Raw genomic sequence first — 57,671 nt, forward strand, 5'->3', positions numbered from 1 at the left:
AAGCACTAACAAGTTTATTGTCTTTCACATACATGATCTGTGTAAACGAACTGCGATCATCCAGATCCGCATCAAGTACAATCCCCATTTTTCCGTCAGCGATCTCACCGCCAAGAGCGTTATACACTTCTTTAACCGTATAGTCAGTAACAACACGATCCATTTCCTTAAAGCTGTCATCCTGATACTGATACAAGGCTATGCTGGCAAAACCACTGGCGTTTAGCGAAACAACAACAAAATCACTCTTGCCATCTCCACTTAAATCCAGCGCGTTACCCTGCATATCATCGATAATGACCTGATTGTAAGGCACGCCGCCCAGCACTTGTTCCAAGACTCCGCCTTTATATGAATATGCCGTTAAGGCTTTCTGATCCTGCAAGCTGACACCTACGATAATGTCCGGGTTCCCATCATTCGTAATATCCATTACTTTGAACGATTCCAACTCATTGCCTGGTACATCAAACGTCAGTTTCTTGACCCAGGTTCCCCCCTGCTCTTCCAAAATCATACCGTGGATACGTACATTCTCATTAGGCGTCTCGTAAAAAACAATGGCCTCGCGAATACCGTCACCGTTCAGATCTTCCACACGAATCATGCTGGTATTGCTCATATCTTTGGGCCGAATCAACTTACTTTCAGGCGGTGTTTCCTTCTGCACAATATTATACAGTTTCTCTTTGTCCGTCGACATCATCGGCGGCTTCATTAGAAGCTTGGGGTCACTGATCACTGTACAGCCACTTAGCACGGTTCCGAGCAAAACAGCCATTGTACCTGCTGCCATGCAGCGTCCCCATCGCGAATTAAGCAATTTCATCACTCTTTTCATTAAGCACTCATTTTAAATCTGATTTTTCTCCTGCTGTGTTAATCTCCGTCCTCGTATATCAAAAGCGATCCGGCCTTCTGCGATTCCCCAGATTCGCGAAGCATGTTTCTCTGCTAGTTCAATCGGTAACACGGCAATGACCGTAGCTCGTTCCTCTTCACACAATTTGCGTAACGTTTCCAGCACCGCATCAGCCGTATGAGGATCAAGTCCAATGACAGGTTCATCCGCCAGCACAACCTTGGCACCATGCGCAAGCGCCCTTGCAATAGCAACACGCTGCTTCTCGCCGCCGCTCATTTTTTCAGCAAGCTGATGCGCTTTATCCAGTAAACCTAAACCTTCGAGGTGGTCCATCGCTCCCATGTAGTCATCCGAACGCACCATGCCCGTTGCCATCCTCCATAATGGAGTTTGACCAAAACGCCCGATAAGTACATTCTTCAGCGCCGTTTTTCTGGGATATAACTGTGGGTTCTGTTCCAAGTATGCCCATTCCCGCCGAATTTTCTGTTTACCGCTCCATCCTTCTTTCAGAATATCCATGCCGTCAACAGTAAAACGTCCTGAATCCCACGTCTCCTTCATCGCCAAACATTTCAGCAACATGCTTTTGCCGCTCCCGCTGGAGCCGACTACCGCAATCATTTCCCCTTGTTGCATATCAAAACGAATATCACGTAGAATCGGAATACGATCCGCTCCAACGGATTTACTCAAGTTCTCCACTCTGATCATCGCGATGTCTCCTCTTGTCCATGTTTTTCCCTACTACTAGTGTACTCGGAAATGGACATCAATTTCCATGCGAACACCAGCTTCTATTTTAACACAAATTCCGCTTCGCGTTTACGCCGAAATAATAGTCCTGTAACACCAAAAATGAAATACAAGCAACCAAGCATCGTAAACATACTGCCAGGTGAAACCCAGTTGATCAACTGACCTCCCAGATTCGGTGCCACGATACTTCCGATCGTAAAGTGAAAGGACGCTACCACATTGGCTGCAGGTAACAAAACTTTAGGTAAAATATCTGCGGCATAAGCGAGTCCCAGCGAGAAAAATGAACCTACGAGTCCTCCGGCGATAAGCAACAGTACAAGTGTCAGCCAGAAATTCGTACCCGCTAAAGGAACTAGCATAAATGCTAAACCGCCACCCATTCCGGCTATCATAAGAATTACTTTTCGACCATATCGGTCACTTAATATTCCGAGCGGAAGCTGCAGGAATAGTCCACCAATCCCTATAAAAGGAAGCAAAGAGGCTATCTGATCGGTATCATATCCCACACGAAGTCCGTAAACGGGAAAGTTGCTGTTCATGCCTGCTTCCATATAACCGTATAAAAGAGCTGGCAACAGCGCATACCATGCCCAAGCGAAACTACGGCGAAAGCGTCTTTCTGGAAAATGAGCATGTTCTGCTTTTTCCGGCTTGGTATCCGGTAGCTTCATCAGCACCAGAATGAGTACAGCGGCCATGCCAACAAACAGCACCAAAAATGGCACAGCATCACCATACCCGAGCAACTTGATTCCTAATGGCCCGATACTGAAACCCAGTCCGTAAGACATACCGTAAAGGGATATATAACGTCCTCGCTTCTCTGGCGCAGTGACTAACAGCACCCATAGCTGGGCTGCATAATGTAAAGCACTGTCTCCGATGCCGACAATCAGGCGTAGCACAAACCAAATTTTAATATCAGGAAAATACGGGAACAGGATCAAGGGAAGCATAACCAGAATCAAGCCGCCAACAATCAGTCTTTTGAATCCCAGTACCCCCAGTAAACGTTCGGCTGCCAGTGTCATTGCGAATGAGCCAATGTAGAGCGCAGCGGCATTTAACCCGTTTAACCCGGGAGAAACCCCTTGCTGTTCCAGAAAAATGGATAAGACAGGTAGCAACAATCCCTGACTGATCCCTGCTGCAACGATCACGGTAATTAAAATCAAATAATTAAAAGTTGAGGGTGATATTTTAGATTTGAACATCAATGCCACGACATTTCATTCCTCCTGCAAGCGCAAACAAAGAAAAATCGCCATTGCTGACGATCTCTAGGCTGTTATTTATATGGGTATATACTATCTTTATAAATCAGGTCTAAGCCCCGAACTTGAACATTATAGTGGACAACGCCCGGTAAAACAAGCCATAATAGTACATAAGTCGCTGTGAATACCTAGATGTGACGGGAGGATTCTGCATCATTATGGCTTATCACGTTAAAATTGATGTTTCACCGATATATGAGATGCTCAACAGCTTTTTAGTTTATGTCACGAAAAAGTGGATTCAGCATCTGGACATTGGTCCTGAATGGATTCTGGACGTTGAGCGCAAGCTAAGTTCCAACGTACGTGCAGCGCTTGCACCCGCTGCTACGTGGCCTTTTGACGATTTTGATGTCCTGTTCGCCTGGGCAGCATATAAGAATACCACTTTAGAAAATCAAGACTTTCTGGACATGCTCACAGAGCTTTCGGCTGACGAATTATTTGCGCGCGTGTCTTCATTAATGCCTTCGCTTACGATAGAAGAATCGACGCGTATTCGAAACAGCTACGTCCCATTACTGCGACTATGGGATCAGCACTATTGCCGGAACATTAGCGAAGATCATCGTGTATGGCTTGAAGAGGATGCTGAAGAAAAACGCATTTTGCTCGAAAAAATGGGCCCTGAACTGTTAATAGAATATGCTACCGCAGGTGTTATTGTGGAACCCATCGCTGGATTAAACGAAGTGATTCTGTTCCCAACGGTGCATAACCGTCCTATTAACATGTACTGCTTCTATGAAGGCATGATGATTATTCAGTATCCCGTAGATATACCTGAGGAGAGTGAAGATGAGCCGCCAACGTGTTTGCTCAGGTTCACACATGCATTGGCAGACCCGGAAAGACTTCGCCTGTTAAGATATGTCTCGGACGAACCGAAGTCACTCTCGGAGATGTGTGAGGAGCTTGGCAAAGAACAAGATCCTGTCAAAGATCAGGTTACAGCTCTTCGCATTGCAGGTCTACTGCGTACACATTTACTAGGAAGCAATCGTAAAGAAAAATATAGCATCAGACCTGACGGAGTATCTGAATTGAATATGTTTTTAGAATCCTACATTCGCATCTAACTCGTTATTTTATTTTATAGGATAATGAATGATCCGCAGGCAAGCGCAGGCAAGGAGTGAACTAGCATTGACCTTATTAAAACAACATATCTTGTTTGACCTTGATGATACACTCGTATATTGCAACAAATATTTCAATCTTGTTCTGGGAGAATTCTTTGAGAACATGCAACAATGGTTCGACGGACATGCCCTGACCACACAGCAGATTCGGGAGAAGCAACTCGAAATAGATGTGACGGGAGTGAACAAAGTCGGGTTTGCAAGTCACCATTTTCCACAGTCTTTGATTGATACGTATCGATATTTTTCCAAAAAATATGCACGTGTAACATCAACTAAAGAAGAAACGTATTTGAGCAAACTGGGCATGAGTGTCTACACCCAGGAAGTTGAGCCTTATCCGCATATGGTAGAAACGTTGGAAGAACTGAAGTCTGCAGGGCACTCTCTTTATTTGTACACAGGCGGTGAGACCGTCATTCAACAAAGAAAGATTGACCAGATGAAACTCTCCATCTATTTCGATGATCGAATCTATATTCGTCAGCACAAAAATATTGAAGCATTGGAAGGCATTCTGTCCAAAGGTCCTTTTGACCGGCGAGCAACATGGATGATTGGCAATTCACTTCGCACAGATATTATGCCTGCCGTAAATGCCGGAATTCATAGCATCTATATCAAACAGCCCAATGAATGGCAATATAACATTGTTGAACTGCAACCGAATCCGGAAACTTCCATGTATACCATCACAGCACTGGAAGAGGTCCCAAAAGTCATTCATGAAGATATAGAGCAGAAACAACAAAAAAGAACCCTTGGCTAAAGGGTTCTTTTTTTACTTTCAACTATAAAATCTACAGCGGCCTATGATCATGCTTCCTGTTTTTCACCGGATAATTGACCCGTGACCACATCTTTTAAAATAATACGTGCCTTCACCGTGCTTCCATCCTTGCGTTTGAATGAGAGAACTTGCGTACTGCCCTTCTCTACCAATGACTTCAGCATTGTGCTTGTTATTTTTTTGCCAGCGTATTCTTTCCAGACGACAAATGTACATCCTTCTTTGAAACGGGAACAGCCATACCCCTTCTTGCCCTCAATAATATGCCCGGAACAACCAGGTGAAGGACATGAAGCAAGCACTTCACGTACACCAGAACTTGCGGTACCCGATTGCACAGTTGTGCCTGTACTTGAAGCTGCGTTTGCTGTTGAAGTCCTGGTCGCTTTGCTACTACTCGTTACCTTGTTACCTGTTTTGTTGCCAGATCCTCTCGCTTTCCCCTTACCTTTGCCTCTCGCATCTTCACCAAAGGCATTAGCAGCAGCGGGAGCCTGTACACGCACTTTTTCAATGATTGATAATGTGAATTTCTTGACATTTTCCATGAACTTGTCCTGTCCAGCTTCACCTTTAGAGATCTGATGTAACCGACGCTCCCATTGCCCCGTCATCTCAGGCGAAGTCAGCAAATCTACACCGGCACGACGAATTAATTCAATCGCTGTTCGTCCCTTCAGCGTCAGTTGCATCTTTTTCCCTTGCATCGTAATGTAACCTACGTTTTTGAGACGCTCGATCGTAGCCGCCCGTGTAGCCGGGGTTCCCAGACCGCTATCCTTCATCGCATCACGAAGTTCTTCGTTCTCGATCTGTTTACCTGCACTCTCCATTGCTTTGAGCAGTGTGCCCTCAGTATAACTTTTGGGCGGTTGAGTAGCTTTCTCCTTGAACTCGCTCTTCGTACATTGAATAGGCAAGTCAGGCTGTACAGCGAAAGCTTTGTCCGTCCATTCCTCTGCTTCCTCTTCTTCATTGCTATTTTTCTTCGCTTTTTTCCTACCAGAAGCACCTTGTTCCTGATCGCCAGAACCAAGCACTACTTTCCAACCGATGGATAATAGTTCTTTCACAGACGTTTTGAACTGATGTTTCTCAACCTCCGTAAGTACCGTATGCTGTTTATACTCGGCGGGGGGATAGAAATGAGACAGGAAACGTCTCACAATTAAGTCATATATATTTTGTTCTTCCTTGGACAATGTCCCTGGTCGTTTCAGTGTTGGCAAAATCGCATGGTGGTCTTCCACCCGGCTCGGATTGCAGACCCCTTTATTATTTTTATGCACCAATTCCGGCTTTGCGCCCAAAGCGAGCTCACTGTACGTTCCGTTTTTGAGCAAATTCAATGTTTTGTGCATGCCTTCAATGTTCTGCTCCGTAACATAGTTGGAATTGGTACGCGGGTACGAGATCACTTTATGTTTTTCGTACAGGGCCTGTGCAATATCCAGTGTTTTTTTCGCGCCGTAGCCAAATTTCGCATTCGCTTCACGCTGTAAAAGAGTCAAGTCATACAACCGGTATGGATACTCCTTGGTTTGTTTGGCTTCATATTTAATAATCTGACCTGTCTTGCCCTTTACACTGTTTGCAATAGCCTCTGCTGTTGCTGCATCCGTAAGTTTATCTCCTTGACGTACACCCCGGTATTCAACACCTTCCTGCCGAAACCAGGCCGCCACTTCATAGAACGTCTGTGACTGAAACGCTTCAATCTCCATCTCACGATCATAGATGAGAGCCAATACAGGTGTTTGCACTCGTCCAACAGACAGTAGTGCATTATGCCTTGTTGTAAACGCCCGTGAGGCATTCATGCCAATCAGCCAGTCCGCTTCACTGCGTGCACGGGCAGCATAAGTCAGATTTTCGAATTCTGCGGCATCTTTCAATCCATCAAATCCACGCCGAATACTTTCAGCTGTCAAATCCGATATCCACAGACGTTTTACAGGCTGGCGCAACTTTAATTGCTGCTGAATCAGCGCAAAAATATATTGTCCTTCCCGCCCTGCATCACAAGCGTTAACGATCGCTGAAGCACGCTTTGCGAGTTCTCCGATGATTTTGAGCTGATCCTTTGTCCGCGGATTCGGTACAATTTTGAATTGATCCGGAATGATCGGCAAGTCCGCAATATTCCAGCGTTTGTATTTCGAATCATAGGCATCCGGTTCAGCCAGTCCAAGCAAATGCCCAATCGCCCAGGTGATAATGTACTGTTCACCTTCCAGATACGTGCGATTATTTTTGGCTTTTGGTTCTATGACGGCGGCAATGGTTCTCCCCATATCGGGTTTCTCCGCAATAACCAGTGTCTTCATCCGTCCATCTCTCCTCCTAAACCGTCACTATGACGGCAAAAAGGGGCCTTCCGCCGACGGAAGCCCCTGCTTCTGAAACTTATTATATCAGATTTTGGATTCAAGAGCACCTATTCGGGATGAATTAACCAGCCGCTGGCTCATCAAGCTCATGTTTTTGTCTGCATTCTTTACACACACCTTGAAAATCAAGTCGATGATCGGTCACAGCAAAACCATACTGACGCAAAACCTGTTGCTCCAATCGAAGCAATCCATCTTCCATAATTTCTTCCACACTTCCACATTCCGTACAGATCAAGTGATGATGATGGTGAGAGCCGTCTGTGCTACGCAAATCAAAACGTGCAGCTCCATCACCGAAGTTAATTTTCTCTACAACCTGCAAGTCACTGAGTAGCTCTAGCGTACGATAAACGGTTGCGAGTCCAATCTCCGGAAACTTTTCTTTTACCAGGAGAAATACTTCTTCTGCGCTAAAATGATCTTTCTCATGTTCCAACAACACACGTACCGTCACTTCACGTTGCTGAGTTAACTTATATCCTTTATCAACCAATTGGCTTTTGATTTGATCAATTTGCTCTGAAATGGACTTGTCCCGATTACTTGCCATACGGGTGCACCTCCGTTATATGTTATGTTACCTATCTTTACTTAAACGTATCTGCAATCATGTACTCAATTCAATGTCATCTTTATAAGACAGCATCGTCAAAGTTAAAATTCTATTTCCCATTATGATTGAATTCGACTTCAACCTTATTTATAATAATTATAATCTAATAATAAGTCTTTATCTTAGAAAATGCAATGCTCTTATTCACATTGTCATCAGAAATGGAAAAATTTAAAGAAAGTTTATTGATCAGAATATATAGCAAATACCCCTCGCATATACGAGGGGTATTCATCGCTTTGTTGATAATGTAAATACTTTATGATGTAAATTAAGAAGACAGAAAGATCGAACAATGGTACTGGTTTATACCAGTACTGTTGCGCCCATCAAATATTTATCCACTTCACGAGCGGCTTCACGGCCTTCATTGATAGCCCATACTACTAGACTTTGACCACGGCGCATGTCACCTGCTGCAAATACTTTATCTACGTTCGTGTTGTATTTGCCATAACGCGCCTTCACGTTCGTGCGGCGATCCGTTTCAAGTCCCAACTGCTCAACAAGCGTTTGCTCCGGTCCGTCAAAACCGATCGCAATCATTGCCATCTGCGCAGGGAATACACGCTCTGTACCTGGAACTGGCTGATAAATCTTGCGGCCTGTCTCATCGACAATACGTTCGATTTGAATCGTGTGCAGTTCTTTGAGATTGCCCTCTTCATCACCCACAAATTTGGTAGTCATGATGGAGAATTCACGTGGATCTTGACCAAACAACGCTTTGGCTTCTTCTTGTGCATAATCCAGTGTGTATACGTTCGGAAATTGTGGCCAAGGATTGTTAATTGGATCACGCTCCATCGGCGCCTGAGTATGCGTACCGAATTGTGTGATCGTGCGACATCCGTGACGCAGCGATGTAGCTACACAGTCAGAGCCTGTATCTCCGCCCCCGATTACAATAACATCTTTATCCTTTGCAGAGATGTAGTTGCCATCCTCCAGGTTAGAGTCCAGGAAGCTTTTGATGCTACCATTCAGGAAATCCATTGCATAATGAACTCCTTTAAGATCAGCACCTTCAATGTTGAACTCACGAGGTTTGGTTGCACCGCCGCACAGAACAACAGCATCATAATCATTAACAAGTTGCTCAGCCGGAATATCTTTTCCGATCTCTGTATTCGTAATAAACTCAATTCCTTCAGCTGCCAGCAAATCTACACGGCGTTGTACCACTTTTTTATCCAGCTTCATCGTAGGGATTCCGTACATCAACAATCCGCCGACACGGTCTGAACGTTCATATACCGTTACCGTATGTCCAGCCTTGTTTAATTGAGCCGCTGTTGCAAGTCCCGCCGGACCTGAACCGACTACAGCTACACGCTTACCTGTGCGTTTCTCCGGTGGCTGTGGTACAACCCAACCTTCTTCGAAGCCTTTTTCAATAATGGCTTCTTCAATCGTTTTGATCGTTACAGGCTGACCAATCAGGCCCACTGTACATGATCCTTCACAAGGGGCTGGGCAGATACGGCCTGTAAACTCCGGAAAATTGTTCGTTTTGTGAAGACGCTCCAGCGCTTCCTTCCACAAACCGCGATAAACGAGATTATTCCATTCTGGAATCAGGTTATGAACCGGGCAGCCTGACGTACCGCCAGTCATATCTATACCTGTATGACAATAAGGGGTACCACAATCCATGCACCTTGCACCTTGTGTTCTGAGCTCTTCTTCAGCCATATGTTTATGAAACTCTTCCCAATCCTTGATGCGCTCCGCTGGCTCTCGATCGGCAGGGAGCTGCCGTTTGTATTCCATAAATCCAGTAGGTGTAGACATCTTACGTTTCCCCCATCCGTTCTTGTCTTAATCCCTTCATGCGTATGGCTCTATATGAAATGGATTACTCTTTTACTTGAGTTTTTGTCTATTGTATCACAAAATCTACTCAAAGATATTTCAATTATAGTAGCACTTACGACATTGAATATTAAATGGATTATCCGCATAATTATTTGTATTTTATACATCATAGCGTTCAACTGAACGTATGGTCAATAGCTTAAATTTGGTCTTAAACCAGAGTATAATGTTTTTTTACAAGCGAAAGTTGAGAATAAAAAAAGCGATAACGTCATATAAATGTAAGATAAATTGTCATTAAAATTAAGCTTTTTAGTGAAGTTTATACTCATTTACGAAAATAAAGCTCAATTTAAAGCTTTACAACGTTGAATCCCTACAGTTTTTAGACTATTCGACCATAAACGAATGTTGATCCAATGTATATTATGCAAAATTCACCAGTCAATGTGTCATATTGATGTAATGGAATAAGATTTGACATGATTGTTCACAATCAATACAAAACATTATATTAAAAAAGACACTGTTCACGGAAAATTCCTGTGTTCAGTGTCTTTACATGTTTTTCTAACGTTTACGCTCGTAAAACTCGAATGTAAAAGGATATACGTTTTTCTCATCCTGCTCGCCTTCGATCTGCTTCTTTAACTCCCACTCGCTCCAGTCCACTTCCGGGAAAAACGTATCTCCCTCAAATTGCTCATGAATCTTGGTGACGACAAGCCGATCCGCAAACGGTAGAAACTCCCGATATACCTGAGAACCTCCAATTACGCAAAGTTCTTCACCTTGAGCAGCCTTCAGACCTTCTTCAATCGTATGTACGATCTCTGCTTGATCCGCTCTATAATTCAAGTCTCGAGTCACAACAATATTACGACGGTGAGGGAGTGGCTTGCCGCCGAATGACTCCCACGTATTACGTCCCATAATAATCGTTTTGTTTATCGTTTGTTGCTTGAAAAAAGCCATATCTTTTGGCAATCGCCAAGGAAGAGAATTATGATGTCCAATCACACCATTCTCTCCCATTGCCCATACCAATTCAATACTCAAAGGCTGCACATCCCTTTCATCGAATACGTTATTGTGTTTATACTGCAATCGGTGCTTTGATACCTGGATGATGTTCATAATTTTCAAATTCAAAATCTTCAAATTTGTAATCAAAAATCGAATCAGGCTTACGTTTGATCACCAGCTTAGGCAAAGCAAAAGGCTCGCGCTCTAGTTGCGTTTTCACCTGCTCCACATGATTGGAATAGATGTGCACATCACCACCAGACCAGATGAAGTCGCCCACTTCCAGATCACATTGCTGTGCAATCATATGTGTCAGAAGTGCATAACTGGCTATATTAAACGGTAAACCAAGGAAGGTATCCACGGAGCGCATCGTCAGCATACAAGATAGTTTACCCTCCGCCACATAAAACTGAAACGCAAAATGACAAGGCGGTAATTTCATGTTGTTAATTTCGGCTACATTCCACGCACTCACCAGATGACGGCGGGAATCGGGATTATTTTTGATTGAATCCACTACAGCAGCGATCTGATCTATTTTCTCCCCGTTCGGCGCTTCCCATGTCCGCCATTGTGAGCCGTAAACCGGTCCAAGATCGCCATTTTCGTCTGCCCAGTCATCCCAGATCTTCACACCATTTTCTTTCAGATAAGAAATATTCGTATCCCCACTCAAAAACCATAGCAACTCATGAATAACGGATTTGAGGTGAATTCGTTTGGTTGTTACAAGCGGAAAACCTTTCGATAAATCATAACGAAGCTGTCGGCCAAACACGGATTGTGTGCCCGTTCCGGTACGATCTCCTTTGTGGACCCCATTATCCAATATATCTTGTAATAAATCGAGATAGTTTTTCATGTTGGTATCTCCTCGCATCTCTATATATGTTTCGCACTCATACCCATCTGGGCCACAGACTTCGAGAGGTCTGTTCATTACTAAAGTGTACCACAATTGAGTACTAGGAAGAAATGAATTCGCTAAACAAGTTGAGGCGTGTATGCTTCTATCATTCTATGGACACCGATATCTTGATCTTCTCAATTACAACTCAAAAAAAAGAGACAAGCAACGCAATTAGCGCCACTCGTCTCTTTCGAATCTACATATAATGCCGGACGAATCCGATACTTCGATGATCTTAGCGGGAGATGATGTGGATCGGGTGACCCATTACCAATTCCGCTGCTTCCATCACGATTTCGCCCAAAGTTGGGTGAGCGTGAATAGTAAGCGCCAGATCTTCCAACGTTGCGCCCATCTCGATTGCAAGACCAAGCTCAGCAATCAAGTTGGAAGCTTCCAGACCAACGATTTGGCAACCCAATACAAGGCCACTTTCTTCGTCAGCAACGATTTTCACGAAGCCTTCAGCATGGTTCAAAGATACTGCACGGCCATTACCCGCGTAAGGGAATTTACCTGCTTTTACTTTGTAACCTTTTTCTTTTGCTTCTTTCTCCGTGTAACCTACGCTGGAGCACTCAGGATCTGTGAATACAACAGCTGGCATACATTTGTAGTCAACTACAGATGGTTGTCCAGCGATTGCTTCTGCAGCCACTTTACCTTCATAAGAAGCTTTGTGTGCCAAAGCAAGACCAGATACGATATCACCAATTGCGAAGATGTGCGGGATGCTAGTGCGACCTTGGTGGTCAACTTTAACGAATCCGCGCTCATCAACGTCAACACCGATCATATCAAGACCGAGTTCTCCGTCTGTATTAGGACGACGTCCTACAGTAACGAGCAGGTAATCTGCAGTTACTTCTTTGGATTCACCATTTACAGAATATTTAACAGTTACATCTTTATCCGTTTGCTCAGCGCTTTCCGCTTTTGCACCCGTTACGATTTCGATGCCTGTTTTCTTCATGTTTTTAGCTACAAGGCTAGTCATGTCTTTATCGAAACCTGGCAGTACCGTATCCAAACCTTCGATGATTGTTACTTTAGCACCGAATTTGGAGTACATTTGACCAAGCTCAGCGCCGATATAACCGCCACCGATTACGATCATGCTTTTTGGTACTTCAGGCAAGTTCAATGCTTCTGTCGAAGACAAGATGCGTCCGCCAAACGGGAAAGGTTTAAGTTCGATTGGACGGGAACCTGTTGCAATGATTGCATTTTTGAATTTGTAACGTGGTGACTCGTGATCGTTGAATACACGAGCTTCGTTTTCGTTGATGAACATGCACTCACCGTTGAAAACTTCAACTTTGTTGCCTTTGAGCAAACCAGCTACGCCGCCAGTCATTTTCTTAACAACGCCGTTTTTGAATTCTTGAGTTTTAGCAAAATCTACTTTTACGTTCTCGGCGGAGATACCGAAAGCTTCGCCGTGAAGAGCAGACTCATATTGATGTGCAGCAGAGATCAGAGCTTTGGATGGGATACATCCACGGTTCAAACATACGCCGCCCAGCTCGGATTTGTCTACGATCAATACGCTTTGGCCCAGTTGTGCAGCGCGGATGGCAGCTACATAGCCGCCAGGTCCTGCACCAATTACTAATGTGTCGATATTGAGAGAAGCGTCGCCTACTACCATATCTTACACCTCCATAACAAGCAACTCAGGGTTAGCGAGCAGCTGTTTAATGTAATTCATAAAGTTTTGTGCTGTTGCGCCATCGATGATACGGTGGTCGAAACTCAAGGACAATGCCATTACAGGTGCTGCAACAACTTCGCCGTTTTTGATAACAGCTTTTTCGCTGATGCGTCCTGTACCCAAGATAGCAACTTCTGGGAAGTTGATGATTGGAGTGAAGAACATACCGCCAGCAGAACCGATGTTACTGATGGAGATTGTGCTTCCTCTCATTTCATTCGCGCTCAGTTTGCCATCGCGTCCGCGAGCTGCCAGATCACGAATGGAATCAGCGATCATCCAGATGGATTTACGATCAGCATCTTTGATTACAGGAACGATCAGGCCGTTGTCTGTATCTGTAGCGATACCGATATTGTAATATTTTTTGTACACAATTTCATTTGCTTCTTCATCAATCATTGCGTTCAACGCTGGGAATTGACGGGAAGCTGCAACCAATGCTTTAACGATGAATGGTAAGTAAGTCACTTTAGTGCCTTTTTTCTCTGCGATTGGTTTCATGCGAGTACGGAATGCAACCAGTTCAGTTACGTCCACTTCGTCCATGATTGTAACGTGAGGTGCAGTGTAAGCCGATTTAACCATTGCATTGGAGATCGCTTTACGGATACCTTTGAAAGGTACGCGCTCTTCTTCAAGGCGTTGATCAGCCGCTGCAGCTGCAGGTGCTGCAGATTTTTTCTCTTCTTGAGCTGGAGCTTCGGAAGAAGTTGCCGCTGCGGAAGATCCGCCACCGTTTTTGAAGGATTCCACATCTTCTTTGGTTACTTTACCGTTGTTGCCAGTGCCGTTAACCTGAGCGATGTCTACACCTTGCTCACGAGCAAATTTGCGAACGCTTGGCGTAGCCAAAACGTCTTTTGCAGGAACTGCAGGAACGCTGTTGTTGCCGCCTTCTTGAGCTGCATTGGAGCTTGAAGCTGCCGCAGAAGAACCGCTAGTATCAGCTCCACCTTGTGCTGCTTCTTTCTCTTGTGCACCTTGGTCTTCAGCAGGAGCGTCGTCTTGTTCAGGCAGTTCGCCTTCTGCATCGATAACCGCTACAACTTCACCAACGTGGCAGACTTGACCGTCTTTAGCGAAAACTTCAGTTACTGTTCCGTTAACCGGACAAGGAACTTCAACAACCGCTTTGTCGTTCTGTACTTCCATGATGATATCGTCGTCAGTTACTTTGTCCCCGACTTTGATGTGCATCTTGATGATTTCGCCTTCGTGAAGGCCTTCGCCCAGTTCAGGGAATTTATATTCAAATTTAGCCAACTGAAAAACCTCCTTGATTATTTGCTCCATCCTGAAAACAACCCTTAGCTCCAAAAACCAACTGTTACTGCGAGCGCAAATAACTGTCAATCAAGGGACTAATGGCTGTTTACAGTGCAGCTTGCGCTACGATGTGAATCACCATACTGCGCCTTGCGGCATGTCAGATGATTGAATTAGAAGTTCATGACTTTGTTAACCGCAGCAACGATACGCGCCGGGTTAGGCAACCATGTATCTTCGATTTGTGCAAAAGGATATACCGTATCCGGGCCAGCTACACGCAGAACCGGTGCTTCCAAGTGCAGGATTGCTTTTTCATTGATTTGTGCAATGACTTCAGCTGCAACACCTGCGCTCTTTTGAGCTTCTTGTACAACGATTGCACGGTTTGTTTTCTTAACGGAAGCAACAACGGTATCGATATCGATCGGGCTGATCGTACGAAGGTCGATCACTTCAACTTTGATCCCTTGTTTTTCAAGCTCTTCTGCAGCTTTTACAGAAGTATGAACCATCATACCGTAAGTAACGATAGTAACATCGGAACCTTCACGAACAACGTTCGCTTTACCCAGTTCAACAACATAGTCTTCTTCAGGAACTTCTGCACGGAAAGCATGGTACAGGTTCAAGTGCTCCATGAAGAATACTGGATCGTTGTCACGGATGGAAGCGATCATCAGACCTTTTGCATCGTAAGGGTTAGAAGGAACTACCACTTTAATACCCGGAGTTTGCGTGAGCAAACCTTCCAGAGAGTCTGTGTGCAATTCTGCCGCTTTTACGCCGCCACCGAATGGTGTACGGAATACGATCGGAGAATTGTATTTGCCGCCAGAGCGGAAACGCATACGAGCAGCTTGAACTACCATTTGGTCAAGGGCTTCGAAGATAAAACCTACGAATTGAATCTCAGCTACCGGACGGAAGCCTTGAATACCCAAACCTACAGCCAGACCGCCGATTGCGGATTCAGCCAGTGGTGTATCAAATACACGCTCTTCGCCAAACTCTTTTTGCAAGCCTTCCGTTACACGGAAAACGCCGCCTACATTACCTACGTCTTCACCGAAAAGCAGAACGTTAGGATCACGTTTCAACTCTACGCGAAGCGCATCACGAATTGCTTCTTTCATGTTCAATTGTGCCATTTGCTTCATTTCCTCCTTAAACATTGACAGTTCACATTTGAATTCATACATGTATACCGAGACACCAGTACCGGCGCCGGATGTTTATGCTTTATCGGAAAAAACTTATTGGAAATCAGCTTTTTGCTCTTCCAAGTGCTTAGGCGTTTGTTCGAACATGCTGTCGATCAAGCCTGAAATCGTCATTTTCTCGGTTTTTTCCGCTTTTTTGATCTCTTCGTTCACTTTTGCTTTTGCTTCTTCTTTCACACGTGCTGTATCTTCTTCAGTCCACAGACCTTTTTTCTCCAGATATTTAGCGAAACGTGCGATTGGATCTTTTTCGCTCCACTCAGCCTCTTCTTCTTTCGTACGATACTTGGAAGCATCATCAGAAAGGGAGTGTGGACGGAAACGATAAGTTACCGCTTCGATCAAAGTAGCGCCTTCTCCGTTACGTCCGCGTTCAGCAGCTTCCTGAACCGCTTTGATAACAGCGAAGATGTCCATACCGTCAACTTTAACACCTTTGATCCCTGCTGCTACCGCTTTATGAGCGATGGACAGAGCTGCTGTTTGTTTAGCAAAAGGAGTTGTGATGGCATAACCATTGTTTTGTACAAAGAAGATAACTGGCAGTTTGTAAACACCAGCGTAGTTCAGACCTTCATAGAAGTCACCTTCGGAAGATCCGCCATCACCTGTGTAAGTGATAACCACTTGTTTTTGTTTCTTCAATTTGTAACCCATAGCAATACCCATTGCGTGCAGAATTTGAGCACCAATGATGATTTGCGGCATCAAAACGTTAACGCCGTCCGGAATTTGTCCACCATGTTGGTGTCCACGGGAGTACAAGAATGCTTGATAAAGAGGAAGTCCATGCCATACGAGTTGCGGAATGTCACGATAGCCAGGACATACAAAGTCTTCTTTTTCAATTGCAAATTCACTACCAACCATTGTAGCTTCTTGACCAGATACTGGAGCATAGAAACCAAGACGACCTTGACGGCCAAGGTTTACTGCACGATCATCCCAAGTACGGGTAAATACCATGCGATACATAATTTCTTTTAATTGATCGTCGGAAAGCTTAGGCATCATGTCTTTGTTAACAATTTCGCCGTCAGGAGACAGCACGGACAGAGCTTCTACATCCTCCGTGTATACTTCATAAGGAACCTTGCTCATTTTTTTCTTCACCTCAACAAAAAATTTGAATATCAAGTTCCGCTGTTATATTATTATTATACACCTGTTTCACTGCATACGTCAAAGAAATCCGTAATATTTTTATGTTTCCTTTTGGATTGTATGTATAACAGGGGTTTAATATTGGTATAACAGCATAATACATGATTGCGTGTTTGACCCATCCCCGCACCAGGTTAATCTTACCGTATTGCGCGGGTGAATGCAAAAATAACCCGGAAAGGTGACGTTTTATGACGGATTCCCGCTATTTGAAACGTACAATTGTTAAGGAAGAGATTGAAAGCCGTTATCTCGGCGAGAAACGAACCTTACGTATTTATCTCCCCCCAGGCTATAACGAACTGCTTAGCTACCCTGTCGTTTACTGTCAGGATGGCGAAGAGTTTTTCAACTTTGGCCGAATCGCTACCACAGCTAACCGCATCATTTTGGATGAAGGCGCCGAACCTTTCATTATTGTAGGGGTTCAAGTGGACGTCTCTGTAAGGACGCAGGAGTACGCTCCCTTTGGCAGTCGGTTTGAAGCTTATACGAAGTGCTTTGCAGAAGAGATTATTCCCTATGTCGAAGAGAAATATCCTGTAAGGCGCTCTCCGCAGGAACGTGTTCTTGCTGGTGATTCATTGGGAGGCAGTGTTTCATTGCATCTTGCACTGAAATATCCTGAGTTGTTCACCCGCGTTATCAGCATGTCTGGTGCCTTCTACTCCGCATCTCAGGAAATCTATGCTGCAGCCGAAGACTTGTCCTGGTTGTCGATCTGGATGATTGTTGGCTTGCAGGAGACGGCCTTTGAAGCCGATACCGGAACGTATGATTTTGTACAGCTGAGCCGGGATACTCGTGATCTGCTGGAAAAACGTGGTGCTCTCGTCTCCTATCAGGAAAAAGACGGGAATCACCAATGGGGCTTCTGGCAAAAGGAACTGCCTGATGCCTTGCTTTACTTTTTACAAGAAGGTTAATAGAAGATTGTCTCAAAAAGTTAATGCAGGAATGGCTAAAAGGTTCTAGCTACAATTAAATATTTCGTTGAACAGGCGGCTGCATAGCCGCTTTTCTTTTTACGATTTTTTGGACAATACGTTGTTACCGCTTACATTCATGCCCTGAAAAAGAAGCAGGAGTTCTAATTCGTTCCGTTCCTGCTTCTTTGCCATTTCACCAATAATAATGAGCTACTCAAGCTTGGCTTGTATTTTATCTAATTAAAATCAGGTTAAAGGATGCTCTTCTTGGATTCTGTTCAGCAAGACATCGCAACCTGCGTTCACCAGCTCGTACACTTCTTCAAAGTTCCCTGTATAATACGGATCAGGCACTTCTCTCAGCTTTTCGTTCGGTAGCAAATCCATGAACTTGATAATCTCTGCCTCTTCTCCACCTGGCAGGCTACGTACATTCTCTGCATTGGAATTATCCATACATATAATGTAATCAAATTCAGTGAAGTCTGCACTCACAAATTGTCTTGCTGTCATGTTGGCATAAGAGATTTGATAACCATCAAGCAACTTACGGGTACCCTCATGCGGAGGTTTGCCCACATGCCAGTTGCCTGTACCAGCCGAATCAATCCGAATCTGTTCGCCAAGCCCCTTCTCCATCACTTTATGACGCATTACTGCTTCCGCCATAGGGGATCTGCAAATGTTACCGAGACATACAAATACAACGTTAATCATGATAAGTTACTCCCCCTTGCTCAAAGTACCTTGAATTACGGATGGAGCATGTTGCGGAATAAGTTTCTCCGGCTTCAAAACGACGGTTTCGTTAGGCGTCAACGAGCGGCGCGGCAGCTTCCATTTGTAGTGTACAGAACACATCCGGAAAAAGACAACTGTTGCAAAACAGATCAGCAAACCAATGTTTGTTGTAAACCAGCCCATTCCGATGGCAAACCCCGCTGCCATTGCCCATACCGCATAGATCTCATCACGAAGAACAAGCGGTTTACGTCCGGCAAGAAGATCCCGAATGATTCCTCCGCCAATTCCCGTCAGTACAGCTGCAACGATTACAGCACTGATGGGATGACCCATATTAGCCGCATACAATCCGCCCTGAATTGCAAAAGCAGCCAGTCCAATTGCATCAAACAAAGCTTCAGTCCGTTTCCAGTGACTAATCCACTTCAAGGGCAATACAAAAGCAACAGCTACAGAAACCAGCGCAAGCATGATTAACGAGCCCTGACTCCATAATGTTGTTACAGGCACGCCAATAAGCACATTCCGGATCACTCCGCCTCCGAATGCTGTCACAAGCCCAAGTACCAATACACCCAAAATATCATATTCCTCTTCCATAGCTACAAATGCACCGGACATTGCAAATGCGATCGTACCTATAATGCTGAATACTTCAAAAATGTGTAAGTCCAACCTGTTCAAACCTCACTTTTCAAGTCATCTCCATGTCGCTCTCCCCATTGTATCCGCGAGTACGGAAATTGTGCAACCACATTTTGTCGATTATACTGGTTTGGTGTATAGTTTTATAGCTTAGCGCAGGATTTAGCTTCAATTAGAAAATCAAATGGTGTCCCTCTATAAATAAGGAAGGATGAAATAGAATGGATTATAAACGTATTGTCATCTTCACAGGTGGTCAACTCACGCAGGAATTCCTTCAGGAGATTCAGCCCGATGACGTTATTATTGCGGCAGACCGCGGAGCCTTGTATTTAATCGAACATGGTATCCAACCGCACATCGCAGTGGGCGACTTCGATTCTATAACGGAAGAAGAACGAGAGATCGTAAACAGTAACAGTGTAGAATTCATTGCTTGTGATCCGATCCATAAAGATTTGACAGATACCGAAATGGCATTTGAAACCGCTCTGGATCATGAACCTACTCATATTCTCATCTTTGGCGCAACGGGCACACGAATGGATCACACCCTCGCCAATGTTCATATCATGGTTCGTGCTATGCAACATCATATCTCTTGTGCGCTTCAGGATGAGCACAATTATATGACGTTAACCACTTCAAGTGCTGTTGTCGAACAACGCGGTTTTACCTATGTCTCTTTGCTTCCATTAACACATGAGGTCACAGGGATATGCCTGGAAGGATTCATGTACCCTTTGGATCACGCTACTATACGTATGGGACAATCCTTAGGGATCAGTAACAAGCTATTGGACAAGTCAGGCACAGTTACGATTGATAGCGGCCTGTTACTTATTATTCAAAGCAAAGACTGAACACTAAATACTATATTAGTAAGGCATTTTTTAAGTTAATACGAGTCAAAACCTACAGCTCAACGCTTAATTATTACGTTTTTGTAACCTGTTATTTTGTTTCCCAAATCAAATTAAATGAAGAAATCCCCTTGAGTATCAAGGGGATTTTTGTTTTATAGTTATTTCTGGATTCGTCAATGATTAATTTTTTGACATTTTTAATCGTATTTTAATAATTACATCTAAAGTACTGTCCTATCAGTCTTTTTGCTTATGTATCCAATTTCTAGGGTGTTACAAACCTGTTATACTCGCTCTAGCAACTTAACGAAAACGAATTTTGGAGGTACTAACTACATGAAAACAAACTTCTTCATCCAAAAGGCCGTAACCGTCGGGTTGTGCGCTACACTAGGTTTTGGAGCTGTATTAATGACAAATGCACCTGTTGCACAAGCCGCAACGGCATCCGTATCAACAGGACAGCAAATTGTAAACTATGGTAAAAAGTTCACTGGAACTCCATATAAATTTGGTGCTTCAACAACGACAACCAGATACTTTGACTGTTCTTCTTTTATGAAGTACATTTTCAAAAAATATGGTGTAGATCTTCCGCGCACTTCCGTACAACAATCCAAAGAAGGTAAATTCGTCTCTAAAGCCAACCTTCGTGTTGGTGACATGGTGTTCTTCTCGAGCGGCAGCCGCTCTACGGGTTCTAACATTACTCACGTTGGTGTGTATGCTGGAAACGGTAAAATTCTTCACACGTACGGCTCTCCAGGTGTAACCCTGTCTGATCTGAACTCCGGTACGTGGAAAAGAACTTACATTACAGCTCGCCGCGTCCTTTAGTCCATCTGCCTTTATAATTTAAACTGACGACCGGATCAATTGATCCGGTTTTTTCATATCATCCTATCCTTTAAATACCCGGATTAATCCTTGTTTCAAACTGGAGAATGGTGGAATATTTAAAAATCAGCTATCCACCAACATATAACCTATCCCTCGAACCGTCTGGATTAACTTCACCTCTCTGCCTTTATCCACTTTCACCCGTAGGTGTTTAATGTAAACATCAACAACGTTCGTATCCATGGCATACTCATATCCCCACACATCGCGCAAAATATCTCCCCGTGTGCAGGCTTCATTCAAATGCAAGGCTAAAAACTCCAATAATTCATATTCTTTCGGGGTCAGGTTCAAATATTGCCCTCCACGACTCACTCTACGCGAACGCAGATTAATTCTGAGGTCTTGAACTATAATCATTTCCTCACCTTCATGGGAAGCACTGGCAAACAACCGGAGCAGGCTACGAATTCTCGCAAGCATAACCTTCCAATGAAGAGGCTCCTCCATTACATCATTCGCTCCAAAATCAAGCCAATCAATGACCCGTTGCGGCGAAACTTCAGGAATAATTACGATTAGAGGCGTGGATATACTCGGATTCATCCACCGCTTCAATGCAATTTTATCCTGTTCACTCTGATGCAGCATATCCTCAGACTCTCGATCCACCAAAATAATCAAATGCGGACGAACAGACCTAAAGTCCTCTATGTCGTTTAATTCATACCATTCTACATGCTTCACCTCATAACCCTCGTCTTGCATGATACGCTCTATACGGCCCACTAAATCCCCAGTACCCACTAATATGATAGCTGTTTTCATCATTTCTCACCCGGCCCGTCTGGTTTCCGTTGCTACTTGGCATGGATTGTACCGTTAGGATGCCATAAAAAGAAAAAGTCCATCCCCGCGGGGAACAGACTTTGTCAATGCATGAGTTTTGATATTACAAGTAATTGATGTGGTTTAGCCAAAATATCGATGAACCAGCGTACGCGCTTCAGACGTATCTTTTGTGCCATGAACAAGGACACGACCATCCTGAAAAATGACCAACCGATGTTGACCTGTTGTGAATGACACCAGAAAAGGATTCATTTCCACTTTTCCTTCACCAAGCCGTTCCAATCGATCTGCTGTCTGCGGAAGGTCCAGTTGTATGCGGCGCGCTGGACGAATCTGAACAGTATCCCTACCACATAACACATCGGTTTTCTCCAGATTGGATGCAGAAAGAAACGGGTACGTAGCTGCTGGGCTACATGATGCACATTCTTGCTTTTTTGCCCCATCTACATTAATGGATATGTACTCGTTCCTCCACACATCAAATGACAACAATTTACGCCGAAGAGCAGCTGTGTTACCACTTAGCAACTTCATCGCTTCTGCTGTCTGATTGGCTGTCACCATTTGCACCGCTTGAGGAATGATGCCCGACGTATCACAAGTATCCCCACCAAGTGGTACTTCTCCTAAGAGGCAGTTTAAACAAGGTGTTTCGCCAGGCAAAAACGTATACGTAATGCCATAGCTACCCACACATCCTCCGTATATCCAAGGTATATTGTGTTTCTGTGCCATATCATTAATCAGTAATCTTGTATCAAAATTATCCGTTGCATCCATGATTAAATCGGTATGCTCCACTAGCTCTTCAAGTTCATCCACGCGCACATCCATCACTTTGGCTTCGATGCGAACGCTTGAATTGATTTCTGTTAAACGTTTGACAGCCGCCATCGCTTTGGGCATACGCTCAATCGCATCCTGTTCAACATAAAGTTGTTGCCGCTGGAGGTTACTCCACTCCACATAGTCCCGATCTACAATGGTAATTTGTCCGACACCGGAACGCACTAGCGTTTCTGCAATACCTGTTCCAAGTGCGCCGGCTCCGATAATTAAAACTTTGCTGTCTTTTAACCTCGCTTGACCTTCTTTACCGAGCGGAGCATATCGTTCCTGTCTGGAATAACGATCGCTCTGCTCCGTATGATGTAACTGATCTGTCATGTATGAACCATTCCTTCCACCGGACTGCTTGCTGCTGCATAACGTTTCACCGGAATCATGCCTGCCGTATACGCCAGTCTGCCCGCTTCGACCCCGAGCCGCATCGCTTTTGCCATGGCAACCGGATCATCTGATCCAGATACGGCTGTGTTAAGCAATACACCATCCGCCCCAAGTTCCATGGCATAAGCGGCATCTTTGGGAGAGCGTAACCCTGCATCTACAATAACAGGCACTGCCGCTTGCTCTATGATGATTTCGAGATTATAAGGGTTAATGAGCCCTCTACCTGCTCCAATTGGCGAAGCTCCAGGCATGACTGCATGTACACCAAGCAATTGAAGCCGTTTAGCTAAAATAACGTCGTCCGAAATATAGGGCAACACGGTGAATCCCTTTTCGAGTAAAATGCTACAAGCCTTGTACGTTTCAAGCGGATCAGGGAGTAACGTTACTCCGTCTCCGATAACTTCGACTTTTATCATATCACAAAGCCCCGAAGCTCGCGCAAGCTCAGCGATCCTTACGGCTTCTTCCGCAGTCGAAGCACCCGCCGTATTGGGTAGCAATGTGTATTTGCTCAGATCCAGCGTATCCAGAAAGTGTTGCTTGCCCGTCTCCTCTAGATTCAGACGACGTACAGCAAAGGTCAGCACCTGGGTACCTGAAGCTTCCACAGCCTGACTCTGTACTTCCATATCGCTGAACTTGCCTGTTCCAAGCAACAACCTTGACTCAAACGAGTATTTACCAATCGTTAACATCTTTCAACCTCCTAGGTTTTAGCAAGTATCAACTACCAACTACTCAATCAACAAGATTCAACGACGCCTGTGAATCACTTTGCTTAGCCGCCTCCGACAAAATGAACAATCTCAATCCGATCTCCTTCTCTTAGCGTTGTTGTTCCATGGTGATCTTTGGTCAAAATATTGCGATTCAACTCAACCACCACGGTTTTCACTTGTAAGTTAAATGATTGCAGTAATTTGTCCACACGATTTAACCCGTCTTCAACCTCCATCTTTTGGCCGTTCACGATAATGTTCACGACATAACCCCCTTTCTGTTCAATCGTTCAGGCGAAAATGCTTCGATCCCGATCTCTTCGGCACTCTTGCCCTCTACCATGTCTGCGATCCAGCGACCTGTTATTGCACTAAGCAATATCCCATTACGAAAATGTCCATACGCTGCATACAAGCCTGAAATCCCTACACATTTGCCTATATACGGCAGCCCATCAGGGGTGGAAGGCCTTATACCTGCCCATGCCCGCACAAAGTCCGCCTCCTTGATTCCCGGAACCCAATAACTTGCCGCTCCAAGCAATCGTTGCATACTATTTGCCGATACGCTGTGATCTTTTCTTCCTGGCAAACTGGTTGCGCCGATCCATACCTCTCCGTTTGCTTTCGGAACGATATAGACATCTTCTGCATATACCGTGCGATCGGGTCTGCCTCCAGCCTGATCTGTAGTAAACCGAACGGCCAACATTTCACCTTTCACCGGACTTGAAGGCAAAACGATCCCCACTTGATGCATGAGTTGCTCCCCGTGTAAACCAGCAGCTATGATGATATGTTTGCAACACATCTCTCCCTTAGCCGTTTTAATCCCTTGAACACCATGCTTATCTACGATCAGCCGAACATCTTGAACTCCTTCCAAAATGCGGGCACCCATCATTTCAGCTGAGATCGCATAAGCTCTTGTCAATGACACGGGCAACACTTCGCTCTCCAATGATCGGTAATAAGCACCGTACGTATCCCGATTCAACCATAACGCTTCTCGTTGCACTGTGCTTCGATCCCACCAAAGTTGTTGCACCCCCGAAGTGGTATTTCGTTTATCCTTGTATTTACTTAGATCACCGTATGAACGAAACGGTGTGATAAATCCGTTGCGCCTTAAGCCAAGATCCATACCTGTTAAAGCGGATATTTGCTCTTTGTGCTTATGAAGTAATTCCCTACTGTCATATGCGGCTTGTGCCATGAGTGGATGAGCAAAATCCTCACTATCTGCTGCCAGCATGCCGGCAGCTGCACATGAAGCTCCGCTAGCAATCTCCGACTGCTCAACAAGCAGTACTTCCTGACCTCGGGATGCCAGTTCAAAAGCAATCGCACAGCCTATGACTCCACCGCCCACAATGATTGTTTCTGCATGAAAGGTTTCTGGTTTCTTAGTTAAAGTTTCGGATAGCGGTAGCCGCTTAAACTTATCTTGTTCACACGATGAGTCGATCACTTCCTCGGGTTGACTCGGTCCTCTCTGTACCATTTTGTCATCTCCTTGTTTGAACAACATTCCGATCTTATTAGGTTGGCGTCATTTCCAACTTTTTGATCGAGAAACATTCACTTCACCGCTTCCACAGCCTGTTTAAGAAGCGCAACAGCATGAGCAGGGTTTGCATGTTTTAACACACTTGAGATCACAGCAGCACCCCTGGCTCCCGCAGACCTGACGGCCCGAATGTTATCCGGCTGAATCCCCCCAATTGCAATAACAGGCACCTTGACACTGGAGCACACTTCCGATAACGCATCTAATCCCCTCGCTACAGAATCCGGTTTGCTTGCACTTGCGTACACATGCCCGAAAAAAAGGTAATCCGCGCCATACTCTTCGGCAATTCTCGCTTCATGCAACGAATGCACCGATATCCCCAACCGGAGCCTCAAATCATGCTTGTTCTCCGGCTTTACCATTACTTTTGCCCTTTCCAGCATATCTTGGCTCCAATGTACCCCTTGATAAAAATAGCCTGACGAATATAGGTTCGCACCGTTGATTACAATGCGGGAAGCTGGAACACCCGCTTCTACCATCAATTTGGCCCAGTTAAAACATTCCTGTTGCGAGAGTTGCCTTTCCCGGATATGAATGTAATGCACATAAGGCCAAATATCTTTGGCTGCCTTCAACATGACTGACTGTTCCGCTTTATTCGTAGATATCACATGTAACTCAAAAAAGTCTTTCTCTAGTCCACAGGTTGGTACAGATTTATCTGTCCGCTTGTACCACTGGTCTGTTGAAGTTTTACCTGATTCATGAGCATCATAATCAAACATCAAGGTATGCAGTCTCGTTCTCGCTCCTTTCAGCTACAGGCTTGGAGAAGTAGTAATGACAAATATAAAACCAAAAAAGCCACTCCCGTAGGGGAGTGGCTGCGTATAAACAAAGGTTCAGTTCAATCACAAGCGTCTGACAAATACCTGTTAAACAGTTTGATAGTCAAATCTATAACTGTTTATTTTGATATTGAACCGCTTGGCATCACGATGTAATAAGATCCTGTTCTTACGTTAGAATCATTTACTATCGCTTTCGCTGAAACGCGCCACTTCCCTACGCTGGTATGATCCAGATCAGGTGCAAAGGGTCCGGAATCGCATTCTTCCATCTCAGCCGCATCGTGCGGCCCCCCTAGTGTTCATATGAAGTTGTAGCCTATATTACCACAACCGGTTTTTTTTGTCATCGTGCTTTTTCGGACCACTCTTCTACATCCCACGTTTTGGTGACCCAGCCTTCATAAAAATCCGGTTCGTGCGATACAAGCAAAACGGTTCCTTTATATTCCTTCAGTGCCCGCTGTAGCTCAGCCTTCGCCGTTACATCCAGATGGTTCGTCGGCTCATCAAACAAGACCCAGTTGCTCTCCCGCATCAACAGTTTGCACAAACGGACTTTGGCTTGCTCTCCCCCGCTCAGCATGTTAAGCGGACGCGTAATATGCTCATTTTTGAGCCCGCAACGTGCAAGATGTCCTCGCACCTCGTTCTGCGTTAGATGTGAAAACTCGTTCCATACATCATCGATCGGTGTAATATTCCCGGCTCGTACTTCCTGTTCAAAGTATGCCGTCTCCAAATAATCTCCAAGAAACGTTTTTCCGCTAATTGGCGCTATTTTACCCAAGATCGTTTTAAGCAGTGTTGATTTACCTACCCCGTTGCACCCCACAATCGCGATCTTTTCACCACGTTCAATCGTCATGGTCATCTTAGGTAGTAATGGATACGTATAACCGATCTCAAAATCAATACCTTCAAAAACGGTTTTGCTGCTTGCGCGGGCATCCTTGAACTTAAATGCTGGTTTTGCTGCTTCGTCTGGTCGATCAATTCGCTCGACCTTTCCAAGTTGTTTTTCCCGGCTTTTCGCTCGACCAGAGGTCGAAGCTCGAGCTTTGTTGCGTTGAATGAAATCTTCCTGCTTTTTGATGTATTCCTGTTGCTTCTCATAGGCATCAATATGCTGTGCTTTCTGCATATCTGCCATTTCAAGAAATTTCTCATAGTTGGCCGCATAACGCGTCAATTTAGCAAATTCCAGATGATAAATGACATTAACCACTTCATTCATGAACTCTGTATCATGGGAAATCAATAGAAAAGCATATGGGTAGTCTTTCAAATATCTAGTTAGCCACTCAATATGCTCTACATCCAGATAATTTGTCGGCTCATCCAACAAAAGGGCAGTGGGTTTCTCCAACAACAATTTTGCAAGCAGGACTTTCGTACGTTGTCCACCACTGAGAGCCGCAACATCCCGATCAAGGCCAATTGCATTTAATCCCAAACCGTTTGCCATTTCTTCCACTTTCACATCAATCAGATAAAAATCGCCCTGTTCAAGCTGTTCCTGAATATCTCCCATTTCTTCAAGCAACTGCTCAAGTTTGTCTGGATCGGCATCAGCCATCTGATCCGTAATGGCCATCATTTGCTTCTCCAGTTCCAGTAGCGGCAAAAAAGCATCTTTAAGCACATCACGAATGGTCTTGCCCGGTGTTAACTTCGTATGTTGATCCAAATAGCCATATCGAACTTTTGGCGTCCATTCCACTTTACCGCTATCCTTAAGCAATTTTCCGGTGAGAATATTCATTAGGGTTGATTTTCCGGCACCATTAGCCCCAACCAGACCCACTCGTTCTCCAGCAAGCAGACGAAACGAAACATTTTTAAATAACGTACGGTCTCCAAAATTGTGACTGACGTTCTCTACTGACAATAAACTCATAAGATGAGACTGCTCCTATCTATATACATTACTTTTAGTTCACGTTCCAAAACCCTATTCTAGCACAGGTTCAGTCTTTTCTGAAAGTAATGACACTTGCGCGAAGCAATCATATTCGAAATAACCTCTGGCCGCTGCCTGTCTTGCAGTTGTAAACACCTCTTCAGCACGAAAACCGGGGTTACAGGTGGCAGGATAATGATATTTTATGCCTGTTTCGGGATCAATCCCGCCAATGATCGCTGTTTTTTTGACTAGCCGGCCTCCACCAATGGCATAATTGTTAATCTTCTGACCCCCTACAGCGATCCCCTGTATAAAAGCCATAATACCCGTATCATTGATCGAATTGTACCAATCTTCCTGCGAGACTAAAGGCATCGTGAATAGATAAGCGACACCATTTCTCCTGGCAAATTCATTATGTCGATTGATTACGTCTGCAAGCTCTTCCTGTATTCGGGTCACGATCCGGCTACGCCGCACCTGTTCAAAAGTTGTAGAGTCCTGAAACAATGGAATCGTGGAATTCGAGGCCAGCTCCTGCTGAAATCCTTCGATCCATTTCCCTGCACCAGCATCATAAGCATACACATAACCGTCAAGTGTGAAATTAATGCTATTTCCGTCTGAATCTGAATATGTATAAGGTTTTTTGGGACTCCACACATGTCTATGAGACTTTTCCATCTCCCCAGTCATCTCGGTTTCCTTGGCAAAAATGTAATAACCATCATAATCCAGAACTACAACCGCTGGAATATAATCAAACATATGTTGAATAGCTTCCTTGTCATCCTGTATGCCCATGTTTAATGCCATCGTTTGGGTAAAGGTGGTCAACGCCAGTTCCTTATCCGCTTTAACAAACTTGGCAGAATCATAACCTGCTTCAGCATGTTGTTTTTCATTCTGGTGCATGACCGCACCAGCATCCATAACTGCGGTTTGTAACGCTGTTTTGTAGCGATAAGCCAGTTCATTGGCCTCTTGCGCATCTTGCGTATGAAACGAGAGGATATAAAATAACGGAAAGAAAATGAGAATAAACACGATAGAAAGCTCAGTAATCTTCATTCAGTACCATACCTCCATAAGAAGCAAAAACCGCAGAAGCCTGAACTGTACCTTGTAACCATTCTCGTATCATCATGGAAGGTGTGCGGTTGGTACTTTTAAGACTCACGGTGAAGAAGTCACCCATATTGAGCGTATATCTGCGCCCGGGATCATCGACGGACAATGCGCTAGACAACGGATATAACCGCTCCTGAATCTGTGACAAGTAGTATGCATCATGAACAACCTCGTATGTACCCGTGAAGCTACTCTGAATCATCGGATCTGAATACTGGGGGACATATTTTTTGTGTAAATGTTCCATGGATATGTCATAGTTATTGCCCGTTTGGGCTAACTGTTCTTGAAACTCCGCGAGCATTCGAGGTGAGATATATCCCTTGGTGCGGACAGCATCCACAAATCGTATGACACTCTGAGTCGCTGTCAAGCGTGCAATATCATCCTGACGTTCAGCAGTCTCGGCTGCAGGATACACATAGAGCAGTAGAACGGCAAGCATTACCGCAAACAATTTGGATACTGCATTGATCACGGTCCCTGTACCTCCTTCCAAAAAGAAAGCTTTAACAATTCACCGGATGCACTTCGGTTATATTCAGCTCGATAATTCCCATCCAGCTCAACCGGAACCATAGCTGATCGATGTTCAAGTGGATCAATCACATACTCATGACCGTCTAACTCAACATGAACCCCTGTACCTGTCATTTGCCGCACCGTATGCAGAACCTCAGCTCCGGTGTATCCGACAAAACCACCTGTAAGAAGTGTCGTATGAACTCTTCCTTCCATAGCCGCATTTGTTTTCACTCTGTCATTCAAGGCTTCGTTTAAAATACGGATATTCCACTGCCCGTACAAGCAGGCTGTCACAAAAAGGACAACCGCCGTACAGAACAGCATCATATGCTGTGTGTTCCGGGTCATATTCAACCAGCTCCAGTCAGGATTGCTGGAAAATCAGACCTCTAACCACATTGGATCGGTCTTTAACGATAATGGCCTTAAATTTACCGCTTGGATTAACGTATTGATTGTCCTTTTCACTCATCGTCTGATTAATGCTGCCTACCTTGTCATCAGGTGCAATGACAGAACCATAGTCCGCATTATTAACGTCCTGAGAGATGTTGAGCTGATTACCGTACCACTGTCCGCCTTTGTTTTTACCTGTAATAACCTGAATACCAAACTGGTCCTTGTCCGCGTATTTCCGTAATGCATTGGTCACTTGTGATCCACTGATGGTTGTTCCGTCATACACCGTAAATGCTGCCTGAGAAAGCTCGGTTTGAATATCTGCAAAGTTATTCTGGGCTGTTTTCGTTGCCTCCTGAGCCGAAATAAATAACAACACTACAATCGTAATCAAAGCAATCGTCAAAAATATCCCCGCTGCCACCTTTAAAGCACTTGATGCATTATTCATACTAAATACCTCCTAAAGTGTTATGAATGATTATTTTTCAGTTCTTCGTACAAGCGAAACACTACAGTTTCTGGATTTGTTCATAATACATGCTCATCTGTACAAAACTCATGCCTACCAGCGGAATAACAAGATACATGAAGATCAGAGCGTACATGGGTGTAAAACCGATCGTCCTCCCCCATCCAGCCTTGATATCAATGATTTTGCTGTACTCCTGTTTGCGCTGTTCAAAATAAAAGGCCATCATGCTTTCTAAATCATCAAAAGCTTCTCGAATGGATATTTTACCTAGAGCCAGTTGCAGTTTATCAATCAAACGTTGAAATTCAGGCAAACCCACCTCCTCTTTTAATTGTTCAAGCGCTTGTTCAGGCCCATGTTCGAAGTGCAACAAACACTTTTGTAGTGGCCTTTTGAAAATGACAGCGAATCGATTAAGCCATTCTACAATCTCCTCTACAGACATTCGATCCATCTCTCGTAAAATTGAAATGACTGTCTGAAATTGATAAATTTCATGTCTCATATCCAACCTTCGCATTTTACGCTGGAACAACATAAGCCAGATGGGCAGATTATATCCCCCTATACCTATAAGCAGTGCCAAAACAATCTCCCACCATCGCATATATTGGTTGTTATATGCTTCGATCTTGTCTATAATCCGCTGAATTGTTGCCGTCTGAGCATCATGATCAAGCTGGGCTGGTGTAAGCTGCAACAGCGCGATGGAAATATCTTCGTATGTGGCCGCCCGCTTCATCTCAACATACGCCATAACCTTTCCATCCAGTGCGGTCTTCTCTCGGGCAACTTTCAAATCTGCCTCTGACATTGCACCAAACATGCGGTCATCCCTGATTGGATCGTGCAATATGTGATTACGCTCGACTTGATGTAGCAAAAGAATCAAGCTTACAGTCAGAACCAGACAACTAGCGAATAGCAATAATCTGCGAATAGCTAACCATTCATATTTCAGCTCGGTACTGCTCTCTCTCATTAACCTGATCATCTGATTGTAAGGAGTTGTTCCGGGTTTGGCTGCAAAAAGCATCGCCAGCCTCCGCAAAAAAATATGCTTATACAAAAAACGATCCAGTCTGCATTGTTTCTTCCCGGAACGGTAGCGGGTTTCATCATATTGCTGAAGACGCTGTAATAGCAAGTAAGCAACAATGATGATAATGTATATGGATATTTTAGTGATAAAACCAAGTTTGCTACGATAAAAATCATCCATCGTCGGGAAACTGACCCGAGCCCAACGCTCAATTGGCCCTGTAAAGAGTACAGGTACAAGAGCAATCACGTTTAACCCTTGTAGCAGATAATCAAGCCTGTCACGCCTTAATATCTCCAGGTGTATCTCCTGAGTAAGATTACCTATACCTTTCAGATAGATGGAGCCCTGCTCCTTATCCTTATCTCCGAACTCCATCACCATATAAGATACACCGGCAAAACCTTTGAGAAAACGGTTGGGTGCCACTTCATAATATCGTTCAAGTGCTTCATTGGGGTCGGGAGAAGTCAACGCTTCATAGATTAGCCTCACCTGCTCGGCAGCTTCTCCTGTACCTGCTTCGGACGCTTCATAGAGCGCTTCCTCAACCATGCCATGCTGATGATACCGATGTCTTACATCGGCGAACAAATCTAGCATTTGCACCAGCAGTTTTTTCTCCATACGACTCAGGCACATATCTAACACAAGACTATTCAGCACGATAGCACACAGCGTAGCCAGAAGAATAAAGGCGATACCTGGCTGTAACCAAAACAACACTGTACTTACACTTCCGTACCCGCCCATAATAATCAGAACAACAGTCATCGTGACTCTGCGAAGCGCTGGTTCATCACTGGCATAACGATATGAGATTCTTTTTTGCACTTGCAAAATATACGAGGAAAGCAAGGGTATCTTCATACCGACTTGATATGTCTGCAACAGGAAACTTCCCCAATCTCTATACTTCTTGCCTTGAAAATTCACGATTTTCCCCGCAGCGTACATCGAGGTTGACTCTCTCTGCCTCAGCATACGAAGAATGATCAGCGTGATGACTAAACCAACTACACAAAAACTGACTACAACCAACAATAGCCATTTAATGCTCATAGGTTTCACCCCAGTGTTGTCCAATAAACCGCCCAAACTTCTCGGCATCTGGTAGCGTCATCTGCTCCTGCATGTCTTCGATGCTAGAAGCCGAGATCGGAGCAGTAGCCACATATTTCCCTTGGCGATACTCTACGACATTTCTAAATGTGAACCCAGCACTTTCTTTCATATTTTCTGCTTCAAGGGAGTGGGGAATACATTCAGTAATCCGCTCAATATATCTGCGGCCCTCTGCATCTTTTTTCATATGAACATCAAAGTTAATGACACTGACAACCTGTTCTTCGGCAATATGTTCATGCTGAAACATACCTGTTTTAAGTAATGAATTCCGGAGTGAAAACACCAGATCACGGAATGTCTTGGCGTGATGTGTAAACAGGGTAAACAAACTCGCCACCTGTGACATCTGAATCATCCAGGCAGCCACCTCATCACTCGCAACCTCACCGAGAATGTTTACTGTCCCATCTGTTTTTTTCTGTAAATCCAGTCCTTGCTGACCCGATATATGTTCCGTTTCCCGAAAACTCAGAATGTTACGGCGACTGTATATCCGTCTTAATTGCAACTCAAATGCCATCTCCTGTACACGCAAAGTATAGGAAGCATAGATATGTTTCACCATCGCCATAAGCAATGTTGTTTTACCAGAGCCCTGTGCACCGGTTACTGCCGTGATCCGACTACCTTTCATCAAATATTGCAACAGTTCTATTGGTAATTGTGCGTTGTTACCTGTAATCAATTGTTCAAGGGAGGCGTTGGGAATATCAAACTTCCGAACAAAGAATGCCCAGGATTCCGCAAAAGGAGGACGCACAACGACAACATGTGAGCCGTCTTTCATCTCATTCACTTTATAACCACTTGATTCCGATAATTGACCAGGATAATTGTATTTATATATGTTCTGACACACTCGTTTCAACTCCCGGATACTGCCAAAGCTTAAGAAAGACAAATGAATAGACTTCCCTTTATAAAAAATCCATACACTCTCCATCCCGCTTAGCGGTTCCTCGTTATGCTCATCCTCAAAAGCATGTTCCAAAAGATCATTCCATGAAGCGGGTACATGATTTCCCTTATGTGGCAGTATTTCAAGAGCCCCGCTTACCCCTCCGCTGACACCATCGATCCGTTGATCCCTGATTTCATCTACTACCGAGAATCCTTTATAATTTTGATATATACGCTGCACGATAATTTCTACCTTTTCTCTAAATCCCAATTCCCGGTATTCACAATCAAAAACATGCTGGATATCTTGATCGGAAATATAGTAACTTCCGCCATCTTCTGAGCCATGTTCCTGCCTAAGTTTACCTAAATCATAGGTATCAATCATTCTGGAAAGAGCATCTACCCCAAATTGCTCACGGTATAAATAAAAGATGATCTCGAAGCGGTCTTGCACGCTTAATCGTTCTGGTTCAGCAAACATCATCACTTCGTCGACGTTGGATTTATTCAAACCAATACTTCGTGTCAACAAGTCACTAATCAGGTTTTTGACATACGTCTTGTCACTGATGCTTCCTGATACACAGCTTTTGAGCGCCTTTCTCATCTCAGCTCGTTGATTGATTCTACGGCGATACTCTTCTTCATGTAAACCGGCATCGGCAAGTTGGCTATGGCTTATTTCATGCAATGAATTTTTTACTTGTTCAATCAATGTCTCAAACGTAAAGTACTCCTGCTCAGGTATACGTTCATTTTTTTCCCGCATATAGGCTCGATACTTGAACCATACATACCACATACCTGTAATTAGAATCATTGTGATGAATATCGCATTCCAGACCACTAGAGATTCAGGCTCCCCTTTCCAGCCTCTTCAGCACAGTACGCATGCCCGTACCATCCATAATCAGGCGAGCGAGTTCAGCCATAGCTAAGGCAAAACTCCCTTTTTGAACTTGTTTTTTCTCAGTCAGACTCTCAAGTTGCAAGTATCTGGCGACATCTCTGCGGTTGATCGCATCCAGATACCCGGTCGTATATGGGACTGCGGAAAGACTTCCCTTGTATCTAAAACCACGCTTTATATTGGAGAGTGTAGCACGAGAGTGTGAATCATATTTATTGATAAGTACATGTAGCTTCCGTTCCGTTATTTGTTCAGGCAGGATCTCTTCGAAAAAGTGTTCCAGATGCCTCATATTCTGATTCAGAACAACGACAACATAATCAGCCTGCTGCACGATAAGCTGTGAATCAACATTAGATTGCCCTGCATCCAGAAGCACAAGATCATAACATTGATTAGCAGTCTCCAGCAGTTTTTTTAACAACTCCCCTTTTTCACTCACAGAGCGCTCATTTCTATACACGCTCCCAGTCAGTAGATCAAGCTGCTCTTTCAACAGCGGTTTGGTGTAATCTTTCAGGTTGTGCTTGTTAAGGCTACCACTAATAAACAGACGTTCGACAGCATCCCAACCATTTTCTTCAAAAGAATACGAGACATCGGCTGAACTCTTCTCATCCTGAAATATGCCTGATTCTACACCATAATTTGCTGGACCTGTGTTGACAAGCAATACTCTGGCTCTATACTGGAATGCTGTCGCATAGGCACTCATTAATGCACTTGAGGAACATCCCGTTTCAGCAAATGGACTCCAAAAAGCAATCGTACTCATGCCCTCATCCTCCCCGCTTCTTTGATCGCACGGCGGCTGCGAACGCTCTCCCACCCGGTCAGTTGTTCCACAACACGACATAAGGATTTTTTGTAATTTCTGGACAGTGGGCCGAGATTCACACGGTGATAATGTTCATTTTCAAGCTTGACCGCAGCACTCAATTCATCCCACGGAAGGATCAGGGACTCTCCAGTCCAACGAAAGGGGCCACCCTCAAGGTAGGCCCACAGATAATGGGCTTCAAGTCTACAATCCACTCCATTAATCAGCATTCGTTGGAAAGCCAGTTCTTCAGGAAGCTCATGCTCGTTGAATAACTTTTCCAGCCACCCTTTCCCTCGTTCCAGATTATATCGTTCATAATCGCTCACCCAGACGCGAACTTCTGCGGTAAGCCATAAATGACGTGAAGCAAAGTGCAAGGTCTCGATGTCATATAACACATAATCATAACCATCCAGGCTCTCACCGTTGATCTGCAAATGCTGTTCTACCGCCATTGAAGTAACAAAATGACATGCAATATCAAATCCCTCAAATTCCACAACTCGTAATAATTGCTGATGATCTCCAACACTGTATCCATATTTTTGTTGCAACGTACCGTCCACTAAGAGAACTCGCTTACCTGTTGAAGCAAGTATTTTACTCAGATATAACATCAGATCATTTTTCTCACATAAACCTGCAAAAATCCAAATGTGCACTGATCAGCGCCCCTCAATCTCAATTTAATATTGTTATAAGAATTAATGATTTAATGCAAATTACTCATTTCCCGTCAGCAATTGCTGTTGCTCGTTCAAAGTTGAAGATTCAATAACGTCCGGTGCCTCTCCCGTGTGATCTGTTCCCCTATTGCCTGATCCGTCGTTCCAGATCGTTCCTTGATGCTCAGATGAATCTTGAACTGTTGGCCTTTTATTATACGTAACAGAAGATTGTGCCACATCTTGTTCGACACCGTTAGATGGGGCTGACATGGAGGCAGCGAGCGAACTTTCGAGTGAACTTCGAACTTGTCTCGTTAATTCCTGCTCGGCATGACGAACGATGTTGGGATCACTCTCCAGTAGCTTTAACACTTCGGAATTGGCTGGATATGTCGGAATAGCTGCTGTCTGAAATTGTGGTTCTACATAGGTTAGAGCGTAGATTGAAGCTTTATGTAAATAGGCATCCACGATTGCACTGGACAACGACAAAATTTCTTCTTCTGTCATCGTAATCCATAGTGTTGCTGCGTTTAACCGTTCCACCTTTTTCTTGGACAAGAGAATGTAGTCTTGACCTGTAGGAAACTGAATACGTACGTCGATCATGTCTCCTTTGGCTAGCGAAGATGGTAGCAATACCACTTGCAACTCGCGATTTCTTAAATCAGCTGATGCAGGTGTCCCCTCATATACCATCTCCGTTGTAATCGCCGTTCCTTTTTTAAGCTCAATTTTAGCTGAATGCCCTTCCAGCTTCTGCGAACTAGACCATAGATTGCGTGGAGCCTGAGCGTCCGGTATCGCAATCAGTTTCAGATCCTCTGGTGAGATAAGTTCTCCCGCTTCGATATCCCTGATGGTTACCCACCCTCGGGCACCAGAATTCCACTGCTGCAACAATTCCGCTTCTTTCTCCTCATATGCTGACAGATAACGGGCCTCCATAGCTGATCTGACATCCTCTTTGGTGCTCAGCTGATATACCACATAACTTCCAAAAATCATACCGACAGCTCCTGCTCCAATCAGTCCTGCATAAATCAGTTGACGACTTTGTTTTCTTAATTTGGACAAAAGAGGCTCTCCTTTCCTAATCTCCTCTACTCATGTACTTTTTAAGTGAAAAAAATGAACGTTTTGGGGGCTGCCGTACCATTAAATGCCCTAGAATTTGTGAGAATACCTTATCCATATGAACATCCTTGTCAAATGGGTCCAGCTGCAGTGGTAAACCGTATACGTGGGATGTATCCAGTGTTTCACGTACACGCTCCACTGCGTCTGTTGCGGCGAGCGGAAGGCAGTATATCCATTTCTCCCGGGGAAAGCGATAATGCGTGCGTACAAAAGCTCCAATCTCCGCTTGTTTCCATTCTGCACCAGAACCAATAATGATAGGCAGATCTGCACGCAAAAGCTCCTCTAATCGATTCTGATCCTGTCCGCTTCCTAGATCCATCACAATAAATTGATAGCTGCCGCCCAGCAGGGATAAAATATCGGCCCGGCCAGACTGCTTCCAATAATGCACGCCATCCACCGCAAACTGCCTGCTTGATGCTACAGGTTTACCACCTAACGCAATGTGCTGGATACGTGTAAATGATTGAGAGCGAGGTGACATTTCGATCACCGCGACCTTAAAATTCTGCCTCTCCAGATAATGGCTGATCGCTATCGCTGTATGAGTAACACCAGCACCAGCTGAAACCCCGGTAAGAGCAATCACTCTCGTGCCCCCGCCAAGCATTGGCTGTTGATCTACAGGCGAGGACATCATTCCCGGTATTCGAAGCAGCTCCTTCCTCACCTCATTCGCCGTTTGAAACCTTTCATTCACGTCATATCGTAGCAATCGTCTGACAACAGGGGCGTATGTTCGCGGGACATCACTCCGTATAGAACTTTCTACGCCTTGAATCCATTCAGTGTAAGCTCCACTCGTCATTAGATACAGCATCAGGGCTCCAAGACTATATAGATCTGAACGGGCATCCGTTTGTCCGGAACCATATTGTTCTGGTGCCGCAAATCCGGCAGTCCCGAGTTTAACCGTATCTTCAGCAAGATGCGTCTTATAACTGCGGGCAATGCCAAAATCAATCAAGCGCACTTCATGCTCTGGTGTAATCATAATGTTGGACGGCTTCAGGTCTCGGTAAATGACAGGAGGATCCAAGTTATGCAAATAACTTAGAACATCCAGTAATTGAAGTACAAATTCCATCAACTGTTCCACCGGAATTTTACCCCGGCACTGTTTGAAGTAGTCGCTCAGCGTTAACCCTTCAATATATTCCATGACAAGGTACGTATAACCGTCATCGTCAGGAGCAAAAAAATCAACAATCTGCGGAAGTCTCGGATGCCGAAGTGATGTCAACAGAGCCGCTTCTCTCTCCATACTGCCTTCATAGGGCAGCTTCGTGACACTTTCCTTCACAGCCCAGATCTTCCCTGGCAGCTTCAAATCCTCTGCCTCATACACATGGCTCATTCCTCCTGAACCAAGAATCGATAGGATACGATATCTTCCTCCCAGCAGGCTCCCGCGTTCCAGCCTCGCCGGATGTCTCATAGGTCTACCTCCTTCCAAACAACATAAAAAGGGAAAGCTTCACCGATAATGAGCACACTGGAATTCCAGTCATGCTCACTTCGGGATGCTTTCCCTCAAATTTATTGTCGTTATGGTTAATATTGGTATCATTATAGTACACATAATCAACCGTTGTAAAGCAGAATATTTTATAAGTTAAATGACTTAATATTTAATCATATATAATGTGATCTCTTCACGATTATGAAACAGCTGCTTTGAACGCTGAATCTGCATCCGTGAACGCTCAAACGTATCGATCACTTCTTTTATAAGCGCAAGTGGTTTTTTGTGAAGCAATTTCACCGTAACAATGGCTGTCCCACCGGATTGGAGACTATACAGAAGGTCAGATACCAGTCTGCTCATCAGCTTCGGACTCCAGCTCATATCACATACAAGCAGATCGAATTCACCTTCGCGGAAACGCACATCGCCTGCATTTTTTTTCAAAAACGTCAATTTAGGTGAAGCGAGCAAGGTTGCATCCATCTTTGCCGGGTCTACTGCTGTTACCTCAAGCCCGCGCTCAAGCAGAAATGATGTCCATCCCCCAGGTGCTGCGCCAATATCAAGTGCCTTGTGAAACGAAGTAAAATCAATACCAAACGTTTGCTCCGCTTCAAGCAACTTAAACTTGGCTCGAGAGATTTGTCCTTCTTCCTTCTGAAAACGGATCGCTCCACCACTCCAGTCGGACAGATTCTGTTCGGGTCTGGATACACCTGCATATAACATATCATTAGCAGCAAATACCGAAATGACATATTCCGCATCCCGAATAACCCATTCACAGCCCAGATCACCCAGTTTTTCCGTCAGCATTTGTTTCAATGAAGCTGCGTTTTCGCCCCAAAAAGAACTCTCCGTTTTGCGAGTTTGCATGACTACTTTAGCCCCAGACAATTCCTTATGGTTCAGAATAAATGCAATCAATTTCTCCAGAGACTGCTCCGTATCCTCTGTATTCTCTTGAAATTGAACAGGCTGAATGTGACGTAAAAACGTCGGAGACTCTTGCAGAAGTCTAATCGAGACTTCTTCCTCTGCAACTGGTAAACCAGCCAGTAGAATCTCACCTGGAACCAGCACCGTGCTCTTCACTGCTCCAAAAGTGCGGCGCAGTTCCTCCTGCGCATAAGGTGCAAAGCCGTGATTGGCGGTGCATATAAAACGGGAAAAGTCTGTTTCTCCCGAAAGTGATTGTGTACTCAACTTGTGTTACCCTCCAGAACGTACGTGTATCCATGGACGATCCTCATGCCACTGAATTTCCACCGGAATATCATACGTATGCTTAATTGTATCTTCTGTTAAAATCTCATGTTTTGGCCCCGCCGCATCAATGCGTCCATCACGGATCAATGCGACATGAGTAAACAACGGCACGATCTCTTCCACATGATGGGTGACGTACACCACCGTCATATTCCGCTGGCGCAGACGATCAATCTCAATCAGCATCTTCTCACGTTCATACAGATCAAGGCCAGCACAAGGCTCGTCCATAATAAGCAGCTTTGGTTCAGCCATTAACGAACGTGCCAACATGACTTTTTTGCGTTCTCCCTGGGATAACGTTCCCAGCGGTTGATTTGCCAGTTTTGAGAAACCCATCTCCTCCAGCAGCTGCATCGCCTTTGTTTTCACTTCTTCTGGAATCGTCTGATAAAAGCGTAAAAAGGCATAGGCTCCTGTAGCGACAACCTCCCATACCGGATCACGTAAGGTCAATTTTTCAATCAATGTTTGGCTGATATAACCGATCTCTTTGCGAACCTCCCGGACATCGCATTGCCCGTACACATTACCGAGCACTTCAATGCGTCCCGAACTAGGAAACATATATCCATTCATCATTTCCAGCAGTGTAGTTTTACCTGATCCATTACGCCCCAGGATGACCCAATGTTCGCCTGGTTCAATGCGTAAATGAACGTCATCAAGTATCTGATTTTCTTCGCGACGAAGCGAAATGTTCTCCATCACTACAACACTCATTTTAACACCGCCTTCCGAATCTCATTGAGCAGATGCTCAACCGAGTTCATCCGATAGACCATCCTGGGTACATCTTGCTCACCATCAAACAACATTAAAGCCGGTACACTCGAAATCTGAAACTGCTGCACAAGCTCCGGAATATCATGAATATTCATCTCATATAAAACACCTTCTGGCAACATATGCTCAGCGACCTCCAGCATACGACGAGCTGCTGCACACGTTCCGCATAACGGAGTATATATAAATACCGCTTGAGGCAACCCTTCCCATACACCCCGCATTACCATTTTAGACGTAATCGGCTTCATAACTTTTCAGCCTCCGCAGCCACTCGCAACATGACTTCACCTGTCATCGGACCGTTATGAATTATAACGGAATCAGGTTTGTTGCTATACAACATCTCGTACATCTGGCGTTTTCCGTACATACTCGACGTATGTAAATAGATCTCACGCGGATAGAGCCCTTCCCGTACAATCGATGCAGCTACTTCACCGCCATTCATCGAATCCGGCCCAAGTTCATAGTCCAGCGATAGAATGTCTACTTCGCCATCTCGCAATAACAAGAGGCATTCCTCAGCATTGGTAGCCAGAACAAACCCTTTTGGACAAGAACGATAGTCATCCAGAAAAACATGCATCGTCTCGCACCTCCCAACTTATAACCACGAACGCATGAGCTGTATATCTTCACTGTGCGTTCCGTCTTCTCCTGTTTCCGTCTCCATTACAACTACCGCCTGCTTAATATGGGGTGATTGCAGCAGTTTCTTCATTGATTCATAGCCCATATGTCCATGACCAATTCTCGCATGTCTGTCTTTGTTCAGACCGGATGCATATTTGGAATCATTAAAATGAACAGCCGCCAGGTCATCCCAATATTCCAGCTGCCTACCTTTTTCCAACAAAATGTTCTCATCTCCAGCCTTCCACATCCCTGAAGCAAAAGCATGACATGTGTCGAAACAAAATGCAATATGCTCAGGGAATCGACTCAGCTTGCGAATCTGGATCATTTCCTCCATCGTTGTCCCCATGGGTCCATGATCCCCTGCCTGATTTTCAAGCAAAATTTTGGATTCGCCTTGCCACCCTTCCAGCGCGGTGTCCAGACAGTGAATCAAATTACGATATCCCTCTAGCGGATCTTTCGTCTGTATATGGCCAAAATGAACAACCGTTCCAACCGAACCACATGCATTAGAAATCTCAAGATCATTGCGAATCGATGAAACAATAGCATGAAACCCCGCCTCTCCACGGGTCATACCTAGTGCCGGATTCGTAGGATAAGGTGAGTGAGCAATGGATGCCATACCATGTTCTTCACACCAGTCCCTGCACAATGTAGCATCTTTTTGATCAAGACTTTTCAGGCTAAGACTGCGCGGATTTTTCGGAAAATACTGAAAAGCCGTCGCTCCCATCTCATATGCTCTCTTAGCCGCCTGTAAAAATCCACCTTTAGTGCTTACATGTGCGCCGATGCCGGTTTTAGGCCTCATGCTGACATTGCGGACAGAAAAATGCCTTTTTGCCCGTAATTTCAACTCGTTCAATGGTTCCCCCGCAGCGAGGACAAGTTTCACCCTCCCGGTCATAGACCCGGCACTGCTCGTCAAACTTTCCTGTTTTGTTGTCACCCTGCATTAGCGGCATTTCCATATAACCGCCCTCGTGCGCAGCCTCACGTAACACCGATTGCATAGAGTGATACAGTCGCTCTGTCAGTTCAGTCGAGTTTGCAATGTTCTGCGTTTTTGAGCTTGGTCTAAGTCCCGCAGCGAAGGCGATTTCATCTGAATAACAATTGCCGATGCCAGCGATAATATGTTGATTTACCAAGGTTGTTTTGAGTGTTCCCCGGCGACCTTTAAGCAGTCCAGCAAAACGTTCCTTATTCATTCTTCGATCCAGAGGTTCTGGACCTAGATCGGACATCGCTTCTTCTGTCTCCTTGGAAGTCATCAGATGCAAATACCCAAGACGCAAACCGATGAAGAACAGAATATGTTCTCCGAATTGAATCTCTACCTGTGTGGTGCGGTCAGGACGATCGTTCTCTGTCCCCCAGAACAACATGCCACCCAGCATAAGATGCAACACAAGACGTTTGCCGTTTGCAAGGTGAAAAATCAGATGTTTAGCGCGCCGTTCCACAAATATAATCCGATTGCCTGTTAACTCATCTATGAACACATCAGCAGTCGTATTGATCGTCTTTTCACGGTTCACAACTACCCCTGTTATCGGTAAATCAAGTATATGCTCGGACAATAACATCCTGTAATTTTCCATCTCCGGTAACTCTGGCATTCTTTATCTACTCCTTCTTGGAAGCCTGGCCTGCCTTTTGGGCTAACCATGCAGTCAGTGTATTCAAATCTTCAAAAACATGATCTGGACGTGCTTTCACGGCCTGAATATGTCCATCCATATTTTCATGTGTAGTAATACCTGTCAGAACAAGTATCGTTTCACAACCTGCTGCCACGCCTGCAGCAATATCCGTGCGCATATTATCTCCGATAACAGCCACTTCTTCCGCCTTCAAATTCAGCCGACGGATGGCTGATCTCATAATAATGCTTGAAGGTTTGCCGATCACCGTTGGTTGCACGCCCGTCGCTGCCTCGATGGCAGCCCCAATCGTACCCGCGCCGGGCGTTAATCCATCATCAGCCGGAAGCTGAAGATCAGGGTTAGTCATAATAAACTTAGCTCCCCCATTAATCCAGCGGAGTGCCTTCGTTAATTTTTGATAGGTAAATTCACGGTCGATGCCTTGGATCACAACATCTGGCTCATCCTCCGTCAGAATTAAACCCGCTTCTTTAATGGCCTGTAACAGCCCACCTTCCCCGATGCATGCTACCTTCGCCCCCGGAAAATCTGCAGCAACGTATTCAGCCGCGGCAACCGCAGAGGTACATACCTCGGAAGCATCCGCTTCTATCCCCATGCCATTCAAATGATCAGCCACACCTTGAGGTGTACGGGAAGAATTATTGGTCACGAACAAATAAGGTACTCCCTGCTTTCGCAACGTGCGAATGAGCTCATCGGCTCCATCAATACGATGCCTGCCATGATACAATGTACCATCCAGATCGATCAGATAGGCCTTAATCATACATTGCACTTCCTCTCTTCATTCCTTCATTCTGTTAACATTTCATCCCCTTAACAAAATCAGGCGATGCAAACAAACCTTTATACTATGTATTCAAGCATGTAGGAGGGTTCAGCCTCATTGAAAGAGGCACATAACAAGTCGAACCGGATCGAACACAGACGGTTTAACTCGCGCGTCTTCTGTACAAGCTTGTCATTTCCTGCGCTTTCCCGGAAAATAATTCGGAAAATTTCCCTGCTCATATTGCCCATCCTACACGCTTTCTGAGCAGATTGCAAAAGGGACCTCGGGAATATTTCTCCCTCAGTCCCGTCTCACTCGCCGGTTGTTGATATGGCCTGCGTCATGAATCAAGGCCTCTGCTTTATTGCGAAGAATCAAGCTTCCCATGAACCACAGGAATCAGTTGGTGCTCGTTCGCAAGCCTTGTGTTCGGAAAGATACTCTTCGCTTCATCGAGTAGTGGCTGAAGCTGTTCCTCATCTTTATAACGGGAACTGAAGTGAGTCATAATAAGCTCACCCACATTCGCCGCCAGGGCCGCTTCCGCCGCTTGTCTGGACGTACTATGATAGTACTCATGAGCCGTGTCAGCCAGATCATGCATAAACGTCGCTTCATGAACAAGAACGTCTGCATCCTGGGCCAGAGGTTTCACGTTTTCGCAAGGACGGGTATCACCCAGAATCGTAATCACCATTCCACGTTTCGGTGCTCCTAAAACATCCTCAGGACGTACCGTATCACCACTGTCTAATGTAATCGTCTCTCCCCGCTTTAACCGTCCGAACAACGGGCCTGGTTTCAGACCGTAAGCCGCTAATTTAGCCGAATCAAGACTACCTGGGCGATCTTTCTCCGTAACCCGATACCCATAGCTGTCAATACGGTGTTCGAGCAGGGCCGATTCGACGATAAAGCTGTCATCTTCAAACAGTACACCGCCAGTATGCTCCACAATATTCAAATCATAATTCAAACGAGATTGGCTAATCTCCATCGTTGTTGCAATCATGCGCTCCGTCCCTGGTGGTCCATACACCGTGAGTGGAGTCGTTCCACCCTGATATGCCCTACTGGACAGCAAACCAGGTAATCCAAACACATGGTCACCATGCAGATGGGTAATAAATATTTTCTCCAATTTGCTTAGTTTAAGCGGAGAACTTAAAATCTGATGCTGTGTCCCTTCCCCGCAGTCAAACAACCACAGCGCTCTGCGCTCATCCAACATGCGTAGTCCAATGGACGTTACATTCCGTTGCAGCGTAGGTACACCAGCATTAGTTCCCAGGAAATATAGTTCCATTCTGGATCGCACCTCTTTCTGTTGCCAGCAAAAAACCTCCGACCATGCGGAGGGCTTGCCTGAACAACTTATCAATTTATGCTTTTTCGACGTTAAAATATTTGGCCTGCGGATGGCTAAATACCATCGCGGACACCGATGCTTCAGGTTCCATCATGAAACCTTCAGTCAACTCTACTCCGATATCTTCAGGCTGCATCAGCTTGAATAACGGACCCTGATCCTCCAGATCCGGACAAGCCGGATATCCAAAAGATACTCGAATCCCCTGATAACGTGCGCCATGACGTTGTTTCATCGTCATATCAGCCGGGTCTGGGAAGCCCCAGATATCCCTCATCATGTGATGCACACGTTCTGCCAGTCCTTCCGCCACTTCCAGTGCTACAGACTGCAACGCATGCGAACGTAGATAATCCCCTTGATCCTTCCATGCCGTCGAAAGCTCGCGCACACCATGTCCCGCAGTGACAACGAGGAAGCCCACATAATCCATTTCACCGGATTCAACTGGCTTCAGGAAGTCGGACAGACACAGGAACGGCTCCACCTTCTGGCGTGGGAACGTAAAGGTATGCAGGATGTTGCTCGTATCTTGCGGATCATAAATGATGACGCTATTGCCGCTCGACTGCGCCGGGAAGAAACGATACATCGCATGAGCCTGAATGATTCCGTCACGAACCGCTTCCTGCATAATGCCATCAACGACCGCTTTCAAATCCGTAGCCTTAGGATCACCCGCAGCGAGCAATTGCTCTACTGAACCACGAAGTCCCAAATGATGCCCAAGTAACATCTGCATGTTCACGTAAGGCAGGATATGTGATAACGGGTAATTCCGCAATGTATGACGATCTAAATCAGGGGGTACAAGCACAGGATGATCAGCTGAAATGGCCGAGCGTTCTACCCGGGTTAACTCAGGTAGTGCTTGAACCTCTCCTACATTTGAAGCATCGGCTTCTTTTTCCGCATCCATCTCTGCTTGCATGGCTTCCCGTGTCACAGGATTCATCAGCTTATTGGCCAGATCCAGACCATCCATTGCATCCTTCGCATAGACTACCATGCCGTTATATTCAGGGCGAATCCGGTTTTTGGTAAACTTACGAGTCAATGCCGCTCCACCTACCATGATTGGCACATCAATACCAGCCGTGCGCAGATCCTGAGCGGTAAGAATCATCTGCTGAGCAGACTTAACGAGCAAACCCGAGAGGCCAATAGCGTCCACTTTTTCTTCCCTATACGCCTCAATAATACGCTCTGGTGGTACTTTTATACCCAAATTAATGATCCGGTAACCGTTGTTGGACAAGATGATCTCCACCAAGTTCTTACCGATATCATGTACATCCCCTTTAACGGTGGCAAGAATGATCTTTCCTTTGACAGAAGTTTCGTTCTTCTCCATGAACTGCTCCAAATATGCGACGGAAGCCTTCATCACTTCTGCACTCTGAAGAACCTCCGCTACAATTAACTCATTGTTGTTAAAGAGACGCCCGACTTCTTCCATGCCGCGCATCAAAGGACCGTTGATGACTTCAAGCGCTGTATATTTGGCTAGAGCTTGCTCCAGATCGGGCAACAAACCCTCTTTGCTTCCTTCAACCACATAAGATGCGAGACGTTCTTCTAATGAAAGGTTCGAGATTTTTTCTTTCTTCTCTACCTTTTTGTTACGGAATGCCGCTACGAAGGCAGCCAGAGTATCATCGTTTGTATTATATAAAAGCTCTTCCGAGAGTCTGCGTTCTTCTTCCGGTATGGACGCGTAGCGCTCCAGCTTCTCGGTATTCACGATGGCATAATCCAGCCCTGCTTTAGTACATTCGTACAGGAACACGGAGTTTAGCACCTCACGACCAGCCTCAGGCAAACCAAAGGAGATGTTACTAATACCCAGAATCGTATGACACTCTGGTAACGCTTCTTTAATGATACGGATACCTTCAATCGTTTCTTTTGCAGATCCGATGTACTGCTCATCACCCGTTCCTACCGGAAAGACCAGTGTATCAAAAATCAGGTCTTCTGGCTTCAACCCGTATTTGTTCACCAGCAAATCATACGAACGTTTGGCTACTTCAAGCTTGTCCTCGCGGCTGATCGCCTGACCACGCTCGTCAATCGTTCCGACAACTACCGCTCCGCCATATTTATGCAACAAAGGTGTTACCAACTCAAATTTCTCTTCGCCATCCTCAAGATTAATGGAGTTAATAATCGCCTTCCCTTGAGAATATTGAAGCGCTGTATCAATAACTGAGGCATCTGTTGTGTCGATCATCAGCGGAACCTTTACTTTTTTGACCACAAGTTCAAGGAACTTGATCATATCTTCCGTTTCCTCACGGTCAGGGTCCTGTACGCAGACGTCAACGATGTGTGCACCGTTTTTCACTTGAGCCCGGGCAATTTCGGAAGCTTCTTCGTACTTGCCCTCGACAATTAGTCGTTTGAATTTCCGTGAACCAAGCACGTTGGTGCGCTCACCAACCATATATGGACGATTGTCCTGTTCGACATATACCGGTTCAATTCCCGACAATGCAGGCGGGTGTGTTCCGTTCAATTCTCTTGGGGGGTATTTGGCGAGTGTATCACGCATGGCCCGGATATGTGCTGGCGTTGTTCCGCAACATCCTCCTGCAATGTTCAACCAACCCTGTTCTGCAAAAGCACCGATCTTCTGCGCAAGTGAATCCGGTGATTCGTGATAGTTACCATTCTCGTCAGGCAAACCTGCATTGGGATAACAGCTCACAGCTACAGATGCCATGCCAGACAGAGATCGAATATGGTCACGCATGAACTCCGGACCCGTCGCACAGTTTAGTCCTACCGAGATTGGGTTAAGGTGTTCTAAGGATATATAAAAAGATTCGATGTTCTGACCGGCCAAGGTCGTACCCATCGGTTCTATGGTTCCTGAGATCATGAGAGGCAGCTTGATACCGCTTTGATCAAATGCTTGCTGAATACCGATACTACCTGCTTTGACATTAAGAGTATCCTGTGAAGTTTCAAGCAGTAGCGCATCAACGCCTCCCTCTATTAAAGCGAGGGCCTGCTCGAAATAACTGTCCACCAGCTCTTGGAATGTCACCCCGCCAGTCACAGACAGCGTTTTGGTTGTTGGTCCCATCGCTCCGACCACATATCGTGGCGACTCCGGTGTGGAGAAGCGGTCAACAGCTGCTTTTGCAATTCTGGCCGCTTCGAGATTTATTTCACGTGCACGATCTTGAATATCGTATTCAGCGAGAACCACTGAAGTTGCACCAAATGTATTGGTCTCGATTAAATCGGCACCGGCTTCCAGATAATCCTCATGTATACGTTGGATCAAGTCTGGACGGGTTAGCACCAACATTTCATTACATCCATCCAGATCTTCACCGCCGAAATCTTCGCTGGTCAGATCCACTTGTTGAATCATTGTCCCCATTGCGCCGTCGAGGATTAATATTCGTTGTTTTATTGCATCGTGTAGACTAAGCTTATCCAATATCTTCACCCCCGCAAAACGTTAAATCTTAGTTTAACAGAAACTTACTTAATGTGAAAGATCGGTTTTGCTCCCGAAAGGTCGCGGATTTGCAGGAATGAAGCAGAATTGTGAATCGACAAATTTTGAGCAATCCGATATAATATCAATTAATCCAAGTGGAAAAGAGGGAAAGCGCATGGCTGAAATTGTTATCCGAAATACGAACGAACGAATCACTGGAGACGAGAACGTTCGAAATTTCTTGAACAAATATGACGTATTATACGAGAAGTGGGACGCTTCCAAATTAAACACGGAACTGCAAAACAACTTCGGCTTAACGGATGATCAGAAGCAAGAAGTATTAGAAACCTTCGATTATGAGATCAAAGACTTGGCGGCACGCCGCGGGTATCAAATCTGGGATGTCATTACCCTTTCCGAGCAAACACCTGACATCGAAGAGAAACTGGCCAAGTTCGAAGAAATCCATACGCATGCGGAAGATGAAATCCGTGCAATTGTTGCGGGTAAAGGTATCTTTGTCATTAAAGCAACTGATGATACAGGTTACTTTAATGTAGAACTGTCTCCGGGCGACGTCATTTCCGTTCCTGAAAACACACCGCACTTCTTCACTTTAATGGAGAACAAACAAATTATTGCGGTGCGCCTGTTCATCGAAAAAGATGGCTGGATCGCCGATCCGTATCCTGATCCAACGTTTATCAAAAACGCCTAACTTTGATTAAAAAGTTAACGTGCTTAACTAACCCCCTGCTCATAAGAGTCGGGGGTTAGTGTGATAACCTAGATGAAATAGTGAGGATACTTGTCCTTTAAAATCTCCTGCTCGTATACTACAAGCCTAAGATGTGCTTCCATGACCTGTGCCGCTTCCTCCGTCTGACGCTCTGTAACCAGCCTCAAAATCTCTTTATGTTGAGAGATAATCACTTCTAGATTCGAGTCTTCTGCTAAACGGAGTAATCGTAATCGATTAAATGGCATGTTCAATTGTTGCAACATTTTCCACGTCCGTAGCTTTCCAGTGCCCTGAAACAAAATCTGGTGGAATTCCTCATCCAATTCGAACAGTCGATAGAAGTTCTTTTTTCCAATACACACTTCCTGCATGGCAATGTTGGTTTCTAATTTGAACATGTACTCTTCAGGAAACGAAGTACAGGCTAACATGACAATTTCCTTCTCCATCTTCTCGCGCATAAACCTGCCTTCTTCCACATGCTCCAGGTTAATATGCGAAACAATAGTGCCACTCTGTGGAATGATATCCAGTAGTTCTTCTTCGGCAAGCTTCATAAAAGCTTCTCGCACCGGTGTGCGGCTCACCTGTAATTCATCTGCGATCTCTTTTTCGGAAATTTTGGTACCTGGTTCAAGCTCCAGATGAAGAATTCGTTCTTTGAGCAAATTATAAGAATACGTCCTGGTAGAGCCTCTTGTTTTCTGATTAAATGCCATGCCTTGACCTCTTTCTCTCAGCCATATTCCTTTCATATTAGCACAAACTACCGCTCCACTTTAAATAACTTTAGCGAAACGGTAGCTCGGCTTCAAATCTTACAAATTACTTTTTGTTTTCCTTATACGTCTTATAAGTGTCGTTCGCCATCTTCACATAATTGGACAAACCCTGACTCTCCAGCTCTTTTAGGAATGTATCATACTCGGATAACTTCCGTTCACCTATAATAAACTTCAACGTATTCTGGTCTGTATAGTCTTTGAGCGGCGTGCTCATCAGTGTTACACGTTCACGATCTTCGGAAGAATAAGGGATAGGTGGTTCAGCCGGAATCACTTCCTTTGTCTCTTTCATATTTTTCTGGAACTCAAGTTCTTCTTCGCTAAACATGGATTGAAGCAGGTCTGTTGTTCCACCGTAAGCAAATACACCACCAGAGAATCCGAAGTCAACGCGAAGGTCTTTCGTACCCTTAGGGTTCAAACCATTGTAATTAATATCATCTACTAACTTGCGTTTGCCACCTTTTTTAGTGTATGTCTCGTTCTCTACACCCCACTTCGCAAATTCCTGTCCTTCATCACTGTAATACAACCAGTCGATAAATTGTAAAATCGCTTTGAAATTGTCACTATCTTTAATCTTCCCGGAAATCATCACACCGTTTTCGAGTCTAGAACCCGACATCAGCTGCCCTTTCGGCCCTCCCGGAACTGTGATCTTAGCAATCGAGAATTTCCCTTCACCCAACGTTTTATTCATATCATTTCGATGCAGTACAAGTGTCTGCGAGTTACCGTTAATAATAAATGATTTACCCGAAACGAACTTTTGAGTAGCTTGATCATCGTCTTGCGTGAAGCTTTCCTTATCAAGGAGTCCTTCTGCAACCATTTTGTTAAAAAACGTCAGCAATTCCTTGTACTCTGGCGTCGTTGCCGTGGCAACAAATTCATCCTGGTCGGCTTTGTAGATCAAGCCATTTCCATATCCCCATCCAGCCTTAGTCCCAAAACCCGTAGCTGCAATGCCAAGTGTACTGTTGAATTTGAAACGGTCTGAAAATGGAATGGAGTCCGGATAGATTTCTTTTAATTTTTTGGCTGCGGTATAGAGTTCATCCCAAGTTGTAGGAATGGCAATATTATTTTCTTTAAAAATGTCTGTTCTTATGATCAGTGTATAATCAGGCCATACTTCCTCATGTAATCCCGGTAAAACATAATACTTCCCGTCCTCCTGACGCAGTCCTTCAAGTTCAGGTTCGAGTTTCCACTTTTCAATTTTGTCCTTGAAGTTTGGCATCAAATCAATGTAATCACTGATCGGCAGAATCGCTCCAGAAGATACAAAAGCAGATTCTTCACCCGGATAAGTCTTTGGAATAACGAGCGGAGCATCGCCAGAACTGATTAACAGCGATCGCTTCTGTGGATAGTCACTCATCGGCACGATGGTTGGCTCCAACGTAACTCCCGTCATCTCCGATATTTTTTTGAATAACAGCCAGTCTTTTTTATAAGGATACGTCGGATGATCACTATACAAAATAGAAAGATTAAATGGTTCCGTCGCTTTGAAGGTTTCGCCCACTTTATAACTCTCCATGGCTGATTTCGTGCCCACTTCGGTAACATCTGGGCCAGTCCCGGCACCACTGCTACAAGCAGCAAGTACAGCGGACATTGTCATTGCCAGAATCATCTTACCAATCCGTTTACGAGGCTTTCTTTTCAATCCATTCATCCCCTTTTGTTTAGTTTCCAAACCTATGTGTGAAAAGGTTACTGCTTAACAGAACCCAACATGATACCGGTTACAAAGTATCGCTGTACAAATGGATAGATTGTTAATATAGGCAGGATCGTTAACACCATCGTTACCGATTTGATGTTGGCAGCAATCTGAGTCAGATTGTCCGCAGAGGTTGCTCCCGCAGTGGCACCACTCGTTGCCCCGGCAATCATATTACGCAAATAGATCGTGACCGGAAACAGCTCTTTTTTGTCCAAATACAAGAAGGCAGGGAACCAGGAGTTCCAATGTCCAACAGCGTAGAACAGCACCATCGTGGCCATGACCGCTTTACTGAGAGGCAAAATGATACGAAGCAAAATACCGTATGTGTTTAACCCGTCAATGGCGGCTGCTTCCTCTAACTCTTCTGGCATGTTCTCAAAAAAGGATTTCATGATGAGCATGTTATATATGCTGATTGCACCTGGGACAACCAGTGCCCACATGGTGTTATTAAAACCAAGGGAATTGATCAGAACGTAGTTAGGAATCAGACCCCCGCTGAAAAACATCGTAAACACGGCAAACATGGTCAGAAATTTACGTCCCATCAATCTTTTTTTAGACAATGCATAAGCAAAAATCGTCGTCATAAACATTGAGATTAAAGTCCCCACCACTGTGTAAAGGATCGTATTTTTATAGTTCAACCAGAACATGTTATCCTTTGAAATGGTTTTATACGTATCCACATTGAACCCTCTCGGGAACAAGCTTACCTTACCTGAGTTAATGTACGCTTCACTACTGAAGGATTGTGCAACAACATTCAGGAATGGATATAGTGTAATAAAAACAATAAATAGCAAGAATGTTACATTAAATACCTTAAACACCTTGTATGATCGTGATTCCTGCATGGTGTTCCTCCTTTACCATAAACTTCGTTGTGTCAGTTTGCGTGAGATAGCGTTTACAGTGAATACCAGAGTTAGTCCAATGACCGATTCGAACAACCCAATGGCCGTTGCATAACTGAAGTTGCTCGATTCAAGACCCACACGATACAAATAAGTCGAAATTACATCGGAAGTCTCATAAATAAGCGGATTATACAAAAGCAAGATTTTTTCAAAGCCTACAGCCAGGAAGTTCCCCATGTTTAGAATCAGTAACGTAACAATCGTTGGCAAAATGCCTGGAATGGTTACATGTATCGTTTGCTTCCAGCGATTCGCTCCATCGATTCGTGCTGCTTCATACAAAGATTCATCAATCGTAGTTAGTGCTGCCAGATATAAAATAGCTCCCCAACCCATACCCTGCCAGATTTCAGAAGAGATATAGATGGTTCTGAACCACTCTGCACGTTGCATGAATGGAATGTTATCGCCAGTAAAAAATGCAACCAGACCGTTGATCGAACCATTCACTGCCGTTAATTGCAGAATCATGCCGGCTACGATAACAATCGATAGAAAGTGAGGCAGATACGACGCTGTTTGAACAAATTTTTTAAATCGTTTGCTCTTCACCTCGTTAAGCATCAGTGCGAAAATAATCGGCACGGGAAACGTAAATAACAACGCAAGCCCGCCGAGCATAAGTGTGTTACTGAAAACCCGCCAGAACGTTGGGTCCTCAATGAACATTTTGAAGTATCGTAATCCAACCCAGGTTTCTCCAAAAATACTGCCACCCGGTACAAATCGCCTAAAGGCGATTATGTTGCCTAACATCGGGCCATATTTGAAAATAATCAGATAAATGATGGGAAGAACTAGTAGCGAGTACAACTGCCAATCTTTACGAATCAATATGGTAGCTGTTCGCAACTTGCTTTCTTTACGTGAAGATATCATCGGTATCGTTGCCTTAGATGTTTCTGACTTCATGTGCCATTCACTCCGATCCATGCTTGATTAAAAAAAAGCTATAATCGTTGTTTGACAAGTCTTTCTCTCTCCTCGTGTTGCAGAGGATACCTGTCTATTCGATTCACCTCCACTACAAAATCAAAAATGTAAACGGTATCAATTCGGAATATATGTACACCCAAGAATATGCAATCGTGTGAAACCTGACTGAGCATGCATTGCTTGAATGTCGTTGAATTGAATCAGTCATTCTATAAAGCGCTTACAAAACGGTTGTTAAATCATTCGCCTTTTTCTTCTTTCATGCATCTGAAAATGTACTTGTAGTTTGATCAGTGAATGGTCTCGAATATTGTATAAATAAAAACTAGTCATACTAGTATGTTAGTTGTATTCTAAAGCAGCTTTTTTTTAATTTCAATAACTTTTCATTAAAAATTTAAATAATCGCCCCTAACAATGCATTAAAAACACTCTTATATGGAATGTATTAAAACAAAAAAACATTGGTTACGATACATGAACAAACGATCATTCATGTCATAACCAATGTTAAATGAATAGCTATTTGGGCGAAGATTTTATGTCATCTATGATTTTAAAAATTTGCGATAAGCCCCTCTAATTCAGACAAATGTTTAATCTCGTGGTTCGGTGAATAACTTTCATTATTTGTTTTGTTTTCGCGGTTAATCCATACTGCACGAATACCTGAAGACAACGCACCACGAATATCTGTTGTTAACTTATCGCCTACCATCATACTTTCTTCTGGTTGAACACCCAGTCTACTTAGCGCATGCTCAAAAATGGATGGATCTGGCTTACCTTTACCAAAGCTACCTGAGATAATAATCTCATCAAAGAAGGGAGATAACTCTGGAACACCATCAAGTTTCTCTTGCTGTAAAGCAGGACATCCATTAGTCAAAAGCAACAATCTGTACTTACCTTGCAAATGGCGCAACGTTTCCATCGTTTCTTCATATACATGAGGTCTCGATCTACGTTCTGCACCAAACTTAGAGGCCAGGCGCTCTGCAAGCTCATCATGATCGACACCCAGCTTTAGTAAACCACGGCGCCAAGACTCCTTGCGATAAATTGGAGCCAATTGTTCAAGCTGACGAAATTCCGGTTGTTCTCCTCCCGTAAAGTTCGCCCAAAGTCCTTCAAAAGGGTTAATTCCAATCATTTTGGTAAAAGGGAACGTTTCATAGGATTCATATAGTTCACGTGCTTCATTACGAACAGCCTCTTCGAGTGCCTCAGCATTAACACCTGTTTCTGCTGCAGCAATTAGACAAGTTTCATGAAAGGCTTCTCGTACACTCCGTTCGTCCCATAATAAAGTATCATCCAGGTCAAACATAATCGCTTTTAACGCCATTCCGATCAACTGCCCCTTTACACATTAATTACTTATCAATCGTTTCTACGGTAATCTGGTGTGCTTTTGCAAATTTCAGCAACCGCTCGGTAATCGCTTCTGTATCGTAACGATTTAACAACTTGGTGAAAACCCATCTTTTTCCACGACTGTTGTGTTCAATAACAACAGTGCCTGGCTCAAAACGGAATTTGATAATATCGTCAACCCCGATCGATCGTTCACGATTCCCCTTCGTTGTAATGATCCGATTACTGCTAATTTTAACGTAAGGACGGCGCAACATAAAAATGACAGCCAAAAATACATAGAGCAGCATTGTGACCCAATCCCAGGTTGTCATCGGTGCTTTCACTAAAAAAGTACTCATGAACAGATACAAAAACGCCAAACCAATTAAAAAGATAGGGAACAAAAGGCTTCTGCCTTTGTAAATATCCTCACCTGGATTACCTGTGATTGGTTGACCGCTTTTTTTACGTTGCTGATTCAATTGCTTCGAATTTTTCCGAACCGTTCTCTCGAACGAACGCCGTGACATGTGAATCCCCCTTATGTGTCTTGTATCGGCTTACATAATTATACTGCAAACCGATGTTCCCCCTTATAGTAAGCATCCCCAGCTAACATGAAGAAACCTAAATATCATAACGATATGTTTAGGTTTCGTAAATTAATGTTTGAGTTTGCCTTGGTGGCCTTGGCCCTTGTCGTCGTCAACAATCTCAATTGAATCGAGTTGCTGTCTGAAGTTGCTACGAATGTTACCTAGGTAAATTTCTCTCAATTTGGCACGTTCAGCAAGTTCTTCCTCTGATAGTCCAGTGGATTTCTGCTTGCGAGCCAATTCGTTAATACGTGCTACCAGACTATCTATATCCAAGCTTGTCCCCTCCAAAAATACAAAGTCATATTAACTTTGACATGAGAAAGGCGGCTTGTCAAGTTAGCACGCGCCAACCTATGCAGATGCGCACTCTATTTAACAAACTGAGGTAATATTAGTACTTGTCCTGTCTGGATTGTTGCTGATTCAAGTTGATTCACTTTTTTGATTGCTTCTATATATACACGTGTATCCATCGACGTTGGTTTATGTTCCAAAGAAATACTCCACAATGTTTCTCCCTGTGATACAGCAATCTTACCGCCAGGTAGTAGATCATTCTCATTACCAGCAAAAACAGTTAGCACTGTACTACATCCAATAAATATAATTAATAAAGCAATTGCCAGTTTAATCAAACCCTTAGAAAACTTAAGTCGTGTCACGAACGTTCTGAATTGCCCTATATTAGACTTTACAGCTTCTGAATTTACTGGTTTATAAATGCTCTGATACGTAGAATATCTCATTTGCCCCGCCTCCAAACGTTTGTTCCTATCTCTTGAAATCAATATAACACGAACATTTGTTTTGTTCAAGACTTTTTTAGAACAATTGTTCGCTCTTTTTTCGACATTAAAACATCTTTTTTCATATTAAAATTCTCGCGTAATGAACAATTAAACTCTCTTTTCCAAAAAAACTAATGAGTCTGAATCGAAAAAAGTAGAAATAATATGATTTCTTTAGAACTTATGTTTGTACGAACGGAGGTTCTATGTTATAATTTTCCCAAACGTTACTAAAATGGGGTTGATACGGTATGTCGAAGATATCCAGCAGGCAACAGGCTATCCTGGAGTTTATACGAAATGAAGTCCGTTTGAAGGGGTATCCTCCTTCCGTAAGAGAAATTGGCGAAGCCGTTGGACTGGCTTCCAGTTCCACAGTGCATGGACATTTGGATCGTTTGGAGAAGAAAGGGTTAATCAGACGTGACCCAACCAAACCAAGAGCGATTGAATTGTTAAGCCAGGAAGAGTCTGAGCATTCTCATCAGTTCGCCCACAGCGTTGCACGAATTCCGGTCGTGGGTAAAGTAACAGCTGGTGTGCCGATTACGGCAACAGAAAATATTGAAGACTACTTCCCACTTCCTACACATTATGTAGGAGAACAGAAAGTATTTATGCTTTCCGTTGTTGGGGACAGTATGATTGAAGCCGGTATTGTTAATGGAGACTATGTAATCGTTCGTCAGCAACAAACCGCTGATAATGGTGACATTGTCGTTGCCATGACTGAGGACGATGAAGCAACAGTGAAGACTTTTTATAAGGAAAAGGATCACATTCGCCTTCAACCGGAAAATGCTACATTAGAACCGTTGCGGTTGAAACACGTTAGTATTCTAGGCAAGGTCATTGGTCTTTTCCGCGATATTCATTAATGCATATTGGTTTATTAAATTGCTAATACGTTCTACCCGATAGAATACGAAAGAGGTTGCCCTGATCAACAGGACAACCTCTTTCTTTTACTCTAATAGTTGGGGCATATCGTTTACTAACCATCTACTCTAATAAGTGCATGCGCTGAACAAGAGATTATTTAGTGCGTTTAAGAATGCTTTTGTGATGTGAGAATACTTCAAAGCTTTGTTGTCCATGGTAAGAACCCATGCCACTCTCTCCCACACCGCCAAATGGCA

At 44.3% G+C, this 57,671-nt stretch carries 57 protein-coding genes and 1 riboswitch (2 of these 58 cut by a window edge); of the genes, 7 read left to right on the top strand and 50 right to left on the bottom strand.

Annotated features, from left to right (window positions below; translation table 11 throughout):
• From ACT89M_RS16460 to ACT89M_RS16470, 3 genes are all read right to left on the bottom strand, one after another.
• Window positions 1-796, bottom strand: the 5' portion of a protein-coding gene (locus ACT89M_RS16460) for a hypothetical protein (RefSeq protein ID WP_090916670.1). 476 nt of this gene lie to the left of the window's left edge; 796 of the gene's 1,272 nt are visible here — the first part of the coding sequence; it begins with the start codon at window positions 794-796; the stop codon falls past the left edge of the window.
• 57 nt (window positions 797-853) lie between these two features.
• Complete coding sequence (locus ACT89M_RS16465) at window positions 854-1,579, bottom strand: phosphonate ABC transporter ATP-binding protein (protein ID WP_154890435.1); 726 nt, start codon at window positions 1,577-1,579, stop codon at window positions 854-856.
• Between the two features lie 83 nt (window positions 1,580-1,662).
• On the bottom strand, window positions 1,663-2,844 hold the full coding sequence (locus ACT89M_RS16470; RefSeq protein ID WP_154890648.1) for an MFS transporter: 1,182 nt from the start codon (window positions 2,842-2,844) through the stop codon (window positions 1,663-1,665).
• Between the two features lie 221 nt (window positions 2,845-3,065).
• Between ACT89M_RS16470 and ACT89M_RS16475 the strand changes: the two genes are divergently transcribed.
• A complete protein-coding gene (locus ACT89M_RS16475) occupies window positions 3,066-3,986 on the top strand; it encodes an ArsR/SmtB family transcription factor (RefSeq protein WP_090916674.1) in 921 nt (306 codons plus the stop codon).
• 67 nt (window positions 3,987-4,053) lie between these two features.
• Window positions 4,054-4,818 (top strand): HAD family hydrolase, encoded by a 765-nt coding sequence (locus ACT89M_RS16480; protein ID WP_090916676.1) that lies wholly within the window; start codon window positions 4,054-4,056, stop codon window positions 4,816-4,818.
• A gap of 47 nt (window positions 4,819-4,865) precedes the next feature.
• Here ACT89M_RS16480 and ACT89M_RS16485 read toward each other — a convergent pair whose 3' ends face one another.
• The 9 genes from ACT89M_RS16485 to pdhA form a co-directional block, all read right to left on the bottom strand.
• Window positions 4,866-7,166 carry a type IA DNA topoisomerase gene (locus tag ACT89M_RS16485; protein WP_308721673.1) on the bottom strand — a complete coding sequence of 767 codons (2,301 nt, stop codon included), beginning with the start codon at window positions 7,164-7,166 and terminating at the stop codon, window positions 4,866-4,868.
• Between the two features lie 124 nt (window positions 7,167-7,290).
• Window positions 7,291-7,782 (bottom strand): ferric iron uptake transcriptional regulator, encoded by a 492-nt coding sequence (fur, locus tag ACT89M_RS16490; protein ID WP_090916681.1) that lies wholly within the window; start codon window positions 7,780-7,782, stop codon window positions 7,291-7,293.
• A gap of 369 nt (window positions 7,783-8,151) precedes the next feature.
• Entirely contained in the window at window positions 8,152-9,639 is a 1,488-nt protein-coding gene (locus ACT89M_RS16495; protein ID WP_154983531.1) for a glutamate synthase subunit beta, read from the bottom strand.
• A 594-nt stretch (window positions 9,640-10,233) separates the two neighbouring features.
• Entirely contained in the window at window positions 10,234-10,722 is a 489-nt protein-coding gene (locus ACT89M_RS16500; RefSeq protein WP_090917302.1) for a dihydrofolate reductase, read from the bottom strand.
• A 37-nt stretch (window positions 10,723-10,759) separates the two neighbouring features.
• Window positions 10,760-11,554 (bottom strand): thymidylate synthase, encoded by a 795-nt coding sequence (gene thyA / locus ACT89M_RS16505; protein ID WP_090916685.1) that lies wholly within the window; start codon window positions 11,552-11,554, stop codon window positions 10,760-10,762.
• Between the two features lie 283 nt (window positions 11,555-11,837).
• Window positions 11,838-13,253, bottom strand: coding sequence for a dihydrolipoyl dehydrogenase (gene lpdA, locus ACT89M_RS16510; protein ID WP_123065714.1), 1,416 nt, complete (start codon window positions 13,251-13,253; stop codon window positions 11,838-11,840).
• Window positions 13,254-13,256: 3 nt separating this feature from the next.
• A complete protein-coding gene (locus tag ACT89M_RS16515; RefSeq protein ID WP_308721672.1) occupies window positions 13,257-14,582 on the bottom strand; it encodes a dihydrolipoamide acetyltransferase family protein in 1,326 nt (441 codons plus the stop codon).
• A 176-nt stretch (window positions 14,583-14,758) separates the two neighbouring features.
• Complete coding sequence (locus tag ACT89M_RS16520) at window positions 14,759-15,736, bottom strand: alpha-ketoacid dehydrogenase subunit beta (RefSeq protein ID WP_090916689.1); 978 nt, start codon at window positions 15,734-15,736, stop codon at window positions 14,759-14,761.
• A 105-nt stretch (window positions 15,737-15,841) separates the two neighbouring features.
• A complete protein-coding gene (gene pdhA, locus ACT89M_RS16525; protein WP_090916691.1) occupies window positions 15,842-16,909 on the bottom strand; it encodes a pyruvate dehydrogenase (acetyl-transferring) E1 component subunit alpha in 1,068 nt (355 codons plus the stop codon).
• A gap of 254 nt (window positions 16,910-17,163) precedes the next feature.
• Between pdhA and ACT89M_RS16530 the strand changes: the two genes are divergently transcribed.
• Window positions 17,164-17,898, top strand: coding sequence for an alpha/beta hydrolase (locus tag ACT89M_RS16530; RefSeq protein WP_154957386.1), 735 nt, complete (start codon window positions 17,164-17,166; stop codon window positions 17,896-17,898).
• A gap of 249 nt (window positions 17,899-18,147) precedes the next feature.
• Here the strand turns inward: ACT89M_RS16530 and ACT89M_RS16535 are convergent, their stop codons facing one another.
• A complete protein-coding gene (locus tag ACT89M_RS16535) occupies window positions 18,148-18,618 on the bottom strand; it encodes a low molecular weight protein-tyrosine-phosphatase (RefSeq protein ID WP_154890441.1) in 471 nt (156 codons plus the stop codon).
• A 6-nt stretch (window positions 18,619-18,624) separates the two neighbouring features.
• Window positions 18,625-19,320 (bottom strand): trimeric intracellular cation channel family protein, encoded by a 696-nt coding sequence (locus tag ACT89M_RS16540; protein ID WP_090916699.1) that lies wholly within the window; start codon window positions 19,318-19,320, stop codon window positions 18,625-18,627.
• 191 nt (window positions 19,321-19,511) lie between these two features.
• On the opposite strand from ACT89M_RS16540, the gene ACT89M_RS16545 reads away from it, so the two are divergent.
• Together ACT89M_RS16545 and ACT89M_RS16550 are read left to right on the top strand one after the other, a co-directional pair.
• Window positions 19,512-20,153: a thiamine diphosphokinase gene (locus tag ACT89M_RS16545; RefSeq protein WP_090916701.1), complete on the top strand. Its 642-nt coding sequence runs from the start codon at window positions 19,512-19,514 to the stop codon at window positions 20,151-20,153.
• A gap of 339 nt (window positions 20,154-20,492) precedes the next feature.
• On the top strand, window positions 20,493-20,993 hold the full coding sequence (locus ACT89M_RS16550; protein ID WP_090916703.1) for a C40 family peptidase: 501 nt from the start codon (window positions 20,493-20,495) through the stop codon (window positions 20,991-20,993).
• 126 nt (window positions 20,994-21,119) lie between these two features.
• Here ACT89M_RS16550 and ACT89M_RS16555 read toward each other — a convergent pair whose 3' ends face one another.
• The 27 genes from ACT89M_RS16555 to metH form a co-directional block, all read right to left on the bottom strand.
• Window positions 21,120-21,827: a winged helix-turn-helix transcriptional regulator gene (locus ACT89M_RS16555; RefSeq protein WP_308721671.1), complete on the bottom strand. Its 708-nt coding sequence runs from the start codon at window positions 21,825-21,827 to the stop codon at window positions 21,120-21,122.
• A gap of 141 nt (window positions 21,828-21,968) precedes the next feature.
• A complete protein-coding gene (locus tag ACT89M_RS16560) occupies window positions 21,969-23,018 on the bottom strand; it encodes a ThiF family adenylyltransferase (RefSeq protein ID WP_090916708.1) in 1,050 nt (349 codons plus the stop codon).
• A complete protein-coding gene (locus ACT89M_RS16565) occupies window positions 23,015-23,782 on the bottom strand; it encodes a thiazole synthase (protein ID WP_308721670.1) in 768 nt (255 codons plus the stop codon). Before ACT89M_RS16565 ends, ACT89M_RS16560 begins: the two co-directional genes overlap by 4 nt.
• 83 nt (window positions 23,783-23,865) lie before the next feature.
• Window positions 23,866-24,069, bottom strand: coding sequence for a sulfur carrier protein ThiS (gene thiS, locus ACT89M_RS16570; protein ID WP_154890446.1), 204 nt, complete (start codon window positions 24,067-24,069; stop codon window positions 23,866-23,868).
• Window positions 24,066-25,310, bottom strand: coding sequence for a glycine oxidase ThiO (gene thiO, locus ACT89M_RS16575; protein WP_308721669.1), 1,245 nt, complete (start codon window positions 25,308-25,310; stop codon window positions 24,066-24,068). Before thiO ends, thiS begins: the two co-directional genes overlap by 4 nt.
• Before the next feature lie 77 nt (window positions 25,311-25,387).
• Window positions 25,388-26,107, bottom strand: a complete 720-nt coding sequence (locus ACT89M_RS16580) for a thiamine phosphate synthase (RefSeq protein ID WP_308722002.1) — start codon at window positions 26,105-26,107, stop codon at window positions 25,388-25,390.
• A 260-nt stretch (window positions 26,108-26,367) separates the two neighbouring features.
• Window positions 26,368-26,477, bottom strand: a riboswitch (TPP riboswitch).
• Window positions 26,478-26,516: 39 nt separating this feature from the next.
• Complete coding sequence (locus ACT89M_RS16585) at window positions 26,517-28,070, bottom strand: ABC-F family ATP-binding cassette domain-containing protein (RefSeq protein ID WP_308721668.1); 1,554 nt, start codon at window positions 28,068-28,070, stop codon at window positions 26,517-26,519.
• 54 nt (window positions 28,071-28,124) lie between these two features.
• Window positions 28,125-29,147 (bottom strand): hypothetical protein, encoded by a 1,023-nt coding sequence (locus tag ACT89M_RS16590; protein WP_308721667.1) that lies wholly within the window; start codon window positions 29,145-29,147, stop codon window positions 28,125-28,127.
• Complete coding sequence (locus tag ACT89M_RS16595) at window positions 29,134-29,685, bottom strand: hypothetical protein (protein ID WP_308721666.1); 552 nt, start codon at window positions 29,683-29,685, stop codon at window positions 29,134-29,136. The genes ACT89M_RS16590 and ACT89M_RS16595 overlap by 14 nt, the downstream gene beginning before the upstream one ends.
• Complete coding sequence (locus ACT89M_RS16600; protein ID WP_253494208.1) at window positions 29,682-30,080, bottom strand: hypothetical protein; 399 nt, start codon at window positions 30,078-30,080, stop codon at window positions 29,682-29,684. The genes ACT89M_RS16595 and ACT89M_RS16600 overlap by 4 nt, the downstream gene beginning before the upstream one ends.
• Window positions 30,081-30,096: 16 nt before the next feature.
• Window positions 30,097-30,582, bottom strand: a complete 486-nt coding sequence (locus ACT89M_RS16605) for an ABC transporter permease (protein ID WP_090916729.1) — start codon at window positions 30,580-30,582, stop codon at window positions 30,097-30,099.
• Between the two features lie 61 nt (window positions 30,583-30,643).
• The gene (locus ACT89M_RS16610; RefSeq protein WP_308721665.1) at window positions 30,644-32,710 is read right to left on the bottom strand and encodes a hypothetical protein; all 2,067 of its coding nucleotides are present in this window, start codon (window positions 32,708-32,710) and stop codon (window positions 30,644-30,646) included.
• Window positions 32,700-34,499, bottom strand: coding sequence for a pilus assembly protein CpaF (locus ACT89M_RS16615; protein ID WP_487345317.1), 1,800 nt, complete (start codon window positions 34,497-34,499; stop codon window positions 32,700-32,702). Before ACT89M_RS16615 ends, ACT89M_RS16610 begins: the two co-directional genes overlap by 11 nt.
• Before the next feature lie 34 nt (window positions 34,500-34,533).
• Window positions 34,534-35,364, bottom strand: coding sequence for a CpaE/TadZ family protein (locus ACT89M_RS16620; RefSeq protein ID WP_308721663.1), 831 nt, complete (start codon window positions 35,362-35,364; stop codon window positions 34,534-34,536).
• Window positions 35,361-36,074 (bottom strand): hypothetical protein, encoded by a 714-nt coding sequence (locus tag ACT89M_RS16625; RefSeq protein ID WP_308721662.1) that lies wholly within the window; start codon window positions 36,072-36,074, stop codon window positions 35,361-35,363. Before ACT89M_RS16625 ends, ACT89M_RS16620 begins: the two co-directional genes overlap by 4 nt.
• 60 nt (window positions 36,075-36,134) lie before the next feature.
• Window positions 36,135-37,157 (bottom strand): SAF domain-containing protein, encoded by a 1,023-nt coding sequence (locus ACT89M_RS16630; RefSeq protein ID WP_308721661.1) that lies wholly within the window; start codon window positions 37,155-37,157, stop codon window positions 36,135-36,137.
• A 16-nt stretch (window positions 37,158-37,173) separates the two neighbouring features.
• Window positions 37,174-38,661 carry a serine/threonine protein kinase gene (locus ACT89M_RS16635; protein WP_308721660.1) on the bottom strand — a complete coding sequence of 496 codons (1,488 nt, stop codon included), beginning with the start codon at window positions 38,659-38,661 and terminating at the stop codon, window positions 37,174-37,176.
• 186 nt (window positions 38,662-38,847) lie between these two features.
• Window positions 38,848-39,897: an SAM-dependent methyltransferase gene (locus ACT89M_RS16640; RefSeq protein WP_154983546.1), complete on the bottom strand. Its 1,050-nt coding sequence runs from the start codon at window positions 39,895-39,897 to the stop codon at window positions 38,848-38,850.
• Between the two features lie 6 nt (window positions 39,898-39,903).
• Window positions 39,904-40,683 carry an ABC transporter ATP-binding protein gene (locus ACT89M_RS16645; protein ID WP_154890460.1) on the bottom strand — a complete coding sequence of 260 codons (780 nt, stop codon included), beginning with the start codon at window positions 40,681-40,683 and terminating at the stop codon, window positions 39,904-39,906.
• Window positions 40,680-40,997, bottom strand: coding sequence for a thioredoxin family protein (locus ACT89M_RS16650; RefSeq protein ID WP_145331543.1), 318 nt, complete (start codon window positions 40,995-40,997; stop codon window positions 40,680-40,682). Before ACT89M_RS16650 ends, ACT89M_RS16645 begins: the two co-directional genes overlap by 4 nt.
• Window positions 40,994-41,335, bottom strand: coding sequence for a cyclic-phosphate processing receiver domain-containing protein (locus tag ACT89M_RS16655; protein ID WP_154890461.1), 342 nt, complete (start codon window positions 41,333-41,335; stop codon window positions 40,994-40,996). The genes ACT89M_RS16650 and ACT89M_RS16655 overlap by 4 nt, the downstream gene beginning before the upstream one ends.
• 18 nt (window positions 41,336-41,353) lie before the next feature.
• Window positions 41,354-42,202, bottom strand: coding sequence for a deoxyribonuclease IV (locus ACT89M_RS16660; protein ID WP_154890462.1), 849 nt, complete (start codon window positions 42,200-42,202; stop codon window positions 41,354-41,356).
• Window positions 42,192-43,013, bottom strand: coding sequence for an Fpg/Nei family DNA glycosylase (locus ACT89M_RS16665; protein ID WP_154890463.1), 822 nt, complete (start codon window positions 43,011-43,013; stop codon window positions 42,192-42,194). Before ACT89M_RS16665 ends, ACT89M_RS16660 begins: the two co-directional genes overlap by 11 nt.
• Before the next feature lie 7 nt (window positions 43,014-43,020).
• Window positions 43,021-43,830: a TIGR01457 family HAD-type hydrolase gene (locus tag ACT89M_RS16670; protein WP_154890464.1), complete on the bottom strand. Its 810-nt coding sequence runs from the start codon at window positions 43,828-43,830 to the stop codon at window positions 43,021-43,023.
• Between the two features lie 80 nt (window positions 43,831-43,910).
• The gene (locus ACT89M_RS16675; protein ID WP_186809716.1) at window positions 43,911-44,075 is read right to left on the bottom strand and encodes a hypothetical protein; all 165 of its coding nucleotides are present in this window, start codon (window positions 44,073-44,075) and stop codon (window positions 43,911-43,913) included.
• 122 nt (window positions 44,076-44,197) lie between these two features.
• Complete coding sequence (rnz, locus tag ACT89M_RS16680) at window positions 44,198-45,142, bottom strand: ribonuclease Z (RefSeq protein ID WP_154890465.1); 945 nt, start codon at window positions 45,140-45,142, stop codon at window positions 44,198-44,200.
• 76 nt (window positions 45,143-45,218) lie between these two features.
• Window positions 45,219-48,599: a methionine synthase gene (metH, locus tag ACT89M_RS16685; protein ID WP_373323173.1), complete on the bottom strand. Its 3,381-nt coding sequence runs from the start codon at window positions 48,597-48,599 to the stop codon at window positions 45,219-45,221.
• A gap of 238 nt (window positions 48,600-48,837) precedes the next feature.
• Between metH and ACT89M_RS16690 the strand changes: the two genes are divergently transcribed.
• Window positions 48,838-49,383: a cupin domain-containing protein gene (locus ACT89M_RS16690; RefSeq protein WP_090916759.1), complete on the top strand. Its 546-nt coding sequence runs from the start codon at window positions 48,838-48,840 to the stop codon at window positions 49,381-49,383.
• A 68-nt stretch (window positions 49,384-49,451) separates the two neighbouring features.
• Here the strand turns inward: ACT89M_RS16690 and ACT89M_RS16695 are convergent, their stop codons facing one another.
• The 8 genes from ACT89M_RS16695 to ACT89M_RS16730 form a co-directional block, all read right to left on the bottom strand.
• Window positions 49,452-50,126 (bottom strand): GntR family transcriptional regulator, encoded by a 675-nt coding sequence (locus ACT89M_RS16695; RefSeq protein ID WP_154890467.1) that lies wholly within the window; start codon window positions 50,124-50,126, stop codon window positions 49,452-49,454.
• Between the two features lie 106 nt (window positions 50,127-50,232).
• Window positions 50,233-51,867 (bottom strand): ABC transporter substrate-binding protein, encoded by a 1,635-nt coding sequence (locus tag ACT89M_RS16700; RefSeq protein WP_261769338.1) that lies wholly within the window; start codon window positions 51,865-51,867, stop codon window positions 50,233-50,235.
• 47 nt (window positions 51,868-51,914) lie between these two features.
• On the bottom strand, window positions 51,915-52,787 hold the full coding sequence (locus ACT89M_RS16705) for a carbohydrate ABC transporter permease (protein WP_154890468.1): 873 nt from the start codon (window positions 52,785-52,787) through the stop codon (window positions 51,915-51,917).
• A 12-nt stretch (window positions 52,788-52,799) separates the two neighbouring features.
• Window positions 52,800-53,729: an ABC transporter permease gene (locus ACT89M_RS16710; RefSeq protein ID WP_253500072.1), complete on the bottom strand. Its 930-nt coding sequence runs from the start codon at window positions 53,727-53,729 to the stop codon at window positions 52,800-52,802.
• Between the two features lie 613 nt (window positions 53,730-54,342).
• Window positions 54,343-55,134: an HAD family hydrolase gene (locus ACT89M_RS16715; protein ID WP_308721659.1), complete on the bottom strand. Its 792-nt coding sequence runs from the start codon at window positions 55,132-55,134 to the stop codon at window positions 54,343-54,345.
• Window positions 55,135-55,162: 28 nt separating this feature from the next.
• Window positions 55,163-55,675, bottom strand: coding sequence for a hypothetical protein (locus ACT89M_RS16720; protein WP_090916770.1), 513 nt, complete (start codon window positions 55,673-55,675; stop codon window positions 55,163-55,165).
• 132 nt (window positions 55,676-55,807) lie between these two features.
• Window positions 55,808-56,017 (bottom strand): DUF896 domain-containing protein, encoded by a 210-nt coding sequence (locus ACT89M_RS16725; RefSeq protein ID WP_123065749.1) that lies wholly within the window; start codon window positions 56,015-56,017, stop codon window positions 55,808-55,810.
• 95 nt (window positions 56,018-56,112) lie between these two features.
• Entirely contained in the window at window positions 56,113-56,490 is a 378-nt protein-coding gene (locus ACT89M_RS16730) for a LysM peptidoglycan-binding domain-containing protein (RefSeq protein WP_154890471.1), read from the bottom strand.
• Between the two features lie 293 nt (window positions 56,491-56,783).
• Between ACT89M_RS16730 and lexA the strand changes: the two genes are divergently transcribed.
• Window positions 56,784-57,410 carry a transcriptional repressor LexA gene (gene lexA / locus ACT89M_RS16735; RefSeq protein WP_090916776.1) on the top strand — a complete coding sequence of 209 codons (627 nt, stop codon included), beginning with the start codon at window positions 56,784-56,786 and terminating at the stop codon, window positions 57,408-57,410.
• Between the two features lie 157 nt (window positions 57,411-57,567).
• Here lexA and ACT89M_RS16740 read toward each other — a convergent pair whose 3' ends face one another.
• Window positions 57,568-57,671, bottom strand: partial view of an aldehyde dehydrogenase gene (locus tag ACT89M_RS16740; protein WP_261769339.1) — the 3' portion only. Its footprint extends 1,201 nt past the window's final position; 104 of the gene's 1,305 nt are visible here — the last part of the coding sequence; the start codon falls outside the window, past its right edge; the stop codon is at window positions 57,568-57,570.

It is taken from the genome of Paenibacillus sp. NN59 (assembly GCF_057597225.1).

What these genes read in the sequence shown, in the direction of transcription:
- ACT89M_RS16605 (WP_090916729.1), bottom strand. Translation starts at nt 30,582, where the DNA reads ATGAATAATGCATCAAGTGCTTTAAAGGTGGCAGCGGGGATATTTTTG.
- ACT89M_RS16705 (WP_154890468.1), bottom strand. Translation starts at nt 52,787, where the DNA reads ATGCAGGAATCACGATCATACAAGGTGTTTAAGGTATTTAATGTAACA.
- ACT89M_RS16730 (WP_154890471.1), bottom strand. Translation starts at nt 56,490, where the DNA reads ATGAGATATTCTACGTATCAGAGCATTTATAAACCAGTAAATTCAGAA.
- ACT89M_RS16545 (WP_090916701.1), top strand. Translation starts at nt 19,512, where the DNA reads ATGGATTATAAACGTATTGTCATCTTCACAGGTGGTCAACTCACGCAG.
- ACT89M_RS16585 (WP_308721668.1), bottom strand. Translation starts at nt 28,070, where the DNA reads ATGAGTTTATTGTCAGTAGAGAACGTCAGTCACAATTTTGGAGACCGT.
- ACT89M_RS16565 (WP_308721670.1), bottom strand. Translation starts at nt 23,782, where the DNA reads ATGTTAACGATTGGTAAATACTCGTTTGAGTCAAGGTTGTTGCTTGGA.
- ACT89M_RS16660 (WP_154890462.1), bottom strand. Translation starts at nt 42,202, where the DNA reads ATGAGGCCTAAAACCGGCATCGGCGCACATGTAAGCACTAAAGGTGGA.
- ACT89M_RS16665 (WP_154890463.1), bottom strand. Translation starts at nt 43,013, where the DNA reads ATGCCAGAGTTACCGGAGATGGAAAATTACAGGATGTTATTGTCCGAG.
- ACT89M_RS16655 (WP_154890461.1), bottom strand. Translation starts at nt 41,335, where the DNA reads ATGCATGTTTTTCTGGATGACTATCGTTCTTGTCCAAAAGGGTTTGTT.
- ACT89M_RS16465 (WP_154890435.1), bottom strand. Translation starts at nt 1,579, where the DNA reads ATGATCAGAGTGGAGAACTTGAGTAAATCCGTTGGAGCGGATCGTATT.
- ACT89M_RS16550 (WP_090916703.1), top strand. Translation starts at nt 20,493, where the DNA reads ATGAAAACAAACTTCTTCATCCAAAAGGCCGTAACCGTCGGGTTGTGC.
- fur (WP_090916681.1), bottom strand. Translation starts at nt 7,782, where the DNA reads ATGGCAAGTAATCGGGACAAGTCCATTTCAGAGCAAATTGATCAAATC.
- ACT89M_RS16715 (WP_308721659.1), bottom strand. Translation starts at nt 55,134, where the DNA reads ATGGCGTTAAAAGCGATTATGTTTGACCTGGATGATACTTTATTATGG.
- thiO (WP_308721669.1), bottom strand. Translation starts at nt 25,310, where the DNA reads ATGGTACAGAGAGGACCGAGTCAACCCGAGGAAGTGATCGACTCATCG.
- ACT89M_RS16695 (WP_154890467.1), bottom strand. Translation starts at nt 50,126, where the DNA reads ATGGCATTTAATCAGAAAACAAGAGGCTCTACCAGGACGTATTCTTAT.
- ACT89M_RS16600 (WP_253494208.1), bottom strand. Translation starts at nt 30,080, where the DNA reads ATGACCCGGAACACACAGCATATGATGCTGTTCTGTACGGCGGTTGTC.
- ACT89M_RS16475 (WP_090916674.1), top strand. Translation starts at nt 3,066, where the DNA reads ATGGCTTATCACGTTAAAATTGATGTTTCACCGATATATGAGATGCTC.
- ACT89M_RS16650 (WP_145331543.1), bottom strand. Translation starts at nt 40,997, where the DNA reads ATGAAGCCGATTACGTCTAAAATGGTAATGCGGGGTGTATGGGAAGGG.
- ACT89M_RS16670 (WP_154890464.1), bottom strand. Translation starts at nt 43,830, where the DNA reads ATGATTAAGGCCTATCTGATCGATCTGGATGGTACATTGTATCATGGC.
- ACT89M_RS16610 (WP_308721665.1), bottom strand. Translation starts at nt 32,710, where the DNA reads ATGAGCATTAAATGGCTATTGTTGGTTGTAGTCAGTTTTTGTGTAGTT.
- ACT89M_RS16615 (WP_487345317.1), bottom strand. Translation starts at nt 34,499, where the DNA reads ATGATTCTAATTACAGGTATGTGGTATGTATGGTTCAAGTATCGAGCC.
- ACT89M_RS16580 (WP_308722002.1), bottom strand. Translation starts at nt 26,107, where the DNA reads ATGTTTGATTATGATGCTCATGAATCAGGTAAAACTTCAACAGACCAG.
- ACT89M_RS16710 (WP_253500072.1), bottom strand. Translation starts at nt 53,729, where the DNA reads ATGATATCTTCACGTAAAGAAAGCAAGTTGCGAACAGCTACCATATTG.
- ACT89M_RS16555 (WP_308721671.1), bottom strand. Translation starts at nt 21,827, where the DNA reads ATGATGAAAACAGCTATCATATTAGTGGGTACTGGGGATTTAGTGGGC.
- ACT89M_RS16690 (WP_090916759.1), top strand. Translation starts at nt 48,838, where the DNA reads ATGGCTGAAATTGTTATCCGAAATACGAACGAACGAATCACTGGAGAC.
- ACT89M_RS16720 (WP_090916770.1), bottom strand. Translation starts at nt 55,675, where the DNA reads ATGTCACGGCGTTCGTTCGAGAGAACGGTTCGGAAAAATTCGAAGCAA.
- ACT89M_RS16485 (WP_308721673.1), bottom strand. Translation starts at nt 7,166, where the DNA reads ATGAAGACACTGGTTATTGCGGAGAAACCCGATATGGGGAGAACCATT.
- rnz (WP_154890465.1), bottom strand. Translation starts at nt 45,142, where the DNA reads ATGGAACTATATTTCCTGGGAACTAATGCTGGTGTACCTACGCTGCAA.
- ACT89M_RS16520 (WP_090916689.1), bottom strand. Translation starts at nt 15,736, where the DNA reads ATGGCACAATTGAACATGAAAGAAGCAATTCGTGATGCGCTTCGCGTA.
- lpdA (WP_123065714.1), bottom strand. Translation starts at nt 13,253, where the DNA reads ATGGTAGTAGGCGACGCTTCTCTCAATATCGACACATTAGTAATTGGT.
- ACT89M_RS16535 (WP_154890441.1), bottom strand. Translation starts at nt 18,618, where the DNA reads ATGATTAACGTTGTATTTGTATGTCTCGGTAACATTTGCAGATCCCCT.
- ACT89M_RS16635 (WP_308721660.1), bottom strand. Translation starts at nt 38,661, where the DNA reads ATGAGACATCCGGCGAGGCTGGAACGCGGGAGCCTGCTGGGAGGAAGA.
- thyA (WP_090916685.1), bottom strand. Translation starts at nt 11,554, where the DNA reads ATGAAAAACTATCTCGATTTATTACAAGATATATTGGATAATGGGGTC.
- ACT89M_RS16560 (WP_090916708.1), bottom strand. Translation starts at nt 23,018, where the DNA reads ATGACAGATCAGTTACATCATACGGAGCAGAGCGATCGTTATTCCAGA.
- pdhA (WP_090916691.1), bottom strand. Translation starts at nt 16,909, where the DNA reads ATGAGCAAGGTTCCTTATGAAGTATACACGGAGGATGTAGAAGCTCTG.
- ACT89M_RS16675 (WP_186809716.1), bottom strand. Translation starts at nt 44,075, where the DNA reads ATGAGCAGGGAAATTTTCCGAATTATTTTCCGGGAAAGCGCAGGAAAT.
- ACT89M_RS16590 (WP_308721667.1), bottom strand. Translation starts at nt 29,147, where the DNA reads ATGAAGATTACTGAGCTTTCTATCGTGTTTATTCTCATTTTCTTTCCG.
- ACT89M_RS16620 (WP_308721663.1), bottom strand. Translation starts at nt 35,364, where the DNA reads ATGAGTACGATTGCTTTTTGGAGTCCATTTGCTGAAACGGGATGTTCC.
- ACT89M_RS16495 (WP_154983531.1), bottom strand. Translation starts at nt 9,639, where the DNA reads ATGTCTACACCTACTGGATTTATGGAATACAAACGGCAGCTCCCTGCC.
- ACT89M_RS16470 (WP_154890648.1), bottom strand. Translation starts at nt 2,844, where the DNA reads ATGTTCAAATCTAAAATATCACCCTCAACTTTTAATTATTTGATTTTA.
- lexA (WP_090916776.1), top strand. Translation starts at nt 56,784, where the DNA reads ATGTCGAAGATATCCAGCAGGCAACAGGCTATCCTGGAGTTTATACGA.
- ACT89M_RS16530 (WP_154957386.1), top strand. Translation starts at nt 17,164, where the DNA reads ATGACGGATTCCCGCTATTTGAAACGTACAATTGTTAAGGAAGAGATT.
- metH (WP_373323173.1), bottom strand. Translation starts at nt 48,599, where the DNA reads ATGGGGACAATGATTCAACAAGTGGATCTGACCAGCGAAGATTTCGGC.
- ACT89M_RS16645 (WP_154890460.1), bottom strand. Translation starts at nt 40,683, where the DNA reads ATGAGTGTTGTAGTGATGGAGAACATTTCGCTTCGTCGCGAAGAAAAT.